This is a genomic window from Streptomyces sp. NPDC005963, from assembly GCF_040638655.1.
Lineage (GTDB): Bacteria > Actinomycetota > Actinomycetes > Streptomycetales > Streptomycetaceae > Streptomyces.
Map to the genome: position 1 here is coordinate 112403 of NZ_JBEXVD010000013.1, position 57314 is coordinate 169716.

Sequence of the window (57314 nt, forward strand, 5' to 3'; positions counted from 1 at the left end):
CACGGCGGCTTCGGCGAGGAACAGGGCGAGGACGCCCGCCAGCCGACGGCGACGGCCGTGCAGCACGGTCCAGAGGTGCGCGGCGACCTGCCCACCCGATGCGACCGGCAGCAACCGGTCGCCGGGATGTGGGGCCTTCACCGTCTCAGACATCGACCCTCGTTTCCTCGTGGGCCATCAGGACCTGATCGGCCACGGTGTGGAAGGCCGCGGCGGCGGTGAGCACGAGCGTGGTCCGCCCGGCCCGGTGCTCTCGGAGACGGGTGGCGATGCGCTGTTCGGTGACGGCGTCCACCGCGGTGGTCGGCTCGATCAACACCAACACCTCCGGGTCCGCGGCAACGGCCCGGGCCAGGGCGATCCGCTGGCGTTGGCCTCCCGAGAGCTCCCGACCGCCATCACCGACCGCGGTGTCGTACCCGTCGGGAAGCTCCGTGGCCTCCATCCCCGCGACCACCAACGCAGTCCGTGCCGCGTCGACCGCGGTCGGTGCGGAGCCGGTGGCACGCACGTTGTCCAGCACTGTTCCCGCCAGGACCCCAGGGGTGCGCGGAGCGACGAGCACGCGCTCGCGGAACAGCGAGGGATGGTGTTCATGCACGGCCCGGCCGAAGTGCTCCACCCGCCCCGACGACGGCATCGCCCTGAGACCGAGGAGTTCGGCCAGGCCCGCCTGGGCGGATTGCGGCAGATCCAGTACGACGAACCCACCGGTGTGGACGACGGCGTTGAGCACGACGTCGTCCGCCAGCCCGAGTCGGTCGAACGTCAGTCGGTCGAACGTCAGGGGGCGCTCAGCGCCGCCGACGGGCACCGCCGTACCCGAAGCGGCGGGATGCGGGGCGTGCGCAACCAGATCGAGGACGCGCCCGGCGGAGGCTTGGGAGACCGCCCAGAACGACCCCAGCGTGCCCACCAGACCGTCGAGCGGCCCGATCAGGGTGACCGCGACCCCGGCGACCGTGACCAACTCTCCCGGTGAGATCCGCCCCGCGAAGGCCGGTACGGCGGCGGCAAGCACCACCACGGCGGCGAACACGTGCGCGGCGGCCGTGCTCACACCCTCGAAGCCGGCCTGCGCACCGCGTGCCGACAGGGTCGCCCGCAACGCCTCACGGCTCACGCCTCGGTAGCGGTCCGCGGCATGACCCTGGGCGTGCAGGCCCCGGATCACCCGGTACCCCGCCACCAGATCGGCCGCAGCCGCTGCGGCATCGGCCAGGCCCGCCTGCTCGGCGCCGCTCCTTCGGCGCAGCGGCCGGGCGGCCATCTGCATGAGCAACAACACCACCGGCAGCGCGATGACCACCCCGATGCCGAGGGCCGGGTGGACCCAGAACAGGATGCCGGCCGCAACCAGCAGGCCGATGACCTCACCCGGCGGGTAGACGGTGACGTAGAGGACGAGGCACGCACGGTGCACATCGCCCGTGGCCAGTGCCAACAGTTGGCCGGGGGCGCGAGCGGGACCCGCCGTACCGCGCTCGTCGAGGATGCGCCCCAGCACGCTCTGGGACAGTTCGAACTGCGCCCGCTGCACACCGAACCAACCCAGCCGGCCGCCGAACCGGTAGCCGAGGTTGATCACCACGTACACACCGACCAGGGCGGCGAGCCAGCCCGCCAGCGCCGATCTGATCGTATCGAAACCCGCCCCCGCCGCCGCGGGAGCGATCACGGTGTCGACGAACTGACCGATGACGACCGGCAACAGCATGGCGGCGATGTTGAACAGCACCAGCAGCAGCGCTCCCGGGAACACCCAGGCCCCCGCGGAACGGATGATCGCCCTGCTCAAACGCGCGGACGACCAGGTGGGGTCGATGCGCAACCGGGGCTCCCGGGGAGCGTCCCCCGCTTCGAACAACCCCCAACGCCGTTCGCCTCCCACGCGTCCTTGTGCCCGCACCCGGGTCAGCCCCACGGGGTGAGCGCGTGGAGGGTGTAGCCCCAACCGACCGTGGTGCGCTCCACGGGGTGCAGGCCCGCGGCGGCGAACAGCGCATGGTGCTCGTCGTGGTCCCGGGCGCCGCCGCCGTGCAGGGCGAACCCGATGAGGTCCTCCTCGTAGTCGTGCTCGTCCGCCACCTCGGGGTTGAGGACGTCGCCGAAGACCAGCACCCGACCGCCGGGGTTGAGGCTGGCGGCTGCCTGCCACAGCACGTGCACCGCGTCGGTGTCGGTGAGCGTGGGCAGCACGTCGGCCAACAGCACCGCGTCGACGGGCACGGGCCGGGCCCCCAGCAGGCTGCCCGCCTCGTAGCCGATGCGCTCGTGCGCCGGGAACACTCGCCGCAGGGCGTCGATCTCCGAGGGGGCGGCGACGATCGTGGCGTGCAGCCCGGGATGCGCCTTGACCAGGGCTGCGGCGAAGCTACCGGGTGCCGGACCTGCGACCGCGATCGTGGACAGCCCGGCGAATGCGGTGGCAGCGGCGACGGCACCGGCCACGTACACGGCTTCCCCGGCCTCGTGCTCGGTGCGGGCGGCCAACAGGTCCGGGTCGTCCGCGATGTGTTGGGCGTACTCGGTGCCGAACCACCGGTCGTGGTCGCCCTGCCCGGTGCGCACGGCGGACAGCAGCGACAGGACGCCGCCGAGTTCACGCCGGGCGTGCAGCCCGTCGAGGTCGAAGGCATCGACGACGTGATCGCTTTCCAACTCCCGGCCCAGACCGGTGAGCCGGTGGCGGCCGTCATCGAGGCGTTCGGTGATGTCGAGGGCGGCCAGGAAGCGCAGCAGCTTGGCCAGCCCCTGAGGCGCGGCGCCGGTCGTCGCGGCGAGCTCGGCGACGGTACGCGGACGATCGTCGAACGCGGCGGCGAGGCCGATCGTCGCCGCGACCCGGAGGGCGAAGCCGGGCAGGATCTCCGCGAGTTCGTGGAACCGCCTCCCCTCGTCCTCGCCCGCGTCGACCTCCCCGGAGGCGGGCCGGGCGGAGTCCTCGTCGTTCACCGTGACCTGGCGGCGCCAGTACCCGGTGACGTCGATCTGTTCCCTGCTCAGGCCCTTCTCGTTCTTCAGCCACCGTCTGATCGGGGCGAGGGTGAGGGATTCGCCGGCCGCCCAAGCGAGGACCGTCCCCTCCCACCACGGAGCCTTCCGGATGGCGTCGAACAGCAGCGTCGTCGTGCCCGGCTCCGCGCCGTCCCGACTGAGCCAGGTCAACGTCACCCCGTGAGGGACCGGGAGTTCCTGCCGGTGCTCGGGCCGGCCGACCTCGATGAACACCTGACCACGGGCCCCGGCGGGCCACTCCTCCAACCAGCGGCCGATCGCCGGCAGCGCCGTCTCGTCGCCGGCCACCAACGTCCAGTCCACCCCCTCGGGGTGCCGCGAGGACGACTTCGGCCCGGCGATCTGCACCCGCTCACCCGGCTGCACCCCGTACGCCCACGCCGATGCGGGACCGACGCCGTGCTGGACGAAGTCGACGTCCAGTTCCCCGGCCACGGGGTCCCAACGGCGGACCGTGTACGTACGGGAGAGCATGTGGGGGTTGTTGCGGGGCCAGTTCAGCAGCCCGTCCGCCTGCGTCGGTCCGACGACCGCCTCGGCGTCGGGATGCTTGAGGAGGATCTTGAACTCGTCGTCGAACCCCTCCGAGCGGAACGCGGCCACCGGATAGCCATTCGCCGCGGTGTGAGCGGCCAGTTCGGGACCGCCGAGGGTGATCCGACGCATCGCGGGCGTCACGTCCGTCACCCGGAGGACGTCCAGCGTACGAGTGGTGATGGGGAAGACCTCGATGGATCTCAGGCTCTGTGCCATGGGTGTCTCACTTCTGCGCGTGGGTGTCGACCGGGACCGTGCCGCTGGGCGCAACCGTGCCGTTGGGAGAGGCGGGTGCAACAGCTGCATCGGGCTTGGGGGGTGTCGCTCTCGGATCCAACGGCACCACCGTCGGGGTGCCCGTCACGGGATCGGGAACGACGAGGGAACGCAGCCCGAAGACCTCCTCGATCAGCTCCGCGGTGATGACCTCCCGTGGGCTGCCGGTGGTGACGACGCCACCGTCGCGCATGACGACGAGGTGGTCCGCGTAACGGGCGGCCTGGTTCAGATCGTGGAGCACCGCCACGATCGTCTTGCCCTCGTCGTGGAAGGTGCGGAACAACTCCATCAGCTCGTACTGGTGGGCGATGTCCAAGAAGGTGGTCGGTTCGTCCAGCAGCACGATCCGCGTCTGCTGCGCCAGCAGCATCGCCACCCACACCCGCTGCCGCTGCCCGCCCGACAGTTCGTCCACCAGACGACCGGACAGTTCGGTCACCCGCGTCGCGCGCATCGCTGCCGCCACGGCCTCCTCGTCATCGGGGCGCCACTGGTGGAACAGGCTCTGGTAGGGGGCGCGACCACGGGACACCAGATCCGCGACCCGGATCCCGTCGGGCGCAAGGGAGGTCTGGGGGAGCAGCCCCATGCGGCGGGCGATCTCCTTGGAGCGGTAGGTGCCAATCGCCTTTCCGTCCAGCAGCACCTGGCCCGCCGTCGGGGTCAGCACCCGGGCGAGGGCACGCAACAGGGTGGACTTGCCGCACCCGTTCGGGCCGATGATCGCCGTGAACGACCCGTCCGGTATCCGTACCGAAAGGTGGTCGGAGACGACGGCCCCGTCGTACCCGATGGTTGCTCCGTCGACGACGAGTCGCGACGGGGCGGCCGGCTCGGCGACGGGATCGTCGGTTCGTCTCTCATCGGTCATGAGGGTCATGTGATCGTTCTCTTCGGGAGGCATCGACGATGCCGCGGAGGCGGGAGAGGTCATCGGGCTGCCCCGTACTGACGCCGGGACTCCTGCACCAGGAGCCAGATCAGATAGAGACCGCCCAGACACACGGTGAGCAGACCGACCGGGATCGGCCGGTAGGACTGTGCGACGAGGAGCGCCAGGAAGTGCGCCGCAGCGAGCAGCACCGCCCCCATCGCGGCTGCGGGGAGCATCCCCACACCGGGAGAGCGGGTCAACCGCCGGGCCAGTTGCGGTGCGATGAGGGCGATGAACCCGATCGGCCCCGCTGCGGCGGTCACCAGGGCGGCCGTCGCGACCCCGACCACCAACAACGCGAGCCGGACCGAGTGGACCCTGGTGCCCTGGGTGACGGCCGCGTCGTCGCCCAGTTCCAAGCGACGCAGTGCCGGGGCGAGGAGCGCCGCGGCCAGAGCGATCACCGCGGCGATGAACAGCGAAGGGACCATGCTGCTCCACGTCACGCGGCTGATGGACCCGGCACCCCAGAACCCCACGGTCATCGCATCGCTCAGATCGGCACGCGTGATCAGATAGGCGTTGATCGAACCGAGCATCGCGGACACTCCGATGCCCACGATGATCAGTCGGAACCCCTGCACACCGCGTCGGTAGGCAAGTACGTACACCAGGAACGCCGTTCCCAGACCTCCCACGATCGCCGCGCCGGCGACGGACCAGTAACCGCCCTTCCCGAGGACCAGGATGGACAGCACCACGGCGGTGTAGGAGCCGGCGTCGAAACCGATCACGTCCGGCGAACCGAGGGGGTTGCGGGTCAGCGACTGGAAGATCGCCCCGCCGATGCCCAACAGCGCACCGAACACGAGGGCGGCCACGGCCACCGGTAGCCGCCACTCCACCACGATCATCCGATGGAAGTCCGCGCCGGACCCGGTGAGTGCCGCGACGACGTCCCCGATCGTCAACGCGTACTCCCCGAACCGGATCGCCACCAGGGCCAGCGTCACCGCCGTGAGGAACAGGACCCCGGTCACGGTGGCTTGGCGAACGCCGATCCGTACGGAGAACCAGCGGCAGCGCACGGCGCGGACCGCATAGCCGAACTCGACTGCGCCCGAGCCACGCGCATCCACCGACCGGACACCGCCGGGCGGGTTCCCCGAGATGTCTCCCCTCACAGTCCGCTCGCCTTCCGACGTCGTACGAGTGCGATCAGCGCGGGCGCACCGATCACGGCGGTCAGAATGCCGACCTCTATCTCGCCGGGGCGGGCGATCACCCGCCCGAGCACGTCTGAAGCGAGGATCAGCACTGGGCCGACCAGCGCGGAGTAGACGATGATCCACCGTTGGTCGGGCCCGACGAACCAGCGGACGATGTGCGGCACCATCAGACCCACGAACGCGATCCCGCCGGTGAGCGCCGTGGCGCCGCCGGCCAACAGGGTTACGGCGACCACGCCCAGGATCCTCGTGCGCACCACCTTCGTCCCCAGCGAAACCGCGAGGTCGTCGCCGAGGGCGATCGAGTTCAGCGAACCCGAGACCGCCACCGCGATCAGTAGTCCGACGCCGAGGAGCGGAGCGACCACCAGCGTGTCGTCGAAGCTCGTGCGGGCGATGGACCCCAAGCCCCAATTGCGGATCGAGCGGAAGGTCTCCGGGTTGATCAGGGTCAAGAAGGTGCTGAATCCGTTGAGCACCGCGCCGAGGGCGACTCCGGCCAGGACGAGTGTCACCGGCGATGCCGTCCCCCGCGTGGCCGAGCCGATGAGGTACACCAGCACCGTGGCGATCGTGGCCCCCGCGAACGCGAACCAGACGTAGCCGGTGATCCCGGACAGGCCGAAGAAGCCCACGCCGAGAGTGACGGCGAACCCGGCGCCCGCGTTCACACCGAGGATGCCCGGGTCGGCGAGCGGATTGCGCGTCAGCGCCTGGATCACAGCCCCCGCCACCCCCAGCGCAGCCCCCACGGCGATGCCGACGACCGTGCGCGGCACCCTCAACGTCCAGACGATGACCGACGCCTCCGATGTGTCGGGGGTCCAGAACCCTCGCCACACCTGTGCGACGGGCACGTCGTTGGCACCGACGGCCAAGCTCGCCGACACGGTCACCGTGAGGAGGAACAGGAGCACCACCAGGCCGAGGATGCGGCGCGGTGCGCCGGCGCTCGGGTCGCGGCGGGCGGCCGAGAGGCTCCCTGCGGGGGCGCGAGTGATCGTCATGCGCGGACGACCGCCCCGGGGGAGACGGTGCCCTCGGGAGCGGTTCCGGAGTGGGCGGGGAAGCCGACCGTGTCCGGCCGGCCCCCCTCGGTGCTGTGTCTCAACGGATCGCCTTCGCACCGAACTCGGCGAGCTGCTCGATCAGCCAGGGCACGCTCAGCACGCTCTGGACGTTGAGTCCCCAGGCGAAGTGGTTGGTCGACGTCTTCTTGTCCGCCGGATTGGTGATCGCCCGCCCATCTGCGACGGCCGGGACGGCCTTGACCAGTGGTGCGTCGACGAAGTACTCGGGGTTGGCAGAGGTGCTCAGGAGCAGGAAGTCGGCGTCGATAAGACCGACGAGCTCATCGCTGATGGTGCCGTCCTTGGTGAACTTCGACGCGGCGGCGGGCAGGACGAAGCCGAGCTGTTCGAGGAGGAGTGCGGTGTCGGAGCCGGGAGCACTCGCGTAGTACGGACCGTACTTCTCGTCGTACACGATGACGTGGGTGGCGCTCCTGCCCTTGAACTCGGGGTGGGCCGCGCGTGTCTGCACCACCTTCTTCTCCGCGGCTGCGACGGCCTTCTCGGCAGTGGCCGTGAGGTCGAGGGTGCTGCCCAACTTCCGGGTGAGCTCCTGCCAGCTCAGATCGCCCTGAGCCGCGTAGAGCACGGGTGCGATGGCGCTGAGCTTGTCGAATCGGGCCTGGTCGAACGTCTCATACGCGGCGAGGGCGACGATGAGGTCAGGGGAGGCGGCGGCCACCGACTCGGCGGACACCTCGGTTCCCGCTTCCGCGTCCCACAGCGTCTTGATGCCCGCGACGTCGCCCTTGTCGAGCCAGGGGTTGCGGTCGACGGTCGACGGCGCGAACACCGGCGTACCGCCGAGGGCGAGCAGCGCATCCGTATCGAGGGTGTTCGCGGTGACGATCGCAATGCGGTTCGGGCGCTTGTCGAGTTTGGTGCTGCCGAAAGGCGTCTTGAGAGTGAGTGGATAGGTGGTCGAACCTTCGGCAGCTGGCAGGGAAGTCGAGGTCTTGGCCGAGCCCTTGTCCGTAGCGGGATCGCCGGAGGTCCCACATGCGGTGATCAGCACCAGGCCGGTGATGAGGGCGCCGACCAGCCGGGCGGCGCGGGAGCGGGGGTTGCGCATGGCGTGCATGGGGCCTTCCGAGTAGTGGTGCTCTGTGCCAGCCCTGTGCGACGACCGAGCGGACTGGGCGACACGGGCTCCCAACTATGGTTAGCCTTGCCTATGTGATGTCTCCAGTGCGAAAAACGACAACTTCGATGCAGATCACGACAGGGGGAGTGAGCGGATGACCCCGAGGCGACGTGATGCGCGATCACACGCGAACCTCTCCTCGCTGGACTTCCCGCTCCACATTCCGAGTGTCGACATCCCCGAGCGGGTGCACGACGACGAACATATGGCGCTCTGGCAGATCAGGGGCAGCACCCTGGTGCAGTGTGGAGAGACGACCGTAGAGATCACCGAAGGGGAGGTCATCTGGCTGCCCGCGGGAACCAGGCACTCACTGGAGGTCCGGGCGAACTCCGTACTGTTCCCGCTGTCGATCTCGGTGGACGAGATCGCAACGGTGCTCACGGACATCACGGTCGTTTCGATCCGCAACGACGAGAAGATCTACTTCCTCGCCCTTCACCAGAGTCAGAGCACGATCATCCGACCGTCCGCGAACATCCAACGGCAGGTGTTGTCGATCCTTGAGCGCCGTGTACTGGCCCCCGACGATCTGCCGTTGCCGACGAGTCCCGGCGCCGCGGCGGTGGCCGGTGCCCTGTTGTTCAATCCGGGCGACGACCGGCGCATCCTCGATTGGGCACTCGAAGTGCGGACCAGCGGTCGCAGTCTGGAGCGGGCCTTCGTCGCGGAGACCGGATTCACGTTCGGGCAATGGCGCACCAGGAGCCGTATGCATGCCGCGGCCCGACTCCTGCGTGCGGGTTCGTCGGTGGTCTCCGTGACCCAACGCGTGGGCTACGAGGACCCCAGCAGCTTCGCCCGCGCCTTTCGCGACTTCTACGGCATGAGCCCCACCACGTACGCAACGCCGGATTAGCACAACTGACGGGCCGTCAACTCCTTCTTCTGCGGTACTGACGTGATCGCCGTGCCGACCGCCGACCCGCGGGCCTCGGAGCTGATCGTTGCACGGGCTCTGATTGATGCCCGTGTTTGGTGTCACAACAGATGACATGGCAGGTGAAGGTGGGCTTCGTCTCTCCGTCGGGACGGGGCGAGGGCCTTTCAGTCGGGGATGTCCGGTATATGTGAGCTCGTTCCCCGAGGAGCGGAACGAGTGGTCGACATCGCAACACCCCATATCTACAGGGCAGTTGGGAACACCCTGTGGAATCCGGGATTACTTCCCCCATGCAGCCCCTGCTCGCGTTCAATGGTCTCCGGCCGAAGCTCGTACGGACGTGCGAGACGACCCGGCCTCGTGTGGAAGGGACGGAGATGGACGGCAAGCGGGGGTCGGGGCACCACCCCCGGAGGTGCGGCACCCACGGTGTGAACCGACCTTCGAGCCGTTCCGGGAACCCCCCTCCCACGACGAATCGTCGATCGAGAGGAAAACGGAATGAAGAAGCGAGTCAGGTCGCGGATATGGCTCGGCGCTGCGCTGGCGACCCTGATGTCGACGTTCGCGTTGGTACCGGGAGTCGCACAGGCACAGGGTGAAACCGGGAACCGTTGCTCCGGGGGCTATGTGGCGCTCACCTTCGACGACGGCCCGACGGCCAGTACGCCCGCGTACCTCAAGGCACTGCGCGATGCTGGGCGAGTGCGGGCCACCTGGTTCGTGACCGGCGCCCTGGCTGCTGCGGACCCGAACGGAACCCGCCGTATCGCCGCCGACGGCCACCGCATCGGCAACCACTCGTACACCCACCCGAACCTCGTCGCGCTCGATGCGGCCACCGCCTTCGCGGAACTGCGCGACACCAGCCGCGTCGTCCGGGAACAGACAGGCCGTGCACCGACGCTCTTCCGGCCGCCGTTCGGGAGCACGGATGCCCGAACGAGACAGGACGCGGCGAGACTTGGAATGACGGAGGTGATCTGGACGGCCGACACGGTCGACTGGAGCGGCATTTCGAGCGATGCCATCGTGGCGAACGCACTCACGGTGCAGTCGGGAGGCATCGTCCTCCTCCACGACGGCATCCCGGCGACGCTCGCCGCCATTCCGAAGATTGTCGAAGGGCTGGCGGAGCGCAAGTTGTGTGCGGGACGGATCGTGTACTCACCCACGCCGGTCCAGGCATGGCCGGGCCTGACCTTCCACGCCAAGGCCGAGCGTTGGTGATACAGGCGACCCCGGTGCCAACCCCCGCCTAGTCGCAGGGAACGTGACACACCATCCGCTGGTTCAGTGGTTCGTCGTCGACCGTTCGCGGCCCGGTGCCCGGACGGCCGACGGCGCCTGGGGCCATCGGTTGTCGGTTGTCGCGCCGACCACACCGCAACGCCTGGTCAGCTGCTCGAACAACTCCTCCCCATGGACGTGCCCGTTCGGACCGGAGCGTTCCATCCCTGTTCACCCATCGGTGCGTTCAGGCCAAGGAAGGTCTTTTGCCGCCAACTCCGGTCAAGCGGGTCATGGAGCGTCGCCGTGCTGGATACACAGGAAGGCCGGGAGGCGGCCCGCACTTCCGGGCTCTGCCGTTGGCGGACGGAAGCCCGGGCGCAGGGCGCCCAGGGGGGAGAGGGACGTGATGCCCACCAGGACGGTCAGTCGCACGGACGGTGAGCCATGAGTCGGCGTCGCCCGGCCCGGCGGAGGACCGGACGGCCGCGTCGGCGGCCGATCCGTCGGCGCGGCGGCAGCAGCAGTTCCATGCTGGCCCTCGGTGCGTTCGTGGTCGTGGCGTTGGGGAGCCTGGTGGTGGGGGTGTTGCGATGGCTGACGGCACATCCGCCCGTCCTCGTCCTGCTCCTGGTCGCCGTCGCGGGTGGAGCCGGAGTCTGGGCAGTGCGCCGGCGGGAGCGCAGCCGATGGGCAGAGGCACGCCAACGCGGGCTGCGGTTCGCAATGCCGCAGATCGACGCCCTGCACCACCGCCAGTTCGAGTACGCCGTCCGTGATCTGATGCGTCGGGACGGGTGCTCCGACGCGGAGCAGGTCGGGGGAGCCGGTGACAACGGCGCTGATGTGAAGGCCACCGATCCGTACGGTCGCCGATGGGTCATCCAGTGCAAACACCGGAAGGCGGGCACGGCCGGATCCGCGGTCGGAACGCCCGACCTCCATGTACTGAACGGCACCGGCCGCCCCGTGCACCACGGTGATGTGGTCGTACTCGTCACCAACGGTCGCTTCACCGCGAAGGCCGTCGACTTCGCCCGCTCACAGGACCTCCATCTGGTCAACCGCGCTCTCCTGGCGCAGTGGGCCGCAGGTTCCACACCGCTGTGGGACCTCCTCGGCACCGTGCCGCCACCGCGCCGCCCGACCTCACTGTCCTGACCCGACCTCCCGTCCAGACAGGACAACGTCATGCGGTCCCTCCCCGAGGTCCCAGGTGTACTGGGCCCAGATGTGACGCGACGGGTCGGCGCACCGGGAACGACCGTATCCCCGCAGGTCCGGCAGGACGACGGTATGCCGGTCGACGAGTCGGGTCGGCGAGCGGCAGCAGACTGGGGTGGTCCGGGCCGCCGGCGTGCAGCAGGACGACGAGCAACCCCCGGCGAGAGCGAGGCGCGCCCCCGTGTGGTCATCTTGTTGGTGTTGTGTCACCTGCCTCACCGCGCTGCCGAGCGGTGAGCCCGAGCCACCGCAAGCAGCAACAAGGGCCGACCCGCGACCACACACGCCGGACGCGCACCTCCACGACGTTCCGGGGAGGGAAGGAGTCGAGCGAGAGCGGGTCACCCAAAGCATTCCGGACGACGAGGAGTGGACACCATGGCACTGCAACAGCCCCCGTACTTCGGGCTGGACCTCAACACACCCCTCCCCCATTCGGAGGAACTGACCAGGCGACTTCGGATGGCGGACGAGTCGGGGTACGACCTCTTCTCCGTCATGGACCACCCCTACGCCGGCGACCGGCACGAGGCGTACGCGACGCTCGGCTATGCGCTGGGCCACACCCGACGGATCAGTGGGTACGTGGGCGTCACCAATCTGCCACTGCGCCCCGCACCGGTCCTGGCCCGTACGGTCGCGGCGCTGTCCTCCCTCTCCGGAGGGCGGTTCGTCCTCGGACTGGGCTCCGGCGGGATCTGGGACCGCATCACGCAGTTCGGCGTGCCACGGATGAGCCCCGGGGACGCGGTGAGTGCCTTCGAGGAGGCCATCGTCCTCATCGGAAAGCTCACGGGGGGCGGAACCGCCCAGGTCACCTACGAGGGGCGGTTCTACCAGGTCGCCAAGGCGACGCCCGCCCCCGTACCCACGCCCAGGATCTGGACTGGGGCGAACGGCCCTCGGGCCCTGGCGATCACCGGGCGCCTCACGGACGGCTGGATCCCGAGTTTCGGCGCGGACTGGCTGTCCGAGCGGTACCGCACCTCCCGCCCGTTGGTCGACCGCGCCGCTCAGGAAGCGGGCCGGGACCCCTCCGAGGTCATCTCCTACTTCAACTTCGGCGGTGCTCTCACCGACCACGACCTGCCCGCTCCCCGGGATGCCGAAGGGCGCTGGGTCGGCGGATCCACCCGGCAGTGGATCGAGGAGCTCACCGGTGCCGTCCTGGAGCACGGGGCAGGAGGATTTAACACCCATCTGACCGACTCCAGCGGTGAGGCCGACCTCGACACGGCACGACGGTTCGCCGACGAGGTCATTCCCGCGGTCCGCGCCGCCGTCGCGGCTCACTGAGGGGGCCACAGAGGTGACCGGCTGACCGGGATGCGCAGGCTGTTCCGCATGCCCGGTCCTGCTTTCCTCAGCCGAGGAAGTTCCGCACCAGTTCGATCATCTGGTTCGGATTTCCGATCCAGTCCATGTGGCCCTGGCCTTCGATCTCCGTGAGGGTGCTGCCGGGAATTCCGGAATGCAATTGCCGTGAGCCCTCGATGGGAATCATCTCGTCCTGCGCGAAGCCGATGATGAAGGTGGGAGCGGTGATCTTCGGCAGAATTCCCCGAATGTCACTCAGTAGACCCATCTCGATCTGCCGAGAGATGCCCGCTTCCGGCCAGGCGTGGTTGTCGAGCGAGGCTGCCAAACCGTCGTGGCCCCAACTGTTGACCGCGGTGGGACTGAACCCGGTCAGTGTGGTGAATCGTCTGAACAGATCGAGATCAGTTGCCAGTAACTTGGCCCAGGTCTCGAAGTAGAACCGGTGCCGCGGATCCGGATACGCCCAGGAACCGGCCAGGATGAGCTTGTTGACGAGGTCAGGGCGTTCGGCCGCCACTGTTGCCGCGACTGCGCCACCGAGGGAGAATCCGAGCAGGTCAACCGGTCCGTCGACGGCGTCCTCGATGACGCTGGCGGTCTGCTCGGCGAGCTGGCTGAGGGTCAGCGGCCCGCCGCGGTCGGTGGTCTCGCCGCTACCGCTGAGGTTGGGGCGGATGACGGTGCGGTCCTCTGCAAGGACCTTGACGACCGTGCCGAAGGCTCCCTCAGCACTACCGCCGACCCCGTGCACCAGGGCGAGGCCGGGGCCGGTTCCTTCCACTTCGTACTGTACGGAACCATCGGTGTAGGCGGCATGGGGCATGATCGGCATCCTTTCCTGGACCGGCCGTTCGCCGTCCTGGTGGAGCTTTGGACAGTCGCGGCATGGTGATGAATTCAGCGAAGGGTTCAGCGCGGTGCGCGGCTGCTAAATTCCTCATTCCCCGCAGGGAATATGCCTGGCCAGTTGATTCGATGCCGACCTTAGCAAAGGGGAGTGTGAAAACGGCTATCGATCGGCAGGGACCATGGTCCTAGTCCCTTTTGCTGATGTGTATGCGACCGAGGGCGTAGGGGGAATTGTCTGCGGCGACGGTAGAGTGGATCGGTCCTTCTGGACTCCGATTCCATCTACTCGGAAACGCCGAGTCCGCGTGGGCACCCCAGGGGGTGGACGCCCACGCGGACGGTCGTTGAAGCAGCGATTCCCGCCACTCCGAGACGTGCCGACGTCTCCGTGTGTGTCGCTGCACCTCTGCAACGACGGTGCGGCGACACACGCACGACAGGCCGTACGTTGTTTCGAGGCGGAAGCTTCCGCCTCGTGGTGGTTGCTCGTGGTGGAAGTCTTGTGCGGGGGAGTGGCCGGACGGGACCCGGAGTCAGTGGGGCGGTGGGGTGCACGGGATCCGTGCCGGCACCGGTCGTGTCCGGGCGGGGTCGCGCGGTGGGGCCTTGGTCCATTGCCGTACCGCGGTCAGTCTCGGGCCGTCGTCATCTGTACGGTCGTCAGATGCGCGTCACCGGCGGGGGAAGGGGCCCGAGAGCCGGCGGACCGGGGTCCGGGCGGTCCGTCAGTAGGCTTGCAACAGGTACTTGGTGCGGAAGCCGCTGGTGGAGCAGTCGAGGGTGCTCTGTGTGCTCGTGTAGGTGAAGCCCGATGGGACGGAACATGCCCACAGTCCCGTTGTGGGCGTGCGCAGGAAGTACTTGGTGCGGAAGCCGCTGGTGGAGCAGTCGAGGGTGCTCTGTGTGCTCGTGTAGGTGAAGCCCGAGGCGGTCGTGCACGCCCAGAGACTGTCCGATGGCGGCTGGACGAAGTACTGGGTCCGGAAGCCGGTCCCTCCACAGCTCAGTGTGTTCTGCGTGTCGCTGTAAATGTAGCCGGGCGGGATGGAGCAGGACCAGAACCCCGCGAGAGCCCCGCTCTCGGCCTTGGCGACTGCCCCACGGCTGTCCGCGGCGGAGCGTTCGGCGGGGGGTGTCGAGGCTGACGCGGTCGTCGGAACCAGTGCGGCGGCCAGCATCACGGCCGCGGACCCGCTGCCGAGCAGAAGCGTACGAAGTCTCGATCGGATCATGAGGAAGGAACTCCTAGTAGGTCGCTCGTCGGACAGAAACCAACGGATGGGCCGACCGGATCTGTCCCTCGTGCCGGCCACCGCAGAGCGTGCGTTCGAATGGTCACAGTTGCATAGGCCCCCGACAAGGGCGGTTCGGTGGGTTCGGTTTGATTCCGGTCGTTCTGAGTAAACGTCCACCTGCGTGTTCGCAGGTGAAACCGTCTACTGCCGCGCAACACCTCGGCCGAAACAGCACGGCACCTCCCAACGACCCGGTGACAACCCGCCCCCAACAGTGCATTCACCTGCGCTGGTCCGAGGCGTTCGAGGGCAACCGTCCGCCGAAGACCGTCGATGACCTGGGGCGGGTGCATGGGATGCAATGACAACGGGAACGGTTCACGACTGCCAATGGAGTGGGCCGACGCTGAGGACAACGGTGTCCATTCGTGTGAGGACGATGGGTGCGATGGCTGCGGCCCAGGGGTCAACTGCCGTCCCGTTACCCAACAGTGGTCACTTCCACCCCCGCATCCCCATGGTCAGTGTGCCGTTGTTGCAACGGGGTGAGGGCATAGTGCGGAGTGGCCCACTCCGTGGCGTTGCTCCACACCACGGCCATTCGGGCGGTCGACCGTGCGCCGACGGGTGGAAGTCGTGTCCCCTACTGCCTGCCGTGGAACGGCCCTACGGTCGGCGTGGGTTGAGTTTGTGCTCGATCAGGGCGAGCGCGTCATCCACGAGCTGGTCGAAGTACTCGTCACTGCTGATCGGGGGCAGTTCTGCTGCTGCCCGAGCGTTCGGTAGGTCCAGTTCGGGATGGGCGTCGAGCAGGGGCGCGGGTACCGGCTGCCGAATGAAGGAGCGTTCGGTCTCGTCACCGGGGTCGTAGCGATAGTCGACGAGGAGGACATGGCGAAGACGCCTAGGAGCAGGCGGGCGCGCACCCGGATCGCGTCCTCCAGGCTCAGCCCGATGACGCACAGGAACGCCAGCATCTCTTCCGGCTGTTCGAGCCGGGCGGGGTGGATCTCTCCCGGTGTGACGCGTTCGTTCGTCATGGGAGATGAGGGTGGCGCGTGGAGCCGAATCGGCGGGTTGTGGTCAGGTGTTCGCGGTGAGGCGGGCTTCGAAGCCGTCGAGGATGGATCGGAGGCCGAACTCAAAGGTGTGGTCGGGCGCTGCCGCGTACTGAGAGGCGGCGGTGGTGTCGAGGCGTTCGCGCAGCCGGGGGAATCGCCGGGCGATCTCGGTGGCGTGTGCCATGGCATCCGCCATCGATTGCTCGGCGTCGGCACCGTTCTTGCTCAGCCGGCGGTTCAACGAGACCTCGGCGGCAGGTCCGAGAGCACTGCCGAGTACGAAGAGGAGCACGGTGCCGGCGGCCCGGCTCGCGTCGGCGGCCCCGAAACCCGCCTTCTCATAGATGGCGAGGCTCAGGTCGTCGTGGCCTGCCTGACCGGGGCCGTACAGGAAGTGGCTGCCGAACGCCTGGCCGAGCCAGGGGTGCCGGGTGAGCATCCGGTGCATGTCGGTGGCTTGGGCGGTGGCGGCCGTGCGCCAGTCCATGCTGTCGAGGTCGGGCGGTTCGACCTCAAGCCAGACGGCATCGCTGGCGAGTCGAACCAACTCGTCCTTGGTCTTGATGTGCCAGTAGACGGCCGTGGCCGCCGAGCCGAGCCGCTTGGCCAGGCTGCGCATGTTGAGGCCGTCCAGTCCCTCCTCATCCAACAGTTCGATGGCTGCACGGACGATCCGGTCGGGGGTCAGTGTGTCTCGCGGCATGGCCCTCACTCTAGTTGAACTTAGTTCATGCCCGCGCTTGCACTTTGTTCAAGTGGCGGTCTACGCTGCTCTCGTACTTAGTTCAAGTTTCGGAGGGGGAGCAGATGTCGCAGAAGGAACTGTTGGATTTCACCCGGGCGCGGGCCGAGGAGTTCGGAGTGCCGGGCGTCGCCGTCGGAGTACTGTTGGACGGTCGTGAGACCTACGCCGCGCACGGAGTGACGAGCCTCGCCAACCCACAGCCGGTCGACGAGAGGACGCTGTTCCCGCTGGCGTCGGTGTCCAAGACCTTCACGGCGACCGCGCTGATGCGCCTGGTCGCGGAGGGGAAGGTGGATCTGGACGCTCCCGTACGGCGCTACGTCCCCGAGTTGCAACTCGCCGACGAACAGGCCACGGCCGAGATCACCGTGCTCAACCTGCTCAACCACACCGCCGGTCTGGACTGGAACCTGATCGACGACGGGCACGGCGACCGTTCCTTGGCCGGGCTCGTGGCCAAGCTGCCCGAACTGCCGCTGATCGCACCTCCCGGCGCTCGCGCCTCATACAGCCAGGCCGGATACAACCTGGCCGGACGGGTCGTCGAAAAGGTCACGGGCCTGCCCTTCGAACAGGCCATGTCCTCGCTCGTCCTGGGGCCCGTAGGACTCTCGGACACCGTGTACGGCCTCACCGAGGTGATGGTCCGCAAGTTCTCGGTGGGTCACAATCCGGACAGTGGCGATGCGTTGCGGGCGGCCCGGCCCTGGGGTGCGTTCAGGGAAGGCGCGCGCGGTGACAATCCCGGCGGCGGCCTCGCCTCGTCCGTGAGCGATCTGCTGCGTTGGGCCCGCTTCCAACTCGGCGACGGAGAAGGGGTGTTGCCCGCCGAAGCGCTCCACCTCATGCGGGAGCAGACGGTCGCACTGCGCGCCAGCACCCTCGGCGACGGTTTCGGCATCTGTTGGTTCCTGCACGACCTGGATGGTGTGCGGGGAATCGGACACGGCGGCTCGGGCAACGGCCAGTTCGCCGAACTGCTCATCGTGCCCGAGCGCGACTTCGCCGTGGTCTCCCTGGCCAATGCCGGCCCCGACGGATACCTCTTCAACCAGTCCATGGTGAAGTGGGCGCTCGAACACCACCTCGGCATCGTCGAGCGGACGGTGGAACCGGTCCCATACGACGAACGGCGGGCCCGTCAGGTCGTCGGCCGCTATGAGATCGACGCCATGAACGTCGACATCGCCACCGACGGCACCCGGCTCACCCTGGCCGTCGAGATCAAGCCGGAGATCCGCGAGGCGTCGGACGAGGAGATGCCCCCGGACTACGGTGCCGCGGCCATCGGGTTCCTCCCCGGTGATGGCGATGAGTACGTCGTCACCGAGGGCGGTCTTTCCGGGCAGCGCGGCTACTTCTCCCGCAATGGCAAGGGCGAGATCGTCGGTGTCGACCTTGCCGGCCGACTCTTCAACCGGACCACGCCAGTGTTGTGATCCGATGAGGACTCGCTCCCCGTCGCCCCGGTGACCCTTAGCTCAGCTTTTCGTGGAAGATGTCCCTGGGAATTCCGGGCGACACGGAGGAGAGTCATTCCGTGCCTCGCTCCGTACGGATCCGCCGGCTGAGTATGTGTGCGGATGTCGCCAAGTCCCTGTGGTGGAAGGGTGAAGAGCGCGGCGGGTGAACCCCGCCGCGGACAGTCCGAGTTCAATACGATGGAGGTAGGTCATGCGACAGTTAGGAACGGTTGCCGCGGCCATGGTGCTGGCGGGAGCCGCAGTGGTCGGATCGGCCGGGGCGGCGGGCGCCGCGACCGGCCAGGCGGGCAAGGCCCCCTCGGCGCCCGTGTGTTCCACCCCTTGGGGAAGCGGCACCGAAGCACTCACCGGTACGAGCTTCGAGACGCTGAAGAACATTCGCACGGGTCAACACGCGTGCTACGACCGTATGGTCTTCGACATAACCGGCGCCACCGGCAAGATCGGGTACCACGTCAGCTATGTCAACGCCTTCCACCAGGACGGCACCGGCACGCAGATCCCGGTCAAGGGCGGTGCCATCCTCCAGATCTTCGTGAACGCTCCCAGCTACGACCCGGAGACCGGCAGTGTCGTCTATCCCGGTCGGGGCGCACAGCCGCTGCCGGGGGTGAACATCACCGGATACCGGACCTTCAAGGACACCAAGTTCGGTGCGAGCTTCGAAGGACAGACGCAGGTGGGCCTCGGGGTGCGCGCCAAGCTTCCGTTCCGGGTCCTCCAGTCCGGCGACAAGCTGATCGTGGACGTCGCCCACACCTGGTAGACGTAGGAAACCGGGCTGCCCGGGCGCACTCTGGATGCCCGGGCGGCCTGGCTCCGAATCTCCTCTGCCTGGTGGGCGGCGTCCGTACCGGCCTGGTCCCGCCGTCCCTCGACGGGGCTACCGACCGGCGCGACCGTTCGGTGCGAAGAGCGTCAGGCGATCATCTGTCCGATGGCGGCCGCGGCGCGACGCAGGGTCTGGGCCAGCGGGGACACGGAGTCCATCTGGTCTCCGAGGTCGACCCCGGAGACGCTGATGGCCGCGACCGGTGCTTGGCGGCGGGAGAGGATCACTGCCGCGACCGCCTCCACGCCGGGCACCGCCTCGCCTCGGGACAGGCCAACACCACCCGCCGAACGAACGCTCGCGAAGGTGTCGGCCAACTCGGCCGCCCGTTGGGCGCCGACGGTGTCGACGAGCCGGTCCGGCTCGTAGTACGCCAGGATGCTGCGGCCGGTCGCCGTGCTGTCGATGGGGAAGGTGTCTCCCACGCTGAGTACGAGATCGAGGGGAGTGCTGGGCGTCCAGATCCGTTCGATCACCGCGGACACATCGCCGACCGCGACGGACAGGTTCGCCGTCCAGGGCTTGTCGGCGATGTCGTTCGCCTGGAGTTCGACCATGTACGGCAGCGCCAGTCTGCGCACCAGGAGGTCGTCGAGGTAGCGGTTTGCCAACAGGATGGACGCCGGGCCGACTCCGAAGAGGCCGCGCTCCTCGACCACCATGCCTTGGGGGAGCAGGGACCGCAGCAGCCGGTGGACCACCGTGCGGTCCAGACCGGCGCTGCGGGCGATTTCCTGTACGGACATCGGGGCCGTGCTGTCCCGGAGGAGGTTCAGCAGATCGAAGGCCCGCGTCACCGATTGGACCACTGACCGCCTGGCCGGCGCCTCGGCGGCTTCGGGGGCCTGGGTCTGTTTCGTTGTCACGGGGCCTCCACGGCGAGGTGATGTCCGGTCGGAAATGATCGTGCGGAATGCGTTGGCTCTGTGCGCAATACGTCAACACTTCGCGTATTGCGCTGTCAACTCTGTCATGTCAAGCCCGCTGGTTTCCAGCCGGTGGCCTTCAGGGCCTCTTCGGCGAACCTCATGTCGAGGACTTCGTCGTAGGCGAACGATGTGCCGTCCGTGTCGGCGACCAGCCGGTTGTCGAACCAGGCCGCCAGTGAGTCACGCGGGACGATCGGGGATCGCCAGGAGAGCTGGACGAGCTTCCACGCGTACTCCCAGATGGGTTGTTCCAACTGGCTGAAGCGGGTCCTGCGAAGCAGCTTCCCCGCTTCTTCGGGGTCGTCTATGAGGGCGCGCATGGCGCGGACGTCGGCGCGGACCAGGGCGCGGTACAGATCGGGGTTGGCCTCGACGTCCTCGGTGCGTGCCTGGAGCGTCATGCCTTGGACACGGTCGGCGCCTTCGATCTCACCGGTCTGGTTGACCAGCAGTTGCACGGCGCCGAATTCGAGTACTGCCTTCTCCGCGGCGGGCGGCACCCCGACGAAACCGTCGATCTGACCGTTGGCCAGCGCGGCAAGGGAGTTGGCGGCCGTCTGGAGGGGGACGATCTTGGCGTCCTTCGCCGGGTCGAGACCGGCCTGTCTCAGGGCGAGCCTGGTGAATCCGTCGGTGATGCTGCCGGGGGCGGTGATGCCGAACCGCCCGTTGCGGACCTTGCCGATGGCTGCCCGGCGCTCGGCGAGCGGACTGTCCGCGGTGACGCCGACGCGCTCGGCGAACTTCTTGCTGAGCACGAAGATCGACGGCATGGAGTTCGTGTGGGCGAGGAGGACCTTGAGCCGCCTTCCCTTGGCGACCGCGGACAGGAGTTCACCCGGTGCCGAGAGGTTGGCGTGGCCCTCGCCGGAGAGCAGCCCCGTCATCGCGGCGGGGCCGCCGCCGAGGGGCACCCGCTTCACGGTGAGCCCCTCCTTCTTGTAGTAGCCGTCGTCCTCGGCGAGGTAGCTCACCGACCACAACAACAGCGAGTCCTTGGCGGCGTGCACGAGTTCCACGGTGCCGGAGCCCGACCCGGCGGGGGCGGGCCGCTTGGCGCAAGCGGCGAGGAGCGGCACGGTGGCCGCGCCCGCGGCCCAGCCGAGGACGGTACGGCGGGAGGGGACGGGGAGGGAAGGGGGTGCGCTGGGGCGTCTGGGCAGCATGAGATGACCTTTCGTGCTTGCGTGGGTGCGGTGGGGCGGGCCGTACGCCGGTGGGGGTGCCGGCGGTCCGGGGCGGTCAGGCGGTGGCGGGGCGCCAGCGCAGGGTGCGGCGCTCCAGCAGGCTCACCGCTCCGGTGAGGGCGAGGCCGAGGACCGTGGTGACCAGCAGGGCGGCGAACGATCCGGCGGTGTCGTACTGGTTGGCGGTGACCGAGATGAGGTAGCCGAGCCCCTCGTTGGAGGTGAACATCTCGGCGACCACGGCACCGATGAGGGCGAACGGCACCGACATCCGCAGTCCCGCGAAGACCCAGACGAGGGCCGAGGGGATGAGGACCTGTCGTACCGCGTCGAACCGGGAGGCGCCCATCACCCGGATGACGTCGATCAGATCGCGGTCCACGTCCCGCGCCCCGGCGAAGGTGTTCATGAAGACCGGGAAGAACACCAGGGTGGCGGCGAAGAGCACCTTGGTCTCCAAGCCGATGCCGAACCACAGGATGAACAGCGGGATCAGCGCGACTCGTGGGATGGAGTTGAAGGCCACGAGGAAGGGATCGAGGGTCCTCGCCACCAGCGAGCTGACGCCGAAGAGCAGTCCGACGGCGATCCCGGCGGCGGCTCCGGCGGCGAAGCCGAGAGCCGTCTCCACCAGCGTGGCCCATACGGCGGGCAGGAGTTGTCCCTCCCCCGCGAAGTCGACCAGGGCCGACCAGACGGCGCCCGGACTGCTGATCCAGAACTCCGACACCAGCCGACCCGACGCCAACTCCCAGGAGCCGAGGGCCACCAGGGTGAGCGCCACGCGGGCGACGGTGACGATGAGGGTGCGCCGGCGGCGCTCGCGGATGCTGGGGTCGACGAGGAAGACCTCGTCGACGGGGTCCGCAGTGTCGATGCGCTTGCCGCCGGTGGCGTTGAGGGTCGTTTCGGTCATGGGACTAGGCCTCGCTTCCCTGATGGATGTCCTCGCGGAGCGCTGACCACAGACGGTCGAAGTACTCTCCGAAGCCGGGTTCGAATCGAATGCTGAAGGGGTCGCGCGGTCGCGGCAGGTCGATGCGTTCGACGGCTTTGATCCGGCCGGGCCTGGCGGACATCACGATCACCCGGTCGGCGAGGGATATGGCCTCGGTGAGGTCGTGCGTGACGAAGACGAGCGTCTTGCCGGTGCCCTCCCACGTGCGTAGCAGCTCCGCCTGGAGCACCAGCTTGAGCTGGGCGTCGAGTGCTCCGAAGGGTTCGTCCATGAGGAGCACATCGGGCTCGTAGACCAGGGAGCGGGCGAGCTGGGCCCGCTTGCGCATCCCGCCGGAGAGTTCGCTCGGGTAGTGCTTCTCGAAACCGGCGAGTCCCACCAGCTCGATCTGTCGTGCGATCCGTTCGTGCCGTTCCTGCTTGCTGAGGCGGGCCCGACCGCCCAGGTTGAGAGGGAGGCCGATGTTGTCCTCGACCGTGCGCCAGGGCAGCAGATTGTCCTTCTGGGTGATGTAGGCGACCTCGGTGTTGACTCCGGTGAGGGGCCTGCCCCGGTACAGCAGCCGTCCGGTGCCGGGCTTCATCAGCCCTGCGGCGAGGTTCAGGAGGGTGGATTTGCCGCAGCCGCTGGGGCCGACGATGGCGAGCAGCTCACCGTCTCCGACTTCGGCGGTGACCTGCGACAGCGCATGGATCTGCTGGCTGCCCTTGAAGAAGACCTTGGATACGTCGTGGAATTCCAGGATCGGGTTCATATGCACCGTCCGCGTTGGTTCGTGAGGTGGTTCAGGGTGGAATCAATAACTCCTTGAGCGCATTGCGCATACCACGTGCGTAAAAGTGCCTCAGTATCAGTACTAACGCAGGGGGTGTCAACGCTTCCCCACAGCTGCCTGTTCGATCTCATCGAGCAGGTCATGCAGGTCGACGGCGGCCCGGAAGTCAGGCAGCAGCGGGTCGCGGTGTCCGTCGCGCACTGCGGCGGCCAGTGCGGCGTACGCGGAGGCCACGTTGTGACCGGCGTGGGAGGCGGGGAGCGGCGACGGATGCGCCAGATCGACGTCCGGCGCGATCTCCTCGCTCGGAGCCCCGCCGAGCGGGGTGACGGTGAGGGTCAACCCGCCGAACTGCGGCTGACTCGTTCCCGTGAGGGTCAGGGACCCCTCCGTACCGAGGACCTCCAGTGCGAAGGTCTCGCGCGGGCCGGTCTGGGAGACATGGGCGACGGTGATGACGCCCGCGTGGTCGAGCACCGTGACGAGGGTGTCCGGCGCGTCCCGGGGCAGTCGTTCCCCCGTGTCCACGAGGAACTCGGGCACCGCCGACCACAAGCGCGCACTGTCCACCTGCGGTCGGCCCAGGACGACCCCCAGCATGTCGAGCGCGTGCCCGGCCTGGATGGTCAGCACATTGGCGCCGACCGAGCGGTGACGCAGATGCGCCCGGTGCGCGGGCCGCGGCAGCAGACCGTGCGGCAGGTGCAGACGCAGATTCGCCGACAGCGGCCTGCCGATCCGCCCCGAGGTCAGCAGCGCGGCTGCCGTCCGCAGATGCGGCGAGTAGCGCCCCTGGAGACCGGTGACGTGGACCTTGTCGGGGTGGGCGGCCGAGAGCTCCGCCAGGTCGCGGGCCTGCTTCGAACCGGTGGCGAGCGGCCATTCGCAGTAGACGTGCTTGCCCGCCGCGATCGCCGCCTTGACGATCTCCGCATGACGCGGCACGCGGACGGTGACCGCCACGATGTCCACCGTCTCGTCGGCGAGGACCCGATCGAGCTCGTGCGTGGCGACCGTGCCCCACCGCTCGGCCGCGGCAACAGCGGACTCCGGCGAGGACGTCACCAGGCCGTTCAGGCGCAGTTCGTCCAGTGCGGCGATCGCAGGCAGATGAGCGGCGCTGCTCCAGTGGTCGGCGCCGGCGCCGACCACGGCGACGCCCAGGGTGTTCGTCTTCATGAGGATCTCCGGTTCAGGTGTAGTGGTGTGGAAGGCGGCGCAGGGCCGACTGCTGTGCGTGGTCGTGCTGCACCCAGAGAACGGCGCCCTCCTCCGCGAGCACGTCCGCCGCGCGGTCCATGCTGCGGAGGGACTCGTCGGCATCCGCGTTGAGTGCGGGGACCACCCGCCGCGCCCAGTTCTCCAGGCTGTGGACGAGGTCGCCCGAGATGAGCACGGGCCCGGTGTCCGGTAGCCGTACCAGCAATGACTGGCTGCCGGGAGTGTGTCCGGGCAGACGCAGGATCACGACCGATCCGTCGCCGAACACATCGTGGTCGCCGTCCAGTGTGTGCACCGGCTGTTCGCGCAGGTGGGCGTAGTTTCCCGGATCGAATCCATGGTCGCCGGGCGAGGTTCCGAAAGCGGCTGCGTACTCGTCCCGTTGGACGAACAAGGTGGCCCCGGGGAACAGCGCCGTGTTGCCGACGTGGTCCGGGTGGAAGTGTGACAGGGCGAGGAAGTCGACGGTGTCGGCAGGGCACCCCGCCCGGCTGAGTTGGCGCTCCAACGAATCGTCCACCCGGAACACCGCGATGTCCCCGACCCGATGGCCGTCGGGTTCCTCGGCCAGGGCATCGGACAGTCCGGTGTCCCACACCAACGTGCCGCGCGGGTGGACGACGAGATAGCAGGAGTCGGCGAGGGTGCGCCGAACGCCCTTGCCCGCATCCGGTTGGAACAGCGACCAGTCCAGGATCTCGATGGTCCCTCCGTCGAGGACGTACAGCTTCATCTCTCCCTCATCCCTTCCTCATCCCTTCCTCAGCCCGGCGACCTGGTCGTGCGCCTGCCGTTGCAGTGCCTCGCGATCGTCGGGGTGGGCGATCTGGATCATGCGCCGAACCCGTTCGCTGATGGGGATGCCACGGAGTTCCGCGACGCCGTACTCGGTGACGACCGCGTCCGCGTCCGCCCGCCCGGTCGTCACGATCCCGGCGGAGAGCCGCGGAACGACCCTGGTCCTCGCCGACGTGGTGCGCGAGGGGAGGGCGATGATCGAGCGACCGCCCGGGGAAGCGAGGGCGCCCCGTACGAAGTCCACCTGACCGCCGATCGTGCCCACGTAGGCCGATCCGGCGACCTCGGCGGAGACCTGGCCGGTGAGATCCACCTCCAACGCCGAGTTCACTGCGGTCAAGCGGGGCAAGCGGCGCAGGACGTCCGGCGCATGGGTGTGACCGACCGGCTCCACCCGCACCCCCTCATTGCGGTGTGCGAAGTCGAAGAGCCGTCTGGTGCCGAGCAGACCCCCGGTCACACTCACCCCGCGGTCCACCGTCTTGGCCGCGTTGGTGACCGCCCCTGACTCGATGAGATCGACCAGCGCATCGCCGATCACCCCGCTGTGCAGGCCCAGGTCCCGATGCCCGGTGAGCAGCCCGGCAACGGCCCCCGGCACCGCGCCGATCCCGAGTTGGAGCGTGGCGCCGTCCCGGACCAGCCCCGCCACATGAGCCGCGATCGCCGCATCCACCGCGGACGGGGGACGACCGGGCACCTCCACCAGCGGCCGGGAGGTACGGACCGCGAGGTCGATGCATCCCGTGTCGAAGGGGTACCGGGAGAAGGTCCACGGCGCCTGCTCATTGACCTCGGCGATCACCGTACGTGCCACGGAGAGGGCCGCAGCCGCGCAGCCCCCGGCCGTCGAGAGGCTCAGCTGACCCTGCGGACCTTCGCTGACCTGGGCGAGTACAACATCGATCCGTAGCGCACGCGAGCTGATGAGCCGGGACAGTTCGGAGAGATGGACGGGAAGGATGTCCAGGGCCCCGGCCCGACACAGCGCCCGTTGACAACCGACCGCGCCCAGTCCGCTGAACGAGATCACATCAGCGTGTTCGGGTCGCACCACGTCGGTGAATCCGGCACCGCCGAAGACGACGTTGAATCCACCGATGGCATGGCGCTGTGCCAGCAGCCGCTCGATCAGCGGCAGCGGCTCGCCGGCCCCCTGCGTCCAGAGCACGGTGTCACCGGGGCTGATGATCGTGGTGAAGTCGATGTCGTCGAGTGCCGTGATACGGGCGGGGTCCACCCGCACCGCGCCAGGGGTACGGTCCACCGACGTCATGGCGTGTCCACCACCCGACCGTGCACGGGCACACCACCGGCGAGTACGGCACGCACGTTCTCGAAGATCTGCACCACCTCGTCCAACACTCCGACCCGTGATCCACCCGCGATGTGCGGGGTGAGCACCACACTGTCGAGCGCGCACAGCGGATCCGTGCGTGGGCGCGGCTCCACTCCGTGGACGTCCAGGCCCGCCCCGCCGAGCCGCCCCTCCACCAACGCCTCGTACAGGGCGCGTTCGTCGACGAGCCGGCCACGACCGGTGTTGACGAGCAGCGCGCCCGGACGCATGGCGGCGATCTCGGCCGGCCCCAGCACCGGTGCGCCGCCACCGGGCCCGGGCACGTGCAGGGAGACGACATCGGCTGCGGCGAGGAGTTCGGGCAACGGACGGTAGCTGACACCGAGCTCCTGCTCACGGGCCCGGGACTGCCGGGTGCGCCCCGTGTAGAGCAGGTGCATCCCGAAGGCGCGGGCCCGTTCGGCGACCAGCGAGCCGACCTCGCCGAGGCCGACGATGCCGAGGGTGCGCCCCGCCAAGCCCCCGAGCCCGGTCAGTCCGGCCCAGTTGTAGGTGACCTCCTGTCCCGGCCGATCACTACCCGCCCGTACGGCGCGGTCTGCGGCGGGGAGCCGTTTGACCAGGGCGAGCATGAGCAGCAGGGCGTGCTCGGCCGTGCGCACCAGGCTCGGCCTGGGCAGACAGGACACCTCGATCCCGAGTGCGCGGGCGGCTTCGAGGTCGATCGCGGTGGAGCGTGCGCCCAGCCGCTGCACCAGCCGCAGCGAAGGAGCGGCTTCGAGGAGTGCGCGGTCCGCAGTCCCCCTGCGCAGCACGAGAACGGTGGCGTCCTCGGGGCGCACGGTGACCGACGCGCCGCCGTGCGCGCCGAGCTCGGCACGCAACGCCCGTACGGTGGCGAGGTCGGGCAGGTCCGGTGTGAAGAAGTCGGCCACGGCCTGCCATTCGGATGTGGTCCGGGCGGTGAGCAGTCCCCGTACGAGGGTCAGGACGTGGTCGTCGTCCAGGAAGGCGATGCGCAGGGGGTCCACGGTGGGGTGTTCGGTGCGCCGCGGGTTCCCGGGACGGGGCGGGGCTTCGGTGGGGTCTCCCCTGCGGGGCGGTGTCGGGCCGCTCATCCCATCGCCCCGCGGAAGTCGGGAGTGCGCTTGGCGCGCAGTGCCTCGCCGCCCTCCTTGGACTCGTCCGTACCGAAGTACAGGGCGAGTGCCTGGAATCCGAGGTGACCGATGCCCCTGATGTTCTCGCTGTCGGCGTTGAAGGAGCGTTTGGCGATGGCGAGGGCCGTGGGGCTGAGCGCATTGATCTCGCGGCACCAACGGTCGACCTCGTCGTCGAGTTCGTCATCGGGGACGACCTGGTTGACCAGCCCCATCCGCAACGCCTCCGCGGCCGGGTACTTGCGGCACGTGAACCACATCTCGCGGGCCTTCTTCTCCCCGATGGTCCTGGCCAGCAGCGCGGTGCCGAAGCCCGGGTCGACCGAGCCCATCTTCGGGCCGGCCTGTCCGAACACGGCGTTCTCGGCGGCGATGGCGAGGTCGCACAGGGTGACGAGCACATTGCCGCTGCCGATTGCATAGCCGCGCACCTTGGCGATGACCGGTTTGGGCACGTCCCTGATGGCGCTCTGCACCTCTTCCACCGGGATGCCGAGGACGCCCCGACCCCGGCTGACCCTGTCGGCCTTCTTCTCAGAGGAGTCGCCGCCGACGGCGAAGGCGCGGTCCCCGGCGCCGGTGAGCACGATGACGCCGATGTCGCGGTTCCAGCCGGCACGTTGGAGGGCGTCCGCCACTTCGGCGTAGGTGTGACCGCGGAAGGCGTTCAGCTTCGCCGGGCGGTTGAAGGTGATCGTCGCGACATGGTCCTTCTCCTCGTAGGTGATGTCCTCGTAGACGACTTCGAGCTGGTCGTCGTGCGGCTCCTGGGGCATGGCCTCTCCCGGCTGTCGGTGTGGGTGTCGGTGGGTGTCACGGGGCGACGGGGGTCGTGTCCAGTGCGTTCTTGTCGACCTTGCCGTAGGCGTTCTTGGGCAGTTCGGAGACGAAGTGGTAGCGCCGGGGCCGCTTGAACCGGGCAATGAGACCGCGGCAGTGTGCGTCCAGGGCCGCGGCGTCGGCGCCGTTCGGATCGGTACTGTTCGGGCCGGAAGTGTTGGGGTCGGCAGCGTTCGGGTTGGTGCTGTTCGGGATGCCACCGCGAGCATCGGCACTGCGCGCGTCGGCCGGTACGACGAAGGCGACGACGAGTTCGCCCCACTCGGCATCGGGGACCCCGACCACGGCGACCTCGGCGACGCCGGGATGCGTGACCAGCGCTTCCTCGACCTCACGGGGATGGATGTTGGTGCCACCGGAGACGATGAGCTCCTTGGAGCGGCCGGCCAGGGTGAGGAAGCCGTCCTCGTCGAACACCCCGAGGTCACCGGTACGGAGCCAGCCGTTGTGCAGCGCCGCCGCAGTCGCCTCGGGATCGCGCCAGTAACCAGCCATCACCGTTGCGCCCATGACCTCGATCTCACCGGTGCGGCCTGCCGGCAGCGGCCTGCCCTCGCGGTCGCAGACCCGTACGCGGACGGCGCTGTGCGCGGTTCCCACCCCGGCCAGGCGCTGTGCGTGCCGGGGGTGTTCGGTGTTCCGATGGTCCGCCCTGGACAGGGTCGTAATCGTCATGGGTGATTCGCCCTGGCCGTAGATCTGGACGAAGCGCTGCCCGAGGACCGCGATCGCCTCCTCGATGTCGGCCCGGTACATGGGCCCCCCGCCGTAGATCACGGTCTTGATCCCCTTGCCGTCCGAGCCCCGTCGACGGGCGGCCGTGACCAACCGCCGGACCATGGTGGGCGCGGCGAACAGGGACATCTGCCCCACGCTCTCGGCCAGGGTCAGTACCTCGTCCGCGTCGAACCGTCCGCTGGTCGGGAAGACATGCCGGGAGCCCGCGCGAACGTGGACCAGTCCGGACAGGCCGGCGCCGTGGGACAGCGGTGCCGCGTAGAGCACCGACTCGCCCGGTCCGACCGGATCGACGTCGGTGAGCTGGCACAGGGCCATCACGACCAGGTTGCCGTGCGTGAGCATGACGCCCTTGGGGCGGCCGGTGGTGCCCGAGGTGTAGAACAGCCAGGCGAGGTCGTCCGGACCGCGCTCCGCAGGCTCGCGGGGTCCCCGTACACCGCGCCAAGGGGCGTCGGCCACCGGTACGAAGGTGGCGCGGCCCGCGGCGGTATCCGTCCCCGGTGCTGCGCCCGCGGTTCGGGCGTCGGTGAAGACGACCATGGCGCCGGCGTCCTCGACGACGGCCGCGGTCTCCTGCGTGGTGAGCTTGCAGTTCACCGGCACGGCCACCCCTCCGCACCACCAGATGCCGTACAGACACTCCAGATAGCGGGCCGAGTTGGTGAGGTGGAGCGCCACCCGGTCCCCGGGGGCCACACCGTGCTCGGAGGCGAGCCAGGCGCCCACGGACGCGGCGGATTCGGCGAAGGCCGCGTAGTCGGAATCCACCCGGTCGCCGATGAGCAGGGCCGGGGATCCGGGGGTGCGTCGGGCCGTGGCGGCGAGCCAGTGTGCGATGTTCATCTGCGTACCCTCCTCATCGCAGCAGGATCTGGACGGTCTTGAGCTCCTGGAACTCCTCCAGACCGATCTGTCCGAACTCACGGCCCGTGCCGCTGTCCTTGTAGCCGCCGTGCGGCATGTCGTCGATGCCCGCCGTGTTGTAGCTGTTGACGAAGACCTTGCCGGTGCGGATGCCCTTCGCGACCCGGATCGCCGTGTCCAAGGAGTTCGTCCAGACGCCTCCGGCGAGCCCGTATGCGCTGTCGTTGGCGAGCGCGACGGCTTCCTCCTCGGTCTCGAAGGGGATCACCGCGAGGACCGGTCCGAAGACCTCCTCCTGGGCGAGGCGGGAGGAGTTGTCGACCCGGTCGAACACGGTCGGCTCCACGAAGTGCCCCTGCTTGAGGGCCGGGTCGGCGGGGGCGCCACCGCCGGTGACGAGATTCGCCTCGGAGCGTCCGAGGTCGATGTAGCCGAGTACGCGCTCACGCTGCTGCTCGCTCACCAGCGGGCCCATGGTGGTGGCCGGGTCCCGCGGATCACCGAGCACCTGGGCGCGGGCGTGTCGGGTGAGCTCCGCGAGGAACTCGTCGTGGATGTCGCGGTGGAGCAGCAGTCGGCTGCCGGCCGAGCACTGCTGCCCACTGTTGAACGTGAAGGCGGTCAGTGCGGTCAGTGCCGCGTCAGCCAAGGGCGCATCGGGGAAGACGATGTTCGCCGACTTGCCCCCCAGTTCCAGGGCGACCCGCTTGGTGTTGATGGCGGCGGAGCGCATCACGTCACGGCCGCTGGCGGTCGATCCGGTGAAGGCGATCTTGTCGATCTCCGGCGATGCGGAGAGATGGCGGCCCACGACCGCCCCGCGCTCCCGTTGTGAGGTGAGGACGTTGAAGACGCCGTCGGGCAGTCCCGCCTCGGTGAGGAAGCGGGCGAGGAGGAGCGCAGGACCGGGGCAGAGGTGCGACGGCTTGGCGATGAGGGTGCAGCCGGCGGCCAGTGCGGGGGCCAGCTTGCACACGATGCCGAGCAGTGGGAAGTTCCAGGCCGTGATGAGGGCGGCGACTCCGACCGGTTCGCGCAGGACGAGCCCGAGCGCGTCCGGGTTGCGGTCACTGACCGCCGAGCCCTCCGCGGACAGGGCGAGTCCCGCGTAGTAGTCCAGGCACCGCGCGGCGGCGGCCACTTCGCCGAGCGCGAGGGTGACGGGCTTGCCGGACTCCAGGACCATGCGCTCGGCCACGGTGGCGGCGTGCTCGGTCAGCAGCCTGGCCGTTGCGCTCAGCACCTGGAAGCGGACGCGGGCGGGAGCGGTGGGCCAGGGCCCGTGGTCGAACGCGTCTCGGGCCAGTGCCACGGCGTGGGCGGCGTCCGTCTCGTCGGCGTCGGCGAAGACGCCGGCAAGGGTGCCGTCGAAGGGACTGAACCGTTCGAAGACCTCACCGGACGCGGCGGGACGGTCGGTGCCGCCGAGCCAGAGGTCGTGGTGGGCGGGTCGGGGTTGGGACGTCATGGGAGATCCTCCGGGATCGGGGTGTTCGGGGGGTGCTCCGGGCTGGTCAGGTGTGGGTGAGGCCGCCGTCGCAGGCGATGGTCTGCCCGGTGATGAAGGCGGCTGCCGGTGTGCTCAGGAAGAGCACCAGACCGACGAGGTCCATCGGCACCTCTTCGCGCTGGATGCACTGGGAGGCGATGAGCCGTGCCTTGCCCTCCGCGGTGACCGTCTCGCGGGGCACCTCCGTGAACGTCCCCCCGGGCTGTACGGCGTTGACCGTGATGCCGTGCCCGCCCAACTCGCGGGCGAGTGAGTTGGTCATACCGGTGAGCGCTGCCTTCGACGTCACGTAGTGCAGATAGTTCTTGACGCCCAGGGGCACCGCACCGGAGACGATGTTCACGATCCGCCCCCAGCCCGCCGCCCGCATGTGTGGGGCGACGGCACGGGTGCAGAGGAACGCGCCGGTGACATTGACACCGAGGACCGCGTCCCACTCGTCGAGGGGGATCTCGTCGAACGGGCGCATCGCGAGACTGGAGAAGATGGCCGCGTTGTTGATGAGCACGTCGACGCGTCCGAACTCCCGGACGACCGACTCGACGAGCGCCTCCACGGATTCGGGGTCGGAGACGTCGGTCTCCACCGCGAGGGCCGTACCGCCCGCACGGGTGATCTCGGCGGCGACCGTGCGGGCGGAGTCACCGTTGATCTCGGCGATCACCGTGACCGCGCCCGCCGCGGCGAACTCCCGTGCGTACTCGCGGCCTATGCCCTGTCCGCCGCCGGTGATGATGACGACCCGGTCGCGGACGGCGAAGTCACGTCCGCGCGACACGTCCTCACGGGTGGCCGACTCCGGTGCGCTGACTGCGTTCATGCTCGCTCCTCGTGATGCGGATGGGTGTCCCGCGGAGTCCACTGGCACAGGCGCCAGGCTCCGCCGGGAGGGTCGTTGGGTTCGTCGGTGCCCGCCGTGACGGGCAGGTCGTCGTCGACGGTCTCGAAGACCGCCCGCAGGGGCATGTCGTGGATCAGATCGGCCGCGGTGGTGCCGACGAGGTTGCCGATGAGGATCGGCCCCTCCGTAGTGCGGACCGCGCCCACCAGATAGGGGGCCCGAATCCACGGGAAGTACTGCCGGTGGAACACCGTCCAGGCCAACAGCGTGCCCGTGCCGGACAGCTGTTCCCAGGAGCTCTCCTCCGCCAGACAATCCGGGCACACGGGCCCCGGTGGATATCTGAATCCCGCGCATTCGCCACAGCGCTGGAGGCGCAGCTCGCCCGCTGCCGCGTACCTCCAGTACGGAGCGTCGTAGAGCCCCGATGCCGGCTTCGGCCGTGGTGTTGCGGTCATGCGTCCGCCCTCCGGTAGACCAGCGAGGTCACCTTGCCGGCGACATCGGAGATGTACTGAGCGGTCCTGGCCTGCGGAATCTGCCGCTCACCGGCCTCTTGGCGCAGTTGGCGGACGCACTCTGCCTGGTGGCCCCAGCCCTGCATATAGCTGCCCGAGAGGTGCCCGCCGGCGGTGTTCACCGGCAGCCGACCGCCGGGGCCCAGACCGCCGTCGGCGAGCAGCCGCCCTGCGTCCCCCTCGGCGCAGAAGCCGAATCCCTCCAGGGCGAGGGGCACGTGCACGCTAAAGCTGTCGTAGACCTGGAGGACGTCCACGTCGGACGGGCCCGCTCCCGCCATCGCGTACACCTGCTCGGCGGCCTTGTGCTGTGCCGGACGGTAGAAGTCGACCAGTCGTGGCCGCAGGCTCGTGGCGTCCCGGTTGTGGTCGGCGCGACCGATGCCGCTCAGCAGCACCGCGGGGCGGCGAAGTCGACGTGCCCGCTCGGCGGTCGTGACGATCAGGGCCACACCGCCGTCGTTGATCAGGCAGTAGTCGAACAACCGCAACGGTTCGCAGATGTACCGGGCGGACAGGTAGTCGTCGATGTCCAGCGGGCCGCGCATGACGGCGTTGGGGTTGAGCCGTGCGAAGGCGCGTTGTGCAACGGCCACCTGGCCGAGTTCCCGCGCGGTGAGACCGGTGACGGCCTGGTAGCGGTTGGCGAGCAGGGCATAGAGCGCGCCTTGGGAGGTCAGGCCCCAGGGGGCGTAGTAGGTGTAGGCGAGGTGGCGGTCCCCGCCCATCGCGTTGTGTCCGCCGTAGGCGGTTCCGGCGGTGCGCTGGTCGTTGCCGTAGACGAGGGCGACGCACTCGGCCACACCCGTGTGGATGGCGAGGGCCGCCTTGAGGACGGCCTGCACGGCGTCCGCCTGGTCGGCCCAACGCACGTCCATGCCGAGCACTTCGCCGAGTCGTTCGCTCGCGGTGGCCGGTCCGGCGACGAGCCCGTCGATGTCCTCGCGGGTCAGTCCGCAGTCGTCGAGCGCTCTGCGGAAGGCGGTCGCAGCGTACCCGTAGGCGTCGAACCGGCGCTCCCCGCGCCGGGCCAGGGCGTAGTCACCGGGATAGTCACTCTCACCGACGCCCACGATGGCGATGTCGTCCCGCAGTGCGGCGAGCCGATCGGTTGCGGGCATGGTCAGCGCTCCCTTGCCGTGAGTGCGTCCTGGGCGGGGAGGTCCCGAGCACCGAACTCGTCGATGAGGCCGGGGTCGGGGAAACCGAGCCGAGGCATCACGCTGCGGACCTCGGCCGGTGTGGACTCCAGCCGGAACGGCGGGCCCAGCACGGTCCAGCGGCCACCGTCGGACGTCGGGCGATCGATGATCAGGTCCCGGGCGGCGGTCTGCTCCCGGGCGAGCACCTCGTCGACCGTGGCGACCGGGGTGCGGCGGCCACTCTCGTCGAGGACCGGGCCGGAAACATCGGCGACGATCGCCGCCTCTGGGGTGGGCGAACCGTTCCAGTTGCGGTGGGTCGCCCATGCGGAGCCGTCCTGCATGGCGAGGTCCAGCGTGGCTCCGGGACCACCGTGCGTCTCGCGGTGTTCGACGGCCGCCAGTACCCCGAGCAGTCCGAACAGGCCGCCTAGCTGGTCGGATACGGAGATTCCCGCCTTGGTGGGCACCCCGTCCACGACGGTCGTGCTCATCACTCCTGACATCGCCTGAACCACGGTGTCCAACGCGGGGCGGCCCGGGTATACGGTGTGATGGCCGAAGCCGTTGATCGAGCAGTAGACGAGGTGCGGCAAGGTGGCCTTCACCTGCTCCGGCCCGAAGCCCAGCCGCTCCAGCGAGCCGGGTTTCAGATTCTCGATGAGGGCGTCCGCGGATGCCAGCAGATCCCAGAGTGCCGCACGGTCGCGCTCTTCGCGCAGATCGAGCACGAGCCCTCTCTTGTCCGTGTTGAGCAGGGCGAACACATATGCCTGGCCGTCCGGGCGCAAGGGGGCGTTGTGACGGTTGGAGTCGCCCCGGGGCGGTTCCACCTTGATGACGTCGGCGCCGAGCGCGCCCAGTTGCTTGCCCGCCAGTGGACCCACCGTGTTCATCCCGATCTCGACCACCCGGATGCCTTCGAGTGGTTTCGCCGGCGGTGAGTGTCCGATACCAGGGCGGCCGTGGGACCTGGAGCCGGTGTGCCGATCCGGCTCGGGTGCATGGGCCGGTGGGTCGGAGTGTGGACGTTGCTGCTGGTCAACGGCGGTGCGCTGGGCCAGCAGGCCCATGATGTGCTCCCGGTCGGCATCGCGCGCCGGGATGCGCGGAGTCGTGCTGTCCGCCCTCCATCGCACCGGACAGCCGGGGAGCAACACCCTCCTACCGGTGCCCGGCTCGACAGCGGTCCGCACCATCGCGCGGTGCCTCAGATTGGGCTCGTCGGCCAGTTCCTCCACAGGAACCACTGGCCCGCTCGGGACCACCGCCTCGGTGAGGGCCTCGACACACTCCTGCACCGAGCGCTGTGCGGTCCAGGCACCGACCACCTCGTCGATGGCATCGGCGTTCTCCATCCGTCGGGTCGTGGTCGCGAACAACTCGTCGTCCACCAGTTCCGGACGACCCATCACCGTGCACAACCGCTCCCACTGTTCGTTCGTCGGCGCGCAGATCACCACCCACCCGTCCCCCGCGGGGTAGGCGTTCCACGGGGACAGCGTGGGATGCCGATTGCCGTTGCGCGTGGCCACGCGGCCCGTGAACGGCAGCGGGAGGAACGCCGCGAGTGCGTTCACCGCGACGTCGTACAGGGCGATGTCGACGTGCTGCCCGAGTCCGTGCAGCCGCCGGGCACGTAGTGCCGCGATGACGGCCGATGCGGCGTAGACGGCCGCTTCCATCTCCAGCAGCGGAGCACCGAGGAGTACGGGGAGCCCGTTGCGCTGCCCGGTGGTCGCGGCGACCCCGGCGAGGGCCTCCACCAATGCCTGGGAGCCCCTTGTTCCCGAGAGGGGCCCGCTGTGTCCGAACGCTGTGATGTCGCAGGCGATCTGCCGCGCGGGCCGTTCGGGACGACACCGGTTCGACCTTCCAGCCCCCGCGACACTGCCGTGCACGTCGGATGCGCGGCGGACGGTGCGATCGGCGTCACCGTCGAAATCGCTGGAGAACAGCACGATGTCGGCAGCGTGCATCAGCTCCGCGTAGGTCTTCCTGCCCTCGGGCGTCCCGTGGTCGATGACCACGCTCCGCTTGCCGGCTGCCGTGACCGCCCTGTCCGTCCACTTGTGGTCCGTCCGGGGGAGTGTCGGTTCCACGAGCAAGACCTCCGCCCCGAGTTGTGCAAGGAGCCCCCCGCACGCCGCGACGGCGGTGCGAGCTCCGACCTCCACGACCAGGACATGTCTCAGGAGCCCGGCGTTCCCTAGAGCCTCAGCCATGTTCCACACCTTAATGTGCGCAGTGCGCACATTGCGTGCGCGTTGCGGTGAGGTTACGACACGAAAGGCGGACTCGTCTAGAGAAAACGCCCGCGAATGCCATGAGTGATGGCGAGACGTCCAAGGCGTGACGAACACGACCGACCGGTGAAGGGCGACAGCGTCCACGACGACGAGCCCGCCCGCGCGGCCCTTGTCGGCGATGGACCGAACATGCCCACGACACAGCTCTCCCGGGCGGCCGAGAGCCGGGGAAGCACCACGGCAGCACGATTCCGCTTCGCGGCGAGGCAGCGGCGAGAGGAGAGAACGGCGAGAAGGAGAGAACGGCGCGAAGGCGAGAACTGCGTCCGTCTCCGCCGGGCCCTGAGCTGAGCGGGGAGACCGGGACCGGTTCGCAGGCGGTCAGGGACGGTCGGAGACTCCGTCAAGAGCACGACGCGGGAACGGACGCCTGAGGCGAGTCATGGGAGAGCACTGCTCGGGCGCAGAGAGTGTCGAGCGCTCCTGGATGAGGGAGCGCGTGGAGCGCCGCCCTATCCGGAGGTGGCAGCCTTGTAGCGACTCCAACGCCTGTGGTGCCGGCCGAGCCTGGCCCGGCACCCACTGCGACCGCTTCCCTGCCCCCAACCCAACAGAGGCGCCCGGTCGGAACGGGTGTTGTCAGGCGTCCGGCCTGTTCGTAGGGGGTCGTGGCACAACACTCTTCGACCGCACGGCCCTTGTGGCCCCGGTTCGGTCCGCGCGTGGCGGTTCGGGCGCCCGACCGGGGGAGCGGCGTCCCGTTCGATCCTGCCCCTCGCGGCGGTACTCGCTGGGCGTGACGCCATAGGTGGCGCGGAAGAGGCGGCTGAAGTGGGCCAACGAACTGAATCCACACAGGGCGGCCACCGTACGGACCGGAGTCGCGCTGCCGCCAGGATCGGCCAGAAGGGAACGGGCGCGCTCAAGCCGCTGCGCCCGTATGTAACCGGACACGGTGAAGTCTCCGTGCTGGAAGACACGATGGAGCTGCCGGACGGAGAGGTGATGGGCACCGGCCACCGAACCCACGGTCAGCTCCGGGTCGTGGAGGCGTGCATGGATGTACGAGCGGATCCGCACCTCCACGTTCCTCTCCCGCACCTCGATCGGCAGCCCGACTTCCGACTCGACCTCGTGGGCGATGAGGCCCGACAGCAGATCGAGCAGAACCGTTCGGAGCCGCGGGGCGTCGGACGGACGGTAGTCGGAACGGTCGGAATCCAACGAGGTGAGGAACTGTGCCAACAATCCGCCGAAGCCGACCTCGGCCGACAACGACCGACCGAGCACCGAGGCCAGCGCACCGTGCCGCGGAGGGTCCAGCAGCAGACGAGGGACCTCGACGCCGATCGCCCGCACCGGTCCATCGGAGCGACTGCTGGTCACGTTCGAGGGCAGGGAAGTGTCGAGCAGATAGAGCCCGTGAGCGCGGTGAACGCTGCGCCGCCCTGCGTGCTCGGTGCGCAGCGGACCACAACCCGGGAGCAACAGGGTCAGATGGTACTGCTCCGGGTCGGAGCGTCTAATGAGCCGCGGGTTCCTCACATAGCGGCACGGGTCGGAAGCCATCGGCCAGACCGCAACTCCGTCCAGCCGAATCAGCCGCTGGTGCGCCGTGAACGACTCCCCGGAGTGGGCGCTGCTGCCCTGAGGGTCGACGTGCACTTCCAACGGTGCGATCGTCTGCCCCACGCACTGCTGCCATGCGTCCATGCGGTCGGCTGCCGGTACGTCGTCGGTGCGAAACACCGTCTGGCTCAACATCGCTGCCGTTCCCCTCGCGCGGCACAGCGATGAGATCCGAGCCGCTCACCGCCGATTCCGCTGGTCTGTCGTGCCCAACGATGCGGACCGGAACGGTTCGTTGTCCACTGCGGCGCCCGACCGCACCGGTGAGGCGTCGTGCAGTGGGGGCAGAAGCCCATCTGGTCATCTGGTCATGTGGGCGGGAAGCGGGTCACCGGCAGAACCCTCGTACGCTTCCCGTCATGACCATCACACCGGCCCGCACACCGGGCCTCGCCGAACACCTCAAGGACAAGGGCGCAGCCATGCGCGCCGCCGCCGGCCGTCGCCCGCACGACTCCGACTGGGATGAGGAGATCGGGGCCGTGTGCGTTGCCGACGATGCCACCGGCGTACGCAAAGTCCGCATCGGCGACTGGTCGTTCATCGGTGACGGCGGCCCGGACATCGGGGGTTTTGGTCTCGGCCCGTCCTCGCCGGAACTGCTCTGCGCAGTGATCAGTACCTGCCTGACGCACACCCTGATGTGCATGGCGGCGCTGGATGACATCCCGATCGATCGGGTCGAGGTCCAGGTCCGGGCCCGCAACAACGACGCACGGTTCTTCGAAGTGCCGTCCGACGCCCCGGACGTGCCCCACGATCTGAAGGCGACCGTCCTCCTGACGGGCCCGAGTTCACCCGAGCAGTACGCCACCCTCATCGCGGCTGCCGACGAGCGCTGCCCGATGCTGAAGATGGTGCGTTCCCAGCACACCATCGCCCTGCTCACGGCGCCGACCGCGAGCGCCGACTGATCCCGTTCCGACGCCGGGGCGGCAACCGGTAGGCGACAGGGCGCCGACACTCCGGCGGCTATGGCGGGGGTATGTCCCTGTTGTCTTCGCTCCTCCGTTCGGTTCCCGGCCCATCCCCGTGGCTCCTTCCATGGGGGTGGGCCGTGGCAGCGAGGAGGTCGTCTTGACTGCGGGCTCCGTCCAAGTCAGCCTCGCTCACGGGCGACGGCGCAGTGCGCGCGGCTGCATTCCCGGCGGAGGAGGAACGATGGAGTGGTGGCACCTGGTCGACGGCGCGAGGCCCGTGCCCGATCCCGTGGCCACTTCCTTCGTTTGGACGGCCGCGTACGCCGGCGCCTTCGGGCTGGTGAGCTTGTTCGACCTGCTCGGAGTCCTGGACCACACGGGGCTCGCACTCGCCGCGCTGGCCCTGTTGGCCGCATTGCTCGGGGTCCGGGGACGCTTCGCCGCAGCACCGGGGACCGCACTTGTGTGTTGGGGATTCCTGAACGTCTTCGCGACCCATCCCATCGGTGAGATCTCCTGGGCCGGCCATCGCGACCCCGAGTGGATCGCCTGCCTGTTGGCCGCCGCCCTCATCGGCACGGTGGTCGGCCGAGTCCGGCACGCGCGGGCTGCCTATCGCCGCATCACCCCGTTCGAGGACGCCGACTGACCCTCCGGTCCGGGTGGCTTTCCGGCCGACTTACGGCCAGGGCGGTGCTCGCCCCAAGAACCAAGGAGCCGCCGTGGTTCAGGAGGGCGGGCGGAGTGCGTTGTCGATGGTGCGGCCGGTGAGGCGGCGGGGTCGGACGGCGATCCACAGATCGCGGTGACCACCCGCCCAGGCGAGGTCAGCGGCCCGGGCGTCCAGGTCCCGGATCTGGTCCGGAGCGGTGATCTCCCGCCCCTCACCGACCGCGAGGACGCTCCAGCCCGTACGGAACGCATCGTCGATCCGGTCCACCTCGAAGGCGATCTCCGCACCGGCAGCCGCGGCGGGCACGCTCCCGGACATCGTCCGATAGACGATCTCCTCCCCGCTCATCACATAGTTGACCGGGACGACCGCCGGCCCCTCGTGGGTCGTGACGGCGACTCGGCCCACTCCCGCCCGGGCGAGCAGCGAACGGCACTCCGCAGGGTCCAACTCCCGCAGCCTGGCGCCGCCGCCGGCGGAACCCCCGCCCGGCGGACGGTCGGCGGAGGCGCCGGTGAGTTCGGGAACCGTCGTGCTCAGGGCGTCGGCGAGCCGCAGCAACACTCCCATGCCCGGAGCCGCCGCGCTCTCCTCGATGTACTGGACGAAGCCGGGGACGGACCCGGTCCTCTCGGCGAGTTCCTCGCGGGACAGGCCCAGTTCACGTCGGCGAGCGGCCACTCTGCGCCCCAAATCGGGGGCGGACCTGGCCGGGTCGCCGGATTCCTCCGGTGGAGGCGTTCCCGAGGTCACGGCGTCCTCCTTCGCTGAACCGATGGTGGGTTGTGACCGGATAGTCCGACGGGCGGCCTGTCAGCCTGGCCGTCGTCAGACGGGCTGGGCGGTGTCGAGTGCGCCGTGCGGATTGAGGACGTACTTGCGGCTGGCCCCCTGATCGAACTCGGCATAGCCGCGCGGGGCGTCCTCCAGGCCGATCACGGTCGCGTTGACGGCACGGGCGATGTGTACGCGCTCGTTGAGGATGGCCTGCATCAGACCGCGGTGATAGCGCATGACGGGGCACTGACCGGTGGCGAAGGTGTGGCTCTTGGCCCACCCCTGGCCGAGCCGCATCTTCAGGGTGCCGGTCCGCGCGTCCTGGTCGACGCCACCGGGGTCGTCGGTCACATAGAGACCGGGGATGCCGAGTGCGCCGCCCGCCCGAGTCAGACCCATCAAGGAGTTGAGGACGGTCGCGGGCGCCTCCTCCGAGTCCTTGCCGTGCGCACGGGCCTCGAAGCCGACGGCGTCGACGGCCGCGTCGACCTCCGGTTCGCCGAGGATCTGCTCGATCTGCTCCTGGGCGGTGCCCCGGGTCAGATCGACGGTTTCACAGCCGAAACTGCGCGCCTGCGCCAGGCGTTCGGCGTTGAGGTCTCCCACGATCACCACCGCCGCGCCCAAGAGTTGGGCGGAGGCAGCCGCGGCGAGACCGACCGGCCCGGCTCCGGCCACGTACACGGTGGAGCCCACCCCGGTGCCGGCGGTGACCGCGCCGTGGAACCCGGTGGGGAAGATGTCGGACAGCATCGTCAGGTCGAGGAGCTTGGTCCGCGCCTGGTCGGGGTCGGGGAAGCGCAGCAAATTGAAGTCCGCGTACGGGACCATCACGTACTCCGCCTGCCCGCCGACCCAGCCGCCCATATCGACATATCCGTATGCGGCTCCCGGGCGGGCAGGGTTCACATTCAGACAGATGCCGGTCTGGCGCTCCTTGCAGTTGCGGCATCTGCCGCAGGCGATGTTGAACGGTACGGAGACGACGTCCCCGACCTGGACGAACTCTGCGTCCGGTCCGCGTTCCACCACCTCGCCGGTGATCTCGTGCCCGAGGACCAGACCCGCCGGGGCGGTGGTCCGTCCGCGCACCATGTGTTGGTCGCTGCCGCAGATGTTGGTCGCCAGGACCTTCAGGATCACACCGTGCGGACACTTTCGCCCCACGTTCTCGCGCGCCACCCCAGGGCCGTCCCGGAGTTCCAGTCCTGGATAGTCGGTGTTCTCGATCTTCACCGTTCCCGGCTTCACATAGGCCACTGCCTTGTTCCCGGTCACACCACGTCACCTCCATGCCCCTCGGCGGCCGCGCGAGTCGACGCCCCCGGGGACTCCGCGTACCGTTCGAGTCTCCTCCTCGACCGGTAAACACGCAGCCCGGCAGATAAAACCGGTGGCAAGCTCTGCCCAAGGCCCTGTTCCGCAGCTTCGGGGACCCGATTTACACAGAGTGACGATTCGTCACTGAAATGCCGTGCGATTCTCCTCAGATCGCAAGGGCGGGCAGCCGACCGGCTGCCCGCCCCCTGGATCGCTCGTCGTCGGCCCCGGGCGTCCGAGGCCGACCGTCAGCGGATGGCCTTGATCAGGTCACTGTTCAGGGTGTCCCCGCTCAGATCCCCCAGGAAGCTGCCCCCAGGCCCTGGCGCTGTCCATGGACCGTCTTCCGGCGACGGTCTCCGGGGTGTCATGGGGATTGCGGCGTGAACACGGCCGCTTCGCGCGCACCGTAGGAGAGCACGATCACCTGCTCAACGGCTCCTATCGGGAAATCAGACCGCGGCCGTGCTCGTTGCGAGCGTTCTCCGCTGACCCGTAGATCACCCCGAGCCACGATCAACACCATGTGTATGCCGTGCGGATGCAGCCGGGTTCAGGCGATCAGCCTGTTGTTGCCGGCGCAGCCGAACCCTCCGCCCTCCATGCACACCTTGATGTAAACCGGAACGCCTTCGGGGATGCTGAGGTTGGACGTCACCGCCGTGCTCACCTTCCATGTGGCCTTCTTGGACCAGCCGCTGGACGAGTGGGTGTAGAGCTCGAAGACCGCCTTCCAAGAACGCCAGGTGTTCTGCATGACGACCTTCTCGCCATCGGCCTGAAATGCGATGCGGGCGTACTCGCCTGAGTTCGCCGTGATGCGGACGGCACCGCTGACGCCACCCGCATCGCCATCGGAGACGTCCCGAGTGCAACTGGGAGTCACACCGGAAGCCGTGGTGTTGGTAGTGCAGGTGATGGCGACGGGAGCTGCTTGGGCAGGTCCTGCCAACAGCAGAGGGCCGGCAAGGGTGGCGGCTGCTACGGAGAGAACCGAGCTCTTCCTGATCTTCGATGTGCGAACCATGCGGCGATCATAGGAAGGGAGACGGCGCAATCCCGAGCTCCTCGAATGGCGGAGGAAGCCGGTTAGACAGCTCCGACCAGGGGAAACGCCCTCAAGTCCGCTTCTCGGTCGCACGGAGAGACGGCGCGCACGGTCAAACGGTAGGCGCTCCTGGGCAACAACCGGATGGTGCTCGCCGTCCGCGAAACCAACGCAACCACCGGCCGGTGGTTGGGTCGGCCACGTGGCTCGCGCCCATCGGAGTGCTGACGGAAACCGGTACCGCACTGGCCGGAAAGGGCAGAGACTTGTTCCATGGATGACATGGCTGACATGGCGGAGTTCCGGGAAGCGGCCACTGCATGGGCGGCCGGTGGCATCGGTGACCGCGCGCGAGAGTTGGCCGCACGACTACCGGTCCGCACGGTCGTCTTGCTCGAAGGACCCAGCGATGTCGCAGCGGTCAACGCGTTGGCCTCGATCCGCGGCAGGAATCTGGAAGCCGAGGGGGTCTGCGTACTGTCGATGGGCGGTGCGATGAGCGTCGCACGCCATGCGCGCCTCCTCGGACCGTCCGGCCTTGGCCTTCGGCTCACAGGACTGTGTGACGAGGCGGAGCGCCGCTACTACGCCAGTGGATGGGAACGGGCCGAAGCGGCAGACCACGGAATCTTCGTCTGCGCGGCAGATCTGGAGGACGAACTCATCCGTGCACTCGGCGTCGCCCGCGTGGAGGAACTCGTTCAACAGGAAGGCGACGTGCGTGCGCTCCAGACCTTCCTGCGGCAACCCGCACACCATGGTCGCCCCCGCCACCAGCAGTTGCGGCGCTTTCTCGGCACGAAGAAGGGCCGCAAGATCCGCTACGGACACGTTCTCGTCGAAGCTCTCGAACCCGACCGCGTACCCGGCCCGCTCGACGATCTGCTCTCCAGTCTCTGACCGCTGAACGGAACCACCACCACGGCTGTTGTCAGACGCGTGCGGCACCCTGCACGTATGAACCCCGCTGACTGCCTTGATGTGATTCGAACCGACGGTGACGCTCTCATCGTGGCCGCGCTACGGAACTCGGGTGGTGCGATGCCCTCATGTTCAGGATGAACCGGGAGGGACGTCGTACTCCATGTCGGGGAGGTGTATGAACACAAGGCCGGTGGGACGCATCCACCGGTTGCTCCACCTCGTAGCGGCCTGCTGCGACCGGTTTCCTCAGTGTCGTGGGCGATCGTCACCATCAGTCAACTGGATACCCCCTACGGGTATTTGACGGACCATGAGTGGGTGGTTAACCTCTGATGAGAGATACCCCGCCGGGGTATACCTATGGGAGGGATTTGTCGATGAGCACAACGAACTGGCACCTCAAAGGCGAGTGGTTCGACGTATGCAGTTGCTCGATGCCCTGCCCTTGCACCTTCGCGCAGGCCCCGACGAACGGCTGCTGTCTGTTCACGCTCGTATGGCAGATCCACGAGGGCCACTTCGGTGACGTGCGCCTGGACGGTCTCGGCGTCGTGGCGCTCGGCGAGTTCGCCGGGAACATGTGGGTGGACGATCCCGACGCCACGATGACGGCGATGTTCTACATCGATGCGAAGGGGACTCCAGCACAGCGGGACGCCCTGGAGGAGATCTTCCGCGGCAACGTCGGTGGGTGGCCGGGCAAGTTCGGTTCGCTGATCAGCGAGGTCCGCAGCGTCCAGTACGCACCGATCCAGTTCGATGCCGCAGAGGATCTCGCGTACTGGCGCGCGACCGTGGCCGACAAGGTGAGTGTGGGTGCCACGGCGCTGACAGGTCCCACCTCGGACCCCGAGCGTCGGGTGCAGTTGATCAACGCGCCCGGAGCGGAGGTGGGACCCGGCCAGGTGGCGACCTGGGGCGTGGTGAATGCTGATCACGCCGAGGGCTTCGACTTCTCCAGCAACTACCGCGGCGGATCCAGCAAGCACTTCCCGTTCGATTGGCGCCCCGATGCCTAGCCATCCGCGCTGACCGCCGCACCTGCGGCGTGTTCTCGACCTCCGGCCACCCTGGACCGGGCCGGAGGTCGACCCACAGCCGGAAACCCTCCGCGGCGCGGACGGGAGCACCCGGCGGAGCACACGCCTTGTCGCGTATCGGGGCACTGCGTGGGTTGTGCGGATGCCATCCTGCTGCTCGGTCGCGTGCTTTACCATGCCGCGGCGAAGTCCGTAGACGAGAACCGCTGACCGCGAACCCGCGCCACCGGAGGAGCGGTGCCGTGCCGAGTACCGCCCGGTGCCCCAGTGACCCAGTGCCCCGGAGGATCAACCAGCAGACGGGTGCCGCCTACTCCGAGCCGGGGGCCAGTAGGAGGCGGATGCGCTGATACTCGGCCGCCATCTCCGGTGTGGCGAGGAAATCGTCGAGGGCGGCGGACACTTCATGGTCGATGTCCTCGAGGGAGCGGACGGCGAGTTCGTAGAGCTCGCTGCGCCGGTTCTGCTCCAGGTAGTTCTTCCAGTGCTCCAATGCGCTGACTGCGGTGAGGACTCCGGTGTCCAGACCGTCGTCGACCAGGATTCCGTCGTCGATCGTCGCGAGCAGTTCGTGCAGTTCCGCGGCGCCCATCGTCAGGACGTTCGCGCACCCGGTGGTGAGTGCCGTTCGCGCATCCTCGGTGAGTTCGTCCTCGCCGGCGGCGTGCAGCAGTTCCGGCCGCACCAAGCGGGTGACGGTCTGTTCCGCGAAGGCGCGGGCACTGTCCTCGGTGGCTTCGGTGACGAGCCGGAGAATGCTTGCCTCGACCTCGCTGTAGTTCACCACTGCAGCCTAGCGCCGGTCACACATCGGTCCACCTTCAGTGGCAAACGATCCAGGTTCGGTGTCAGAGGGCACGAGGTGAACCGGTGTGTACGGCGCATAGGGGGCGCTGTGGTGTCACCCGGACGGCATTCGTGCGCCCTACCGACGGTCACCGCCCGCGGTGATGATGAGCAGACCGCAAGTGATCCAGGCGACTCCGCACACCTGCCCCAGGTCAGGTGGACATGCGGTGGAAGGAGCCCAGGTTGTTGCTGCTCATCTCTCCGGACGGCGTCGAGGAGGCCCTCGACTGTGCGAAGGCCGCGGAACACCTCGACATCGTCGATGTCAAAAGGCCCGACGAGGGCTCGCTCGGTGCGAACTTCCCTTGGGTCATCAGAGAGATCCGCGATGCGGTCCCCGCTGACAAGCCGGTGTCCGCCACCGTCGGGGACGTGCCGTACAAACCCGGCACCGTGGCACAAGCGGCGCTCGGTGCGGCCGTCTCAGGAGCCACGTACATCAAGGTCGGCCTCTACGGTTGCACCACGCCCGACCAGGCCATCGACGTCATGCGAGGAGTCGTAAGGGCCGTGAAGGACTACCGGCCCGACGCGTTAGTCGTCGCCTCCGGCTATGCCGACGCCCACCGGATCGGCTGCGTCAACCCGCTCGCACTCCCCGACATCGCCCTCCGCTCCGGCTCCGACGCGGCCATGCTCGACACCGCGATCAAGGATGGGACACGACTGTTCGACCACGTTCCGCCGGAGGTCTGCGCGGAGTTCGTCCGACGGGCCCATGCATCCGGTCTGCTCGCCGCCCTCGCGGGCAGTGTGAAAGTAGGGGACCTCGGAGAGCTGACCCGCATCGGTACGGACATCGTGGGCGTGCGCGGAGCGGTCTGCGAAGGAGGCGATCGCACCACCGGACGGATCCAACCGCACTTGGTGGCCGCCTTCCGGGCGGAGATGGATCGGCACGCCCGGGAACACACGGCCGCCGCCACCCCTGCCAGCTGATCGCCGGCATGGCGATGCGTCAGCCCCTACACATGCCCCGAGCCCCCGGCGCACGCTTCGCCGTCATCGATCCGGCAACGGGCGAAGCCTTCGACGACGCTCCCGACCAGCAGCCGGACGAGTTGGATGCACTGGTCGGCCGGGCCCACGACGCCTGGCGCAGTTGGCGGACCGACCGCGTCGCCCGCGCCCGAGCCTTGCGCGCGGCGGCCGACGCCGTCGAGGAGGCACGGACGGACCTTGCAGCCCTCCTCACCCGTGAACAGGGCAAGCCCCTGGCCGAGTCCGCCGCGGAGATCACCCGCGCAGCAGCCCGCCTGCGCTACTTCGCCGAGCTCGATCCCGGCACCCAGCCCATCGCAGACGGACGGCCGGTGCGCAGCGAGATCCGTTGGCGATCGCTCGGGCCTGTCGCCGCGATCGTCCCCTGGAACTTTCCCGTCCAGCTCGCGTCGGCGAAGTTCGCGCCCGCACTCGCCGCGGGCAACACCATGCTGCTCAAACCCTCTCCCTTCACACCCCTCGCCACACGGTTGTTGGGGTCCGTCATCGCCGCCGCCCTCCCCGAGGGGGTGCTGACGATCGTCACCGGCCGCGAGCCCCTCGGCGCCCGACTGGCCTCCCATCCGGGGATCCGCCATGTGACCTTCACCGGCTCCGTCCCCACCGGGCGGGCCGTCGCGGAAGGAGCGGCGGCTTCGCTGGCCAGGGTCACCCTGGAACTCGGCGGCAATGATGCGGCCGTCCTCCTGGACGACGTCGATGTGGAGCAGATCGCCGACCGACTGTTCTGGACGGCCTTCCGCAACTGCGGCCAGGTCTGCATGGCGGTCAAACGGGTCTACGCCCCGGCCCGGCTCCACTCCGACGTCGTCGAAGCCCTCGCACAACATGCGAAGACCGTCGTGGTCGGAGCCGGCCTCGACCCTGGTACACAACTGGGACCGGTCAACAACGCCCCCCAACTCGCGAAGGTCGAGCGCTACACGACCCGGGCACTGGCGGAAGGAGCCCGAGCCGTGACCGGTGGCCATCGACTGGACCGACCGGGCTACTTCTACGCCCCCACTATCCTCGCGGACGTCCCACCCGAAAGCCGGGTGGTGACGGAGGAACAGTTCGGTCCGGTCCTGCCGGTCCTACCGTACGAGAGCATCGACGAGGCCGTCGACGCCGCCAACGACACCGGCTTCGGGCTGGGCGGATCGGTGTGGGGCACCGATCTCGACCGCGCCGAAGCCGTGGCCGACCGGCTGGAGTGCGGGACGGCATGGATCAACCACCACGCCGAACTCTCCCTCGCCCAACCCTTCGCCGGCACCAAGGAGAGCGGTGTCGGTGTCGCCGGAGGGCCGTGGGGGCTCTACGGAAACCTCAGACCGTTCGTCGTGCACCGCCCGGAGGAAGCGTGACGATCACGTTCGGCGCGGCCGTACTGCGCTCGCCCGAGAGCCGATTCGCGGTCGAGGAGGTCATCCTCGACGCGGGGCCGGCCGAGGGCGAGATCCTGGTCGAGATCGCGGGCTGTGGAATGTGCCGGACCGATCTCGCGGTGCGACGTTCGGCGGGCCGCTCACCACTACCGGCGGTACTCGGCCACGAGGGCGCAGGGATCGTGGTGGATACGGGCGGTCCGAACACCGGTCTGAGCCCTGGCGACCACGTCGTCCTGACCTTCGACTCCTGCGGACACTGCCGGAACTGCCGGGCAGCTGCCCCCGCCTACTGTGACGCCTTCGCTGCGCTCAACCTGTTCGGAGGGCGCACGGAGAACGCTGCGCGGTTCACCGACTCCGCGGGGGGCGAGTTGGCCCCCCGTTGGTTCGGCCAGTCCGCATTCGCGGAGTACGCGGTGGTGTCGGCCCGCAACGCCGTTCGGGTCGACGCGTCGCTGCCCGTGGAACTGCTCGGACCGCTCGGCTGCGGCTTCCTCACCGGAGCCGGCGCGGTCCTCAACTCCTTCGCGGTCGCCCCCGGTGACACCGTCGTGGTCTTCGGTACGGGTGCCGTTGGCCTGACCTCGGTGATGGCGGCGGTGGCGTCCGGAGCGGTGGCCGTGGCCGTGGACCGGCATCCCGAACGGCTGGCACTCGCCGAGCGGTTCGGTGCGATTCCGCTGCACGCCTCTACGGCCGACCTGCCCGGTCGCATCCGACAGCTGACGGACGGCGGAGCGCAGTACGCGCTGGACACCACGGCCTCTGCCCGGCTGATCAACGATGCGCTCCGGGCGCTGCGCCCGACCGGTCACCTCGGGCTGGTGGCGCGGCTGCACACTGCCCTCCCGCTGGAACCCGGGACACTGGACCGCGGCCGGAAGATCTCTCACATCTGTGAGGGGGATGCAGTTCCGGGACTACTGATTCCGCGGCTGATCGGCCTGTGGCGGGCCGGGCGGTTCCCCTTCCACGAGCTGATCCGTACGTACCCGCTCGCCGACATCAACGAGGCGGAACGCGACTGCAACGCGGGGCGCGTGGTCAAACCCGTTCTGATTCCGGAGAGGAGGAGGCGATGAGCGGGGTTAGCCCGCTGCCTGATCGATCATCGCTGTTCAGCACCGCTCGTGGACACAACTCGCTCATGGGAGGACATGTGGTCGGCACAACGCCCGCGAACAATGGCACGGAGGGCGTGGAGGGCGTGGAGGGAGGCGTGGGGGTGACCGCTCTCATGGTCGCCGCCGCGCGGGCCATCGAAACGCATCGCCATGACTTCCTGGCACGGGACGTCTATGCGGAGCACTTCGTGCGCGCCGCCCCCGCGTCGGCCGGCTGGCCGGTCCGCATACAACAGGTCCCGGACGGGGACGCCAACCCGTTGTGGGGACGGTTCGCGCGCTACTTCGGTCTCCGTACGAGGGTCCTCGACGACTTCCTTCTCCAGTCGATGCACACGGCCGGTGCCCACCAAGTGGTCCTGCTCGGAGCGGGGTTGGACACTCGGGCGTTCCGGCTCGACTGGCCTCGCGGCTGTGTGGTCTTCGAAATCGACAGGGCAGGCGTGCTGGATTTCAAGCACAAGGTGCTCGACGGACTCTCGGCCGACCCCAAGGCGGCGCGCGTTCCCGTTCCGATCGATCTGCGCGACGACTGGGCGGGCGCGCTGGTCGAATCCGGTTTTGACTCCGCCGCACCGAGCGTCTGGCTGGCCGAAGGGCTGCTGTTCTATCTGCCGGCCGCTGCCGAGACCAATCTCATCGACACGGTGGACCGGCTGAGCACCCAAGGGAGCGCGTTGGCATTCGAGGTCAAGCTCGAAAAGGACTTGATGGAGTACCGCAATAGCCCCATCTACACCTCGACGGCGGACCAGATCGGCATTGACCTCCTCCGTCTCTTCGACGGAGAGCCGCGGCCGGACTCCGCCGGTGATCTGCTGGACAAGGGCTGGTCCACATCGATGCACACGCCCTTCGACTTCAGCCGTCGTCATGGTCGTGGCCCACTGCCCGAGGACAACGACGCGCTGGAGGGCAATCGTTGGGTGTTCGCGAAAAAGCCCCGCAGCTGATGCTGTCGCCTCGTGCGGGCCGCAGATCGCGTGATGGCGGAGAACGCCGGCGGGGCGGCACACACCGACGCCGGGTCGGGGTACGCCGCCCTGGAGCGGGGCGAGTTCCTGGAAGGCAACCCGCTCCGCTCACTTCGGGTCGCGGTCGTACAGGGATTGGGACCAGAGGTAGCCGAGCACGGCCAGTCCCAGGCACCAGACCACGGCCAGCCACCCGTTGTGGCCGATCTCGCTCCCGAGCAGCAGGCCGCGCAAGGTCTCGATGGCAGGTGTGAAGGGTTGGTACTCGGCGATCGGCTGAAACCAGCCCGGCATGGCGTCGACCGGGACGAAAGCGCTCGAAATGAGGGGGAGGACCATGAGGGGCATGGCGTTGTTGCTGGCCGCTTCGGCGGTCGGGCTGGACAGGCCCATCCCGACCGCGATCCAGGTGAGGGCCAGTGAGACGAGAGTCAACAGCCCCACCGCCAGGATCCACTCCAGAGGGGTGGCACCGGTGGATCGGAAACCGATGGCCACGGCGACGGCCCCGACCAGCACCACGCTCATCATGCACTGGAGCACGCTTCCGACGACGTGCCCGATGAGCACCGAGCCGCGGTGGATCGCCATCGTACGGAAGCGGGCGATGATGCCTTCGTTCATGTCCATGGCGACGGACACCGCGCTGCCGATCGTGGTGCCGCCGATGGTCAGCATCAGGATTCCGGGGAAGAGGTAGGCGATGTAGTGGGATCGGTCGGCGCCGTTGCCTCCGATGCCGGCGCTCATCACATCGCCGAAGACGTAGACGAAGAGGAGCAGTAGGACGACCGGTGTGAGGAGGAGGTTCAGTGTGAGGGAGGGATAGCGGCGCACGTGGAGCAGGTTGCGTCGCAGCATGGTGGACGAGTCGCGCAGCGCGAGCGAGGGAAGGCTCATCGGACGTTCTCCTTGCGCTGGCCGGGCTGGTGAGTGTTGGTGGTGAGGGCGAAGAAGACGTCGTCGAGGTCGGGGGTGTGCACGGTAAGTTCGTCGGCTTCGATGCCGGCCGCGTCGAGTCGGTCGAGGATGGCCCGGAGCTTGCGTTGGGTGCCGTCGCTGGGGATGTGGAGCGCAAGGCCGTCGTCGTTGGGCGTGGCTTCGTTGAGTGCGATGGTGGCGGCGCGGTAGGTGGTGGGGTCGGCGAAGCGGAGGCGGATGTGTCCGCCGGGGACGAGGCGTTTGAGTTCGTCGGCGGTGCCTTCTGCGGCGATGGTGCCGTTGCTCAGGACGGCGATGCGGTCGGCGAGTTGGTCGGCTTCTTCGAGGTATTGGGTGGTGAGGAAGACGGTGACGCCGCCGGAGACCAGTGCACGGATGATGTTCCACATGTTGTGGCGGCTGCGGGGGTCGAGTCCGGTGGTGGGTTCGTCGAGGAAGATGATCCGGGGGTTGCCGACGAGGGTCATGGCGATGTCCAGGCGGCGCTTCATGCCGCCGGAGTAGGTGGAGGCCGGCTTCTTCGCGGCGTCGACCAGGTCGAAGCGCTCCAGGAGTTCGGCGGTGATCCGTCGGCCCTCGTGGCGGGGCAGGTGGTGCAGGTCGGCCATGAGGAGCATGTTCTCCTCACCGGTGATCAGTCCATCGACCGCGGAGAACTGTCCGGTGACACCGATCGCGGCTCGAACGCCCTGCGGGTCGGCGGCCAGATCGTGGCCCGCCACCTGGGCCTGTCCGCCGTCCGCGGTGATGAGCGTGGACAGGATCTTCACCGCCGTGGTCTTCCCAGCGCCGTTCGGGCCGAGCAGGGCGAACACCGACCCGACCGCGATGCGTAGATCGATGCCGTCGAGGACGACCTTGTCCCCGTACGACTTGCAGAGCCCGACGGTGGAGATGGCGGCCGGTGCTGTGAGACCGTCCACCCTTCTGGGCGTGGGCATGACAGAAGACGGCATAGGGTCCTCCCGTTTGAAGGCTGGATTGGTTGGGGGAGCGGGTGGGTGGGAGGCACGCAGGAACGCGCGCACTACCCGAACCGCCGTTGTCGGCGATGACGGCTCGGACCGGAGGTCAGCCCCTGGCGCGGCGGACGTCGATGTTGCCCCACCGGGTACGGGCGCGGATCTTGACGGTGTCCTCGACCTGCTCCGGAGTGTCGGACGCGGTGAGTGCGTTGTGTACCTGTCCGGCGTCCGAGTGGACGTCGAGCCAGGCGGCCGTGCCCTCGCGGATACCCACGTCGATGGCGCCGTAGTTGGTCTCCAACTGAACCGTCCCGGAGGCAACCTCGCCCACGCGAAGGGTGCCGTGGGCGGTCTTGGCGGTGACCGACGCCTCGGCGCGCCGGATCTCGATGTCACCGTTGGCGCCGCTCACCCGCAGGTCGCCGGTCGCGGCGCCGACGGTCGTGGTGCCGTGCGAGTTCTTCAGGACGGCGGGGCCGTCGACCAGGCCGACGCGCAGACTGCCGGAGCTGGTGGTGATCTCGGCCGTCCCCTCGACGCGGTCCACGGTGATCGTGCCGTGCGCCGCGGTCAGCTGTAGCGGGCCGGTCGTGTCCAGGCGGACATCGCCTGACGAGGTCTTCACCCGGACCTCGCCGAGTCGACCCTCGCCGAGCACCTGCACCCAGGCGCCGGTCAGGTCGAGGCGCGAACCCGCTGGCAGTTCGACCGTCACATTGACCATGCCGGTGCGGGTGAACAGACCAGCCTTGGGCGTCCGAACGGTCAAGGTGCCGTTCGTGTACGTGACCTCTGTCTGGTCGGCCGTCCGTACGTCCAGCTCCCTCTTGGGGTTGTGGGGCCGCACCTCGACAAGGGTGTCAAGGCGCTTGCCAGCCGTGAACTGGATGGAACCGGCCGCCACATGGGCCGTGGCCGAGATCGGCTCGGGAGTGTCAAAAGAAGGCATGGCTGTCCCGTCCTCTTGGGTCTTCGAGACGTCCCCGCTGGTGGGACGTGGTGGAGGTGAAGTGGTGCGCCCAGCTAGCTGTTAGCGCACCCAGCCCGTGTAGCTCTGTCCGATGACCTGAGTCCTCTCGGCCGTACGCGGTCGAGTGCCGCCGTCGACCGCGGCCGATACAGCCCGGACCAGCCAGGCGTTGACCGACAGGCCCTCCCGGCTCGCGGCCTCCTCGGCACGTGCCTTGAGGTGGGCGGGCAGGCGCAGATTGACGCGTGCCGTGCCGCCCTCGTCGCCATCGGCCGGGGTCGGGGCCTTGAGCGGTTCGAGGGGGGCAGTCGACTCGGCGGGAGCGCCGCCGGCGGGCGGCGGTGTCACCACGAAGTCGGGGTCGAGCCCCCGTAGTCGTACGTCGACCGATCCGGGGGCGAGCTCTCGGGTGACCTCGTCCATCGCGGCGGAGAGCACGTTGAGCATGATCAGCCGGGTCGCCGACTCCAGGGGAGCGGTGAGCCTCTCAGCCAACTCGCGGGCTTCGTCGCCGCCGGCTTCAGCGGCCACCGCGAGTTCACGGCGGAGGTTATCGACATACGGGGTCAGATCCATAGCGCCATCATGGCATCACTATGGCGCTATGCGCCACCCGCCCGGGGAAATCTTTTACACCAGAGCTGCGCATACGGCTCTGAGCTGGGAACATGCCAAAAAGGTGATTGGTTTCGGTGTGCTGCCACGCGTGGGAACCTGTCCTTGGTTGAGCCAGCTGGCTCCGAGTGGCGCTAGATGGTCGCAGTGTGGCGCCAGTCCGTGCCACTCGATGTCCTGTGGTGCCATAGTGATGCCGTCAGGCCCTGTTCCGCCCGCGGGCCGGCGCCCCGTCGCGCTCCGGTGCCGTGACGGGGCCGGGCAGCGGTCACCCATAGGTCCGGGGCGGGATCCAGCGACCCGGGTGACTCCAGGACTCCGCTGATGAAGGCCGCCGGGTGAGCCCGTCTCTCTCTTCCCCCGTCATTCCTTGCTGGCCGCGGAGATGCCGGAAGATTTCACGGCGATGCCCACGTGTGAACCCCGGCCTGGTGCGCCCGTCCCGGGGTCGCGACTCAGCCGATCGCGCCCAGTCGGGTGGAGATCTCCTGAGCGGCGGCGATCACCAGGGGCGCCAGTTTCGGTAGGTCTTCTGCGGGCAGTCGCTCCGCGGGCGCCGAGACGCTGATGGCGGTCATGCACGCCCCCGAGTGATCGAAGACCGGGGCCGCAACGCACCGGATGCCCTCCTCGTGCTCGATGTCGTCGACCGCGTAACCCTGTTGTCTGATCTCACTGAGTGCGGCCCTCAGCTGCTCGGGCGTTGTGATCGTCCGCGGTGTGTGCATCGGCATCCCGTTGGCGATCACCAGCTCGATCGTCTCCTGTGATGCGTGGGCCAACATCGCCTTGCCGACGCTGGTGCAGTAGGCGGGTGCGCTGTTTCCGATGCGGGAGAACATGCGGACCGGGTGGGGGGTGTCCACCTTGTGGATGTAGACGATGTTCGGGTAGTCGGCGACGACGAGGTGAACGGTCTCACGGGTCTGCGAGGCGAGCTTCTGCAGGACGTCGTGCATACCGCGTGGTAGATCCAATCCGGCGAGATACGCCCGGCCCAACTGGGCCATGCGCCAGCCGAGGCGATAGCGGCCCGAGGGGAGGTGTTCGACGAGGCGGGCTTCCAGGAGCGGCTGGAGCAGACGGAGTGACGTGCTCTTGTTCAGGTCGAGTTCCCGGCACAGTTCGGCGAGGGAGTACCCGCTTCCGTCGGTGGATTCTCCCAGCTGGAGGAGGATGGAGACGGCTCGCCGCAGCGAGGCCGAGTTGTTGCGACGTCCCGGGGCGGGGTTCGGGTCCGGGCTCATCCTGGGTGGTCCTTTCCTCCGGGGTGCCCCGGTGCGTGTGTCGGTGCGCCGCCCTCGATGGGCGGGCTCCGCTCCTGTCGTTGGTACGGACCTGCCGGGGGGCGTGTTCCGGGCGGGACTCGGCCCTCCGATTCGTACGTGGGCCTGGTCCGTCCTGACGTCTCGCTCCCCTTCTCGCGCTCCTGGCTCCTTCTCGCACCGGGTCTTCCCGGCGGCGTGAGGCATTCGTTCCCGTGGGTTGAACCGGTGTTGTGCGTGTCCTGCTGGCTGTCGGACCGCGTGCTCGTGGGCATCCAACGTCCTGGTGGGCGATGGGTTCGAGGTGCCGTGGGGCGCGTCGAGCGCGAGCGCGGGTCGTTGTCGACGGGTGGAATCACCCTGGGGGCGTTGTCATTTGAGGCTGGTATACCGCAGTCGCGCCCGGGAGGGGAAGGCGGCGGAACCCCTCGTTCCTCCCTGGAATCCGGGGGGCGGAGGGTGTGGTCGATGTGCCCCTTTCGTGTTCGAACCGAGCCTTGACAGCACTATGAAGCGTCGGTCAGCATTCTGCAATGCATTCCGCTGGATTGCATTGCAGACCTCGTGTCTTGCGATCCGTCAAAGGCTGTGCGGCCGGACCGGAAAGACGCAGACCCTTTCAGAAGAGGTTCAGATGAAGAAGCAACACGGCTATGCCTTCCGCTCGGCAGCGGCCCTCGCGGCCTGTGCGACTGCTGCGGTCGCGGCGGGATGCTCCCCGCCGCCCAGCGGAGGTTCGTCCTCCAAGGGCATCACCGTGGCCGAGACTGCGGCACCCTCGACGCTCGATCCGCAGGGCTCGGCTCTCTACGCCGACCGGTTCGCCTGGCAACTGTCCTACCAGTGCCTGATGACCACCACCCCCGACGGGAAGGTCGAGCCGGAGCTGGCCACCGGCTACAAGCGGTCCCCCGACGGACTCACCTACACCTTCGACCTCAGAAAGAACGTCAAGTTCCAGAACGGCGAGACGCTGACCAGCGCGGATGTCGCCTACACCTTCGACCGGTTGAAGCGCAGTCCGGACGGAATCGCCAAGGAACTGTTCCCCACCTTCGACAAGGCCGTCGCCTCGGGCGACTCCACCGTCGTGTTCCACCTCACGCGCCCCGACGCCGGGTTCGTCAGCAACATGGCGAACCCGCTGGTGTGGGGCTGCGCCGTGATGAACAAGAAGGCCGCCACCTCGGACAACATGGCGACCCGCATGGTCGGCACGGGGCCGTGGAAGCAGGAGTCGTACCGTCCCAACAGCGAGTTGAAGCTCAAGCGCTTCGACGACTACTGGGGCGAGAAGACGAAGTCCGGACAGCTCAAGGTGGTCTACGTCCCCGGCGCCTCGACACAGGTCAACAACCTCCAGGCCGGAGCGGTCGATCTGATCTTCACCGCCGCGTCGAGCGGGAAGTCGCTCTCCGGCTCCGACAAGTTGGAGGTCAAGAACGTTCCGACGGACTCCACGATCTTCCTCCAGGTCAACAACCTCAGCAAGCCCCTCGACAACATCAAGGTGCGCCAAGCACTCGCCCTGGCGCTCGACCGTGAGGGCCTCGCCGAGCAGGCGTACAGCGGCGGTGGTGCCCGCCCCAGCGTCTACATCCCCGACAGCAACGCCTGGGCGCCCAAGCCCGCCGAGGTGCCGAACTCGACGCCCGACCTCGAAAAGGCCAAGCAACTCCTCAAGGAGGCCGGTTTCCCCAACGGCTTCTCCACCTCCCTGATGTACATAGCCGCCTACGACCCCGGTACCAACGACCTGATGGCAGCCGTCCAGGCACAGCTGGCCAAGGTCGGCATCAAGATCAAGCTCGAACCGCTGGAGGGCGGTTCGTGGGGTGACCGGCTCGTCAAGGCCAAGTACGCCCTCAGCTGGAACGCTCAGTCGTACTACTCGAACCCGTACCAGTACGTGGCCCCGGCCGAAGGGCGCCAGGGTCCGGTGCCGCCCGAGCTGAAGAAGCTCCTCGACGACGCCCTGCGCGCCGCCGACCCGACCGCCTACGAGAAGGCACTCGTCGCTGTCCAGCAGTGGGAGGCCGAGAACGTCTACCCCACCCTCACACTGCTCGCGACGAACCTGCTGGTCGCCCACCAGAAGGGATTGACCGGAGTCGATCTGCCGGCGAGCCAGAGCCGGGCGTTCCTGACCCGGGTGAGCCGTGGCTAGGACCCCGGTGGCGGGTCGTGCCCCCAGTGGCGCGACCCGCGCGGCGGACGGACAGGACCCGCTGCTCGTGATCGAGGGACTCACCGTGCGCTACGGACGGTCCCAACCGCCCGCGGTGCACGACGTCTCCTTCAGCCTCCACCCCGGCGACCGCGTCGGGCTGGTGGGTGAGTCGGGTTCCGGGAAGTCGACGTTGGCGGCGGCCGTCCTGCGGTTGCTGCCGGCTTCGGCCTCGGTCACGGGTCGGGTCGATCTCGACGGCAACGATCTGACGGCCCTGGGACCCTCCGAGCTGCGGGCCCTGCGCAGCACCCGGATGTCGCGCGTTCCCCAGGACCCGTTGGGAAACCTCAACCCGGTCTTCACCATCGGGCGACAGATGTCCGATGTGATCGCCGCACACCGCTCGCTCGGCCGCAAGGAACGCACGGCGATCGTCGAGGAGGCCCTGCACCGGGTCGGCATCGGTGATGCGGCCGTCAAGCGGCGCAACTATCCGCACGAGTTGTCGGGCGGTATGAGGCAGCGCGTCATGATCGCCATGGCACTGCTCAACCACCCCGACCTCCTGATCGCCGATGAACCCACCACGGCTCTGGACGTCACCGTTCAGGCGCAGGTCATCGAACTGCTGCGGGAGCGGGTCGCCGAGGCCGACATGACCCTCCTGCTGATCTCGCACGACATCGG

52 protein-coding genes (2 of these 52 running past the window's edge) are annotated in these 57314 nt (G+C 68.6%); 16 read left to right on the top strand and 36 right to left on the bottom strand.

The window, feature by feature from the left end; genetic code table 11:
- The 7 genes from ABZ348_RS19270 to ABZ348_RS19300 all read right to left on the bottom strand — a co-directional run.
- On the bottom strand, positions 1-153 hold the 5' portion of the coding sequence (locus tag ABZ348_RS19270) for an ABC transporter ATP-binding protein (RefSeq protein WP_358934525.1). Its footprint begins 1686 nt before the window's first position; only the first 153 of its 1839 coding nucleotides appear in the window; it begins with the start codon at positions 151-153; its stop codon lies beyond the left edge, outside the window.
- Positions 146-1891, bottom strand: coding sequence for an ABC transporter ATP-binding protein (locus tag ABZ348_RS19275; protein WP_358934527.1), 1746 nt, complete (start codon positions 1889-1891; stop codon positions 146-148). Before ABZ348_RS19275 ends, ABZ348_RS19270 begins: the two co-directional genes overlap by 8 nt.
- A 23-nt stretch (positions 1892-1914) precedes the next feature.
- Entirely contained in the window at positions 1915-3771 is a 1857-nt protein-coding gene (locus ABZ348_RS19280) for a siderophore-interacting protein (RefSeq protein WP_358934529.1), read from the bottom strand.
- A gap of 7 nt (positions 3772-3778) precedes the next feature.
- On the bottom strand, positions 3779-4705 hold the full coding sequence (locus ABZ348_RS19285; protein WP_358934531.1) for an ABC transporter ATP-binding protein: 927 nt from the start codon (positions 4703-4705) through the stop codon (positions 3779-3781).
- 59 nt (positions 4706-4764) lie between these two features.
- The gene (locus ABZ348_RS19290) at positions 4765-5892 is read right to left on the bottom strand and encodes an iron chelate uptake ABC transporter family permease subunit (protein ID WP_358934533.1); all 1128 of its coding nucleotides are present in this window, start codon (positions 5890-5892) and stop codon (positions 4765-4767) included.
- Positions 5889-6944: an iron chelate uptake ABC transporter family permease subunit gene (locus ABZ348_RS19295; RefSeq protein ID WP_358934535.1), complete on the bottom strand. Its 1056-nt coding sequence runs from the start codon at positions 6942-6944 to the stop codon at positions 5889-5891. Before ABZ348_RS19295 ends, ABZ348_RS19290 begins: the two co-directional genes overlap by 4 nt.
- Before the next feature lie 100 nt (positions 6945-7044).
- Positions 7045-8079: an ABC transporter substrate-binding protein gene (locus ABZ348_RS19300; protein ID WP_358934537.1), complete on the bottom strand. Its 1035-nt coding sequence runs from the start codon at positions 8077-8079 to the stop codon at positions 7045-7047.
- A gap of 166 nt (positions 8080-8245) precedes the next feature.
- Between ABZ348_RS19300 and ABZ348_RS19305 the strand changes: the two genes are divergently transcribed.
- The 4 genes from ABZ348_RS19305 to ABZ348_RS19320 all read left to right on the top strand — a co-directional run bounded on the left by ABZ348_RS19305 (position 8246) and on the right by ABZ348_RS19320 (position 12784).
- A complete protein-coding gene (locus ABZ348_RS19305) occupies positions 8246-9010 on the top strand; it encodes a helix-turn-helix transcriptional regulator (RefSeq protein ID WP_358934539.1) in 765 nt (254 codons plus the stop codon).
- A 525-nt stretch (positions 9011-9535) separates the two neighbouring features.
- Complete coding sequence (locus ABZ348_RS19310) at positions 9536-10264, top strand: polysaccharide deacetylase family protein (RefSeq protein ID WP_358934541.1); 729 nt, start codon at positions 9536-9538, stop codon at positions 10262-10264.
- Between the two features lie 447 nt (positions 10265-10711).
- On the top strand, positions 10712-11425 hold the full coding sequence (locus ABZ348_RS19315) for a restriction endonuclease (RefSeq protein ID WP_358934543.1): 714 nt from the start codon (positions 10712-10714) through the stop codon (positions 11423-11425).
- Positions 11426-11866: 441 nt separating this feature from the next.
- Positions 11867-12784 (top strand): LLM class flavin-dependent oxidoreductase, encoded by a 918-nt coding sequence (locus ABZ348_RS19320; protein WP_358934545.1) that lies wholly within the window; start codon positions 11867-11869, stop codon positions 12782-12784.
- Between the two features lie 67 nt (positions 12785-12851).
- Here the strand turns inward: ABZ348_RS19320 and ABZ348_RS19325 are convergent, their stop codons facing one another.
- The 4 genes from ABZ348_RS19325 to ABZ348_RS19340 all read right to left on the bottom strand — a co-directional run bounded on the left by ABZ348_RS19325 (position 12852) and on the right by ABZ348_RS19340 (position 16656).
- Positions 12852-13631, bottom strand: a complete 780-nt coding sequence (locus ABZ348_RS19325; RefSeq protein ID WP_358934547.1) for an alpha/beta hydrolase — start codon at positions 13629-13631, stop codon at positions 12852-12854.
- A gap of 751 nt (positions 13632-14382) precedes the next feature.
- Positions 14383-14889, bottom strand: a complete 507-nt coding sequence (locus tag ABZ348_RS19330; protein ID WP_358934549.1) for a hypothetical protein — start codon at positions 14887-14889, stop codon at positions 14383-14385.
- A gap of 669 nt (positions 14890-15558) precedes the next feature.
- On the bottom strand, positions 15559-15855 hold the full coding sequence (locus tag ABZ348_RS19335; RefSeq protein ID WP_358934551.1) for a hypothetical protein: 297 nt from the start codon (positions 15853-15855) through the stop codon (positions 15559-15561).
- Between the two features lie 120 nt (positions 15856-15975).
- A complete protein-coding gene (locus ABZ348_RS19340; RefSeq protein WP_358934553.1) occupies positions 15976-16656 on the bottom strand; it encodes a TetR/AcrR family transcriptional regulator in 681 nt (226 codons plus the stop codon).
- Positions 16657-16760: 104 nt separating this feature from the next.
- On the opposite strand from ABZ348_RS19340, the gene ABZ348_RS19345 reads away from it, so the two are divergent.
- On the top strand, positions 16761-18137 hold the full coding sequence (locus ABZ348_RS19345; RefSeq protein WP_358934555.1) for a serine hydrolase domain-containing protein: 1377 nt from the start codon (positions 16761-16763) through the stop codon (positions 18135-18137).
- Between the two features lie 235 nt (positions 18138-18372).
- Positions 18373-18948, top strand: coding sequence for a hypothetical protein (locus ABZ348_RS19350; protein ID WP_358934557.1), 576 nt, complete (start codon positions 18373-18375; stop codon positions 18946-18948).
- A 152-nt stretch (positions 18949-19100) separates the two neighbouring features.
- Here the strand turns inward: ABZ348_RS19350 and ABZ348_RS19355 are convergent, their stop codons facing one another.
- From ABZ348_RS19355 to ABZ348_RS19430, 16 genes are all read right to left on the bottom strand, one after another.
- Complete coding sequence (locus tag ABZ348_RS19355) at positions 19101-19880, bottom strand: IclR family transcriptional regulator (protein WP_358934559.1); 780 nt, start codon at positions 19878-19880, stop codon at positions 19101-19103.
- 104 nt (positions 19881-19984) lie between these two features.
- Entirely contained in the window at positions 19985-21109 is a 1125-nt protein-coding gene (locus ABZ348_RS19360; RefSeq protein WP_358934561.1) for an ABC transporter substrate-binding protein, read from the bottom strand.
- Between the two features lie 76 nt (positions 21110-21185).
- On the bottom strand, positions 21186-22046 hold the full coding sequence (locus ABZ348_RS19365; protein ID WP_358934563.1) for an ABC transporter permease: 861 nt from the start codon (positions 22044-22046) through the stop codon (positions 21186-21188).
- Positions 22047-22050: 4 nt separating this feature from the next.
- Entirely contained in the window at positions 22051-22842 is a 792-nt protein-coding gene (locus ABZ348_RS19370; protein WP_358934565.1) for an ABC transporter ATP-binding protein, read from the bottom strand.
- 117 nt (positions 22843-22959) lie between these two features.
- Positions 22960-24042, bottom strand: coding sequence for a Gfo/Idh/MocA family oxidoreductase (locus ABZ348_RS19375; protein ID WP_358934567.1), 1083 nt, complete (start codon positions 24040-24042; stop codon positions 22960-22962).
- A gap of 13 nt (positions 24043-24055) precedes the next feature.
- Positions 24056-24817 (bottom strand): N-acyl homoserine lactonase family protein, encoded by a 762-nt coding sequence (locus ABZ348_RS19380; protein WP_358934569.1) that lies wholly within the window; start codon positions 24815-24817, stop codon positions 24056-24058.
- Between the two features lie 18 nt (positions 24818-24835).
- A complete protein-coding gene (locus ABZ348_RS19385) occupies positions 24836-26158 on the bottom strand; it encodes an acetyl-CoA hydrolase/transferase C-terminal domain-containing protein (RefSeq protein ID WP_358934570.1) in 1323 nt (440 codons plus the stop codon).
- Positions 26155-27300, bottom strand: a complete 1146-nt coding sequence (locus tag ABZ348_RS19390) for an NAD(P)-dependent oxidoreductase (RefSeq protein WP_358934572.1) — start codon at positions 27298-27300, stop codon at positions 26155-26157. Before ABZ348_RS19390 ends, ABZ348_RS19385 begins: the two co-directional genes overlap by 4 nt.
- Positions 27297-28118, bottom strand: a complete 822-nt coding sequence (locus ABZ348_RS19395) for an enoyl-CoA hydratase-related protein (protein WP_358934574.1) — start codon at positions 28116-28118, stop codon at positions 27297-27299. Before ABZ348_RS19395 ends, ABZ348_RS19390 begins: the two co-directional genes overlap by 4 nt.
- A 37-nt stretch (positions 28119-28155) precedes the next feature.
- Positions 28156-29766, bottom strand: coding sequence for an AMP-binding protein (locus ABZ348_RS19400; RefSeq protein WP_358934576.1), 1611 nt, complete (start codon positions 29764-29766; stop codon positions 28156-28158).
- Between the two features lie 13 nt (positions 29767-29779).
- Positions 29780-31255, bottom strand: coding sequence for an aldehyde dehydrogenase family protein (locus ABZ348_RS19405; RefSeq protein WP_358934578.1), 1476 nt, complete (start codon positions 31253-31255; stop codon positions 29780-29782).
- 46 nt (positions 31256-31301) lie between these two features.
- Positions 31302-32117, bottom strand: coding sequence for an SDR family NAD(P)-dependent oxidoreductase (locus ABZ348_RS19410; protein ID WP_358934580.1), 816 nt, complete (start codon positions 32115-32117; stop codon positions 31302-31304).
- Positions 32114-32596 (bottom strand): OB-fold domain-containing protein, encoded by a 483-nt coding sequence (locus tag ABZ348_RS19415; protein WP_358934582.1) that lies wholly within the window; start codon positions 32594-32596, stop codon positions 32114-32116. The genes ABZ348_RS19410 and ABZ348_RS19415 overlap by 4 nt, the downstream gene beginning before the upstream one ends.
- Positions 32593-33777 carry a thiolase family protein gene (locus ABZ348_RS19420; RefSeq protein ID WP_358934584.1) on the bottom strand — a complete coding sequence of 395 codons (1185 nt, stop codon included), beginning with the start codon at positions 33775-33777 and terminating at the stop codon, positions 32593-32595. The genes ABZ348_RS19415 and ABZ348_RS19420 overlap by 4 nt, the downstream gene beginning before the upstream one ends.
- A 2-nt stretch (positions 33778-33779) precedes the next feature.
- Positions 33780-36023: a CoA transferase gene (locus tag ABZ348_RS19425; protein ID WP_358934586.1), complete on the bottom strand. Its 2244-nt coding sequence runs from the start codon at positions 36021-36023 to the stop codon at positions 33780-33782.
- Between the two features lie 663 nt (positions 36024-36686).
- Positions 36687-37811 (bottom strand): AraC family transcriptional regulator, encoded by a 1125-nt coding sequence (locus tag ABZ348_RS19430; RefSeq protein WP_358934588.1) that lies wholly within the window; start codon positions 37809-37811, stop codon positions 36687-36689.
- Positions 37812-38035: 224 nt separating this feature from the next.
- Here ABZ348_RS19430 and ABZ348_RS19435 point away from each other — a divergent pair, with 224 nt between their 5' ends.
- Both ABZ348_RS19435 and ABZ348_RS19440 read left to right on the top strand, forming a co-directional pair.
- Entirely contained in the window at positions 38036-38590 is a 555-nt protein-coding gene (locus tag ABZ348_RS19435) for an OsmC family protein (RefSeq protein WP_358934590.1), read from the top strand.
- A gap of 247 nt (positions 38591-38837) precedes the next feature.
- Positions 38838-39245: a hypothetical protein gene (locus ABZ348_RS19440; protein ID WP_358934592.1), complete on the top strand. Its 408-nt coding sequence runs from the start codon at positions 38838-38840 to the stop codon at positions 39243-39245.
- Positions 39246-39323: 78 nt separating this feature from the next.
- Here the strand turns inward: ABZ348_RS19440 and ABZ348_RS19445 are convergent, their stop codons facing one another.
- The 3 genes from ABZ348_RS19445 to ABZ348_RS19455 all read right to left on the bottom strand — a co-directional run bounded on the left by ABZ348_RS19445 (position 39324) and on the right by ABZ348_RS19455 (position 42393).
- Positions 39324-40022: a pyridoxamine 5'-phosphate oxidase family protein gene (locus tag ABZ348_RS19445; RefSeq protein ID WP_358934593.1), complete on the bottom strand. Its 699-nt coding sequence runs from the start codon at positions 40020-40022 to the stop codon at positions 39324-39326.
- Between the two features lie 75 nt (positions 40023-40097).
- Entirely contained in the window at positions 40098-41324 is a 1227-nt protein-coding gene (gene fdhA, locus ABZ348_RS19450; RefSeq protein ID WP_358934595.1) for a formaldehyde dehydrogenase, glutathione-independent, read from the bottom strand.
- 595 nt (positions 41325-41919) lie between these two features.
- Entirely contained in the window at positions 41920-42393 is a 474-nt protein-coding gene (locus ABZ348_RS19455; protein WP_358934597.1) for a hypothetical protein, read from the bottom strand.
- A gap of 303 nt (positions 42394-42696) precedes the next feature.
- Here ABZ348_RS19455 and ABZ348_RS19460 point away from each other — a divergent pair, with 303 nt between their 5' ends.
- Positions 42697-43314 carry a TOPRIM nucleotidyl transferase/hydrolase domain-containing protein gene (locus ABZ348_RS19460; RefSeq protein WP_358934645.1) on the top strand — a complete coding sequence of 206 codons (618 nt, stop codon included), beginning with the start codon at positions 42697-42699 and terminating at the stop codon, positions 43312-43314.
- A 401-nt stretch (positions 43315-43715) separates the two neighbouring features.
- Positions 43716-44357 carry a DUF1326 domain-containing protein gene (locus ABZ348_RS19465; protein WP_358934599.1) on the top strand — a complete coding sequence of 214 codons (642 nt, stop codon included), beginning with the start codon at positions 43716-43718 and terminating at the stop codon, positions 44355-44357.
- A gap of 331 nt (positions 44358-44688) precedes the next feature.
- Here ABZ348_RS19465 and ABZ348_RS19470 read toward each other — a convergent pair whose 3' ends face one another.
- On the bottom strand, positions 44689-45162 hold the full coding sequence (locus ABZ348_RS19470; RefSeq protein WP_358934601.1) for a hypothetical protein: 474 nt from the start codon (positions 45160-45162) through the stop codon (positions 44689-44691).
- 248 nt (positions 45163-45410) lie between these two features.
- On the opposite strand from ABZ348_RS19470, the gene ABZ348_RS19475 reads away from it, so the two are divergent.
- The 4 genes from ABZ348_RS19475 to ABZ348_RS19490 all read left to right on the top strand — a co-directional run bounded on the left by ABZ348_RS19475 (position 45411) and on the right by ABZ348_RS19490 (position 49679).
- Positions 45411-46166 (top strand): (5-formylfuran-3-yl)methyl phosphate synthase, encoded by a 756-nt coding sequence (locus ABZ348_RS19475; protein WP_358934603.1) that lies wholly within the window; start codon positions 45411-45413, stop codon positions 46164-46166.
- Positions 46167-46198: 32 nt separating this feature from the next.
- Positions 46199-47578 (top strand): aldehyde dehydrogenase family protein, encoded by a 1380-nt coding sequence (locus tag ABZ348_RS19480; RefSeq protein ID WP_358934605.1) that lies wholly within the window; start codon positions 46199-46201, stop codon positions 47576-47578.
- Between the two features lie 2 nt (positions 47579-47580).
- Complete coding sequence (locus ABZ348_RS19485; protein ID WP_358934647.1) at positions 47581-48684, top strand: NAD(P)-dependent alcohol dehydrogenase; 1104 nt, start codon at positions 47581-47583, stop codon at positions 48682-48684.
- A 65-nt stretch (positions 48685-48749) separates the two neighbouring features.
- Positions 48750-49679, top strand: coding sequence for a class I SAM-dependent methyltransferase (locus tag ABZ348_RS19490; RefSeq protein WP_358934649.1), 930 nt, complete (start codon positions 48750-48752; stop codon positions 49677-49679).
- Between the two features lie 129 nt (positions 49680-49808).
- Here ABZ348_RS19490 and ABZ348_RS19495 read toward each other — a convergent pair whose 3' ends face one another.
- The 5 genes from ABZ348_RS19495 to ABZ348_RS19515 all read right to left on the bottom strand — a co-directional run bounded on the left by ABZ348_RS19495 (position 49809) and on the right by ABZ348_RS19515 (position 54439).
- Positions 49809-50600, bottom strand: coding sequence for an ABC transporter permease (locus tag ABZ348_RS19495; protein ID WP_358934607.1), 792 nt, complete (start codon positions 50598-50600; stop codon positions 49809-49811).
- Positions 50597-51598, bottom strand: a complete 1002-nt coding sequence (locus tag ABZ348_RS19500; RefSeq protein ID WP_358934609.1) for an ATP-binding cassette domain-containing protein — start codon at positions 51596-51598, stop codon at positions 50597-50599. The genes ABZ348_RS19495 and ABZ348_RS19500 overlap by 4 nt, the downstream gene beginning before the upstream one ends.
- A gap of 115 nt (positions 51599-51713) precedes the next feature.
- Positions 51714-52556: a DUF4097 family beta strand repeat-containing protein gene (locus ABZ348_RS19505; protein ID WP_358934611.1), complete on the bottom strand. Its 843-nt coding sequence runs from the start codon at positions 52554-52556 to the stop codon at positions 51714-51716.
- An 81-nt stretch (positions 52557-52637) separates the two neighbouring features.
- Positions 52638-53153, bottom strand: coding sequence for a hypothetical protein (locus ABZ348_RS19510; RefSeq protein ID WP_358934613.1), 516 nt, complete (start codon positions 53151-53153; stop codon positions 52638-52640).
- Between the two features lie 494 nt (positions 53154-53647).
- On the bottom strand, positions 53648-54439 hold the full coding sequence (locus ABZ348_RS19515; RefSeq protein WP_358934615.1) for an IclR family transcriptional regulator: 792 nt from the start codon (positions 54437-54439) through the stop codon (positions 53648-53650).
- A gap of 652 nt (positions 54440-55091) precedes the next feature.
- On the opposite strand from ABZ348_RS19515, the gene ABZ348_RS19520 reads away from it, so the two are divergent.
- Complete coding sequence (locus ABZ348_RS19520) at positions 55092-56624, top strand: ABC transporter substrate-binding protein (protein WP_358934617.1); 1533 nt, start codon at positions 55092-55094, stop codon at positions 56622-56624.
- 7 nt (positions 56625-56631) lie between these two features.
- Positions 56632-57314 carry the 5' portion of an ABC transporter ATP-binding protein gene (locus tag ABZ348_RS19525; RefSeq protein WP_358934619.1) on the top strand. It continues 184 nt past the right edge of the window, so 683 of the gene's 867 nt are visible here — the first part of the coding sequence; the start codon lies at positions 56632-56634; its stop codon lies beyond the right edge, outside the window.

Coding starts and splice junctions, on each gene's coding strand:
- ABZ348_RS19460 (WP_358934645.1), top strand. CDS start 42,697: ATGGCTGACATGGCGGAGTTCCGGGAAGCGGCCACTGCATGGGCGGCC.
- ABZ348_RS19435 (WP_358934590.1), top strand. CDS start 38,036: ATGACCATCACACCGGCCCGCACACCGGGCCTCGCCGAACACCTCAAG.
- ABZ348_RS19405 (WP_358934578.1), bottom strand. CDS start 31,255: ATGACGTCCCAACCCCGACCCGCCCACCACGACCTCTGGCTCGGCGGC.
- ABZ348_RS19490 (WP_358934649.1), top strand. CDS start 48,750: ATGGGAGGACATGTGGTCGGCACAACGCCCGCGAACAATGGCACGGAG.
- ABZ348_RS19365 (WP_358934563.1), bottom strand. CDS start 22,046: ATGACCGAAACGACCCTCAACGCCACCGGCGGCAAGCGCATCGACACT.
- ABZ348_RS19520 (WP_358934617.1), top strand. CDS start 55,092: ATGAAGAAGCAACACGGCTATGCCTTCCGCTCGGCAGCGGCCCTCGCG.
- ABZ348_RS19440 (WP_358934592.1), top strand. CDS start 38,838: ATGGAGTGGTGGCACCTGGTCGACGGCGCGAGGCCCGTGCCCGATCCC.
- ABZ348_RS19395 (WP_358934574.1), bottom strand. CDS start 28,118: ATGCCCCAGGAGCCGCACGACGACCAGCTCGAAGTCGTCTACGAGGAC.
- ABZ348_RS19320 (WP_358934545.1), top strand. CDS start 11,867: ATGGCACTGCAACAGCCCCCGTACTTCGGGCTGGACCTCAACACACCC.
- ABZ348_RS19350 (WP_358934557.1), top strand. CDS start 18,373: ATGCGACAGTTAGGAACGGTTGCCGCGGCCATGGTGCTGGCGGGAGCC.
- ABZ348_RS19285 (WP_358934531.1), bottom strand. CDS start 4,705: ATGACCGATGAGAGACGAACCGACGATCCCGTCGCCGAGCCGGCCGCC.
- ABZ348_RS19420 (WP_358934584.1), bottom strand. CDS start 33,777: ATGCCCGCAACCGATCGGCTCGCCGCACTGCGGGACGACATCGCCATC.
- ABZ348_RS19380 (WP_358934569.1), bottom strand. CDS start 24,817: ATGAAGCTGTACGTCCTCGACGGAGGGACCATCGAGATCCTGGACTGG.
- ABZ348_RS19295 (WP_358934535.1), bottom strand. CDS start 6,944: ATGACGATCACTCGCGCCCCCGCAGGGAGCCTCTCGGCCGCCCGCCGC.
- ABZ348_RS19495 (WP_358934607.1), bottom strand. CDS start 50,600: ATGAGCCTTCCCTCGCTCGCGCTGCGCGACTCGTCCACCATGCTGCGA.
- ABZ348_RS19300 (WP_358934537.1), bottom strand. CDS start 8,079: ATGCGCAACCCCCGCTCCCGCGCCGCCCGGCTGGTCGGCGCCCTCATC.
- ABZ348_RS19390 (WP_358934572.1), bottom strand. CDS start 27,300: ATGAGCGGCCCGACACCGCCCCGCAGGGGAGACCCCACCGAAGCCCCG.
- ABZ348_RS19360 (WP_358934561.1), bottom strand. CDS start 21,109: ATGCTGCCCAGACGCCCCAGCGCACCCCCTTCCCTCCCCGTCCCCTCC.
- ABZ348_RS19455 (WP_358934597.1), bottom strand. CDS start 42,393: ATGGTTCGCACATCGAAGATCAGGAAGAGCTCGGTTCTCTCCGTAGCA.
- ABZ348_RS19370 (WP_358934565.1), bottom strand. CDS start 22,842: ATGAACCCGATCCTGGAATTCCACGACGTATCCAAGGTCTTCTTCAAG.
- ABZ348_RS19340 (WP_358934553.1), bottom strand. CDS start 16,656: ATGCCGCGAGACACACTGACCCCCGACCGGATCGTCCGTGCAGCCATC.
- ABZ348_RS19415 (WP_358934582.1), bottom strand. CDS start 32,596: ATGACCGCAACACCACGGCCGAAGCCGGCATCGGGGCTCTACGACGCT.
- ABZ348_RS19385 (WP_358934570.1), bottom strand. CDS start 26,158: ATGACGTCGGTGGACCGTACCCCTGGCGCGGTGCGGGTGGACCCCGCC.
- ABZ348_RS19480 (WP_358934605.1), top strand. CDS start 46,199: ATGCCCCGAGCCCCCGGCGCACGCTTCGCCGTCATCGATCCGGCAACG.
- ABZ348_RS19315 (WP_358934543.1), top strand. CDS start 10,712: ATGAGTCGGCGTCGCCCGGCCCGGCGGAGGACCGGACGGCCGCGTCGG.
- ABZ348_RS19425 (WP_358934586.1), bottom strand. CDS start 36,023: ATGGCTGAGGCTCTAGGGAACGCCGGGCTCCTGAGACATGTCCTGGTC.
- ABZ348_RS19510 (WP_358934613.1), bottom strand. CDS start 53,153: ATGGATCTGACCCCGTATGTCGATAACCTCCGCCGTGAACTCGCGGTG.
- ABZ348_RS19500 (WP_358934609.1), bottom strand. CDS start 51,598: ATGCCGTCTTCTGTCATGCCCACGCCCAGAAGGGTGGACGGTCTCACA.
- ABZ348_RS19375 (WP_358934567.1), bottom strand. CDS start 24,042: ATGAAGACGAACACCCTGGGCGTCGCCGTGGTCGGCGCCGGCGCCGAC.
- ABZ348_RS19505 (WP_358934611.1), bottom strand. CDS start 52,556: ATGCCTTCTTTTGACACTCCCGAGCCGATCTCGGCCACGGCCCATGTG.
- ABZ348_RS19430 (WP_358934588.1), bottom strand. CDS start 37,811: ATGTTGAGCCAGACGGTGTTTCGCACCGACGACGTACCGGCAGCCGAC.
- ABZ348_RS19410 (WP_358934580.1), bottom strand. CDS start 32,117: ATGAACGCAGTCAGCGCACCGGAGTCGGCCACCCGTGAGGACGTGTCG.
- ABZ348_RS19330 (WP_358934549.1), bottom strand. CDS start 14,889: ATGATCCGATCGAGACTTCGTACGCTTCTGCTCGGCAGCGGGTCCGCG.
- ABZ348_RS19310 (WP_358934541.1), top strand. CDS start 9,536: ATGAAGAAGCGAGTCAGGTCGCGGATATGGCTCGGCGCTGCGCTGGCG.
- ABZ348_RS19400 (WP_358934576.1), bottom strand. CDS start 29,766: ATGAACATCGCACACTGGCTCGCCGCCACGGCCCGACGCACCCCCGGA.
- ABZ348_RS19280 (WP_358934529.1), bottom strand. CDS start 3,771: ATGGCACAGAGCCTGAGATCCATCGAGGTCTTCCCCATCACCACTCGT.
- ABZ348_RS19515 (WP_358934615.1), bottom strand. CDS start 54,439: ATGAGCCCGGACCCGAACCCCGCCCCGGGACGTCGCAACAACTCGGCC.
- ABZ348_RS19345 (WP_358934555.1), top strand. CDS start 16,761: ATGTCGCAGAAGGAACTGTTGGATTTCACCCGGGCGCGGGCCGAGGAG.
- ABZ348_RS19305 (WP_358934539.1), top strand. CDS start 8,246: ATGACCCCGAGGCGACGTGATGCGCGATCACACGCGAACCTCTCCTCG.
- ABZ348_RS19465 (WP_358934599.1), top strand. CDS start 43,716: ATGAGCACAACGAACTGGCACCTCAAAGGCGAGTGGTTCGACGTATGC.
- ABZ348_RS19325 (WP_358934547.1), bottom strand. CDS start 13,631: ATGCCCCATGCCGCCTACACCGATGGTTCCGTACAGTACGAAGTGGAA.